Genomic DNA, 57671 nt, shown 5'->3' with positions numbered 1-57671 from the left:
GGTTATATTAGGAGTGTATTCCCAGAAATCATTCGTCAGATAGGTTTCACCTGAACGGGCGCTAATAGAATAACCCGTGCCTACATACCCTATATTGCCTATCGAAAACCCAACTGCATCTGCACGGCCTTCACGCCAGAAACTCTTTTTTTCTGTCCAGGTATTAGCATTTGGGCTATATTCCCATAAATCGTTTTCAGGAACTCCTACATTTCCTGAAGCAATATAACCTTTACCCAACAAAGAAAAACCTACAGCACTATTTCGGGCAGTTCCTCCGAAATTGGCTTTCTGTGTCCATGTATTGGCTGATGGGTCATATTCCCAGAAATCTGCCTTTCTTGTACTTCCATTTATACCTGTTCCGATATAGCCTTTATTTCCCATTGAAAAACCGGCGGCATTGGCTCGTACACCACCACCTACATTAGCTTTCTGACTCCAGGCGTTGGCAGTTGTATCATATGCCCAGAAATCTTCTTTATTAGTTCCTGTACCAATATAGCCTTTATTACCGATAGAAAAGCCCACAGCACTATTTCGGGTACCTCCACCAACATTGGCTTTCTGTGTCCAGATATTAGTAGCAGGATTGTACTCCCAAAAATCATCTTTGACTGCCGAACTTGCTCCGGTTCCCGTTCCGACATAGCCTTTATTACCTATCGAAAAACCAACAGCACTTGTTCGGACACCACCGCCAAAATTAGCTTTCTGCGTCCAGACATCAGTAGTTGGGTTATATTCCCAGAAATCACTAATAGCAGCTGTAATACCTCCTGTGCCGATATAGCCTTTATCACCAATTGAAAAACCAACGGCATCTCGTCGGGCAGTACCACCAAAAAAAGCCTTTCTAAACCAGGCATCTGATTGGTTTACAGCCATCTGATACCCACAAAGTTTCTGCCAGACATCTTTCTGATAGATATTGAAACAATCGTCGTCGGTATTATAAATCATCTGCCCATTCACGGGAGCATTTAAAGCATTACGCTGAGCGGTTGATATTCTGGGTACATATACCCCATCGGTAGCTATGGTGCCTGACTGAGCAAGTAAAGTATTAAGACCTGAAACAAGGAATAGGGCGGTGAGTATGATTCTAATCATATCTGTTAAGGTTTATTTGATAGCGAATAATAATCGCCACAAATTAACCTCCTGTTTGTCTCTCATTCAATACGGCAATTGCCGTATAAATACAGGTTTGAGTAGAAAATATTGGATATTAAATAAAAAGAATGGATTAAGAAAGGTAAAGAGTGTGATTGTATTGTCTGTCGTGAAAAACCTTGACAATGCGGCAACAAAATAAACTGTGGCACGACTATGCTCTTTCGAAAATAACCGTGCCAAAATGGTTAAAACCCAATTCTTCCTTTAGCCTTTTTCCGTTCTCCCTTAGCCAGATATTCTCTCATATCTTCTAATTCCTTCTCAAAACCACCACTCAGAATCGGGAAGCGGCACCAGCTACGGGGGTCGAGATTATGACTATCCAGGTGGAAACTTGGCGCATAACGTTCACGTTTCCATTGATTACGACTCCAGAGTCTGAAAAATCTTTCTACCCAGGTTGCCAGCGTATCCTTGTCGAAACGTCCGGCAAATTGTGCTTCCATAAATAACAAACATTCCAAAGGTGGCTTTTTGTCTCTGATAGCTACTTTCTCAATCTCGTTCAGCACTTCATAAGGCATCAAATCTTTTTCGTCGGTCTGCTTCTGGTCTAATGGTCGTAATTCTGCTGTTGGTTGCAGATTATTTACTTTGTGCAAACCTTCAATTCTAATATGTTTACCTTTTACCTCACATCCTATGGTTTCTAACCAGACCAACCATTGCTTTAGCCAGAATTTATCAATCCCTGCTATCGGGTTGATACTCCCTGCCGTGTCGCCATCCATCGTGCAATACCCAACTGCTACTTCTGAGCGGTTAGACGTTGCCAGTAGCAGATGGTTATATAAGTTTGTGAGTAACCATACACTTGGGGCACGTACCCTTGCCTGAATATTCTGCAAAGGCAAATCATCTGTTTCCCATGTCAGGTTACGGCCTATCTGGGTTTCAATCAAATTCTTATAGGTTTCTACCAGACCGTTGATATTTACATTGTAGAAAGTTGCTCCAATTGATTTAGCCAGACTCTCTGCCGACTCATAAGTATCAGTAGAACTGTTTTCTGTACCCTGATAAATACTATGAATCATTTCTCTGGTTACTTCTTCTACCGTCTTACAATCCTGTATTTTTTTGATATAGGATAACTTCTTTTTGAATGCCTCTAAACCAATGCTTTCATCGGCCAGCCGAATCATTAATCCACACAGAGCTACGCAGGCGCAAGAATCTGCCCCACCCGATAAAGACACTGTAAACCCTTGCGAACGGGATTTACGCAGATAATCGAACAAAGCCAATGATACCGCACGGGCAAATTCTTCTTCTTTCAGGTAGCCTCCTCTTTCAAAATGCTCTAATTCGGCATGTTGATTGCCTACAGGTCTGATTTCAGGAAAGTCGAACAATGAAACAACTTTCCAGGTACTGGCCAGTATCGGCGATTTAATTTGCGAATGATTCACCTTTGGTGCTTCAATATCAATGGTAGCACTGGTTACATAAAAATCGTTATACCCGAAACGAGGCGATGAAACCAACAGATTTCCATCGGAAGCAATCATGGCATCACCATCAAAAATCAAACGGCCTGACTCATTGCCCAGAAGATTGGTATAGATATAGCTACAAGCAAACGAACGGCTGCCATCAATCACAAAACGTTCACGGGTCATAAATTTTGAAAATGAAAACGGACTGGCACTCGGGTTCAGAATAATGTCAACGGCTCTGTCAAACAACACTCTACCCGGACGATTAGCTACCCAGGCATCTTCACAAATCTCAAAGCCGATGCGCACCCCACTCAACTCAAAAACCAGGTCGCCTATCGGATACTTGAATTCGTCTATCTCTATTTCATCACGCATACCCGTTACCCAACGATGAAACCAGCGGTCTTCGTAAAATACGCCATAATTAGGCAGATGCTGTTTGCATACAAATCCTAAAATCCGCTTATTGGCTATCAGGCAAGAAGTATTAAACACCTTATTATTAAATCTTATAGGCAAACCTACTGAGACTATCATGCCTGAAGTATAAGGCACTATTTCTAACAAACTTTCTTTGGCCTGTTCGGTTACATCAAACGAATAAAAAGCATCTTCGCATCCATATCCTGTAATACATAACTCGGGCAGGCACAACAGACTCACGTTCTGCTTATCAGCTTCTTTGATGCAATCAATGATATTTTTGCGGTTCTGCTCCCAGGCCAGTGGAGTCTGATTCAGCGTTCCTGCAGCAACTTTTATTAGTTTCATACTATCTGTTTATATTTTCTTCTGAGTATCTTTCAATTAAATGGTAAAACAGGCTCCAGTTGACGACCTATCAACTCTCTGAAAAGTGTCGGTGAATAAATTTTTTGTCTGCTCATCGTGCTTTTTGCTTTCCATATCAGGTTATCTTCTATAGCACTATAAATTTCTACTGTAAACTCCACGACAGTTTTTTTGTCATCATTGGTAAGCAAAATGCTCTTCGCATCTGTCTGACTTACGGCTTCAGTTTTAAAAAAGAAATCAAAATAAATCACTGCATCTACCTGCAACTGTTTAGCTATTTCAGATTTCGACAGTTGTCTGATGTCCTGAAAATTAATGTTCTTTTCTTTCAATATATTGTTCGTTGCCTGAGCAGTAAGCCAGTCTGTTTGTTTATTAGCGATAGATAATTCTTCATAAATCATTTGTTGATATTTATGGGCTTTCTCTTCCTGTCTGGCCAGCGGGTCAGTATTGCTGTCCATCATCTTTTCTAAGGCATTCTCACTATCAGCATTAGTTACATAATTAACAGGCAAAACAGCCACTTTTTTATGCGTAGCTTTTATCTCATCTCTCGGATAGTCTTCTTTTATACTAAATATCGGTTTAGTATCTATGCAAGAGAGGTGTAAAAGTGTCATTAAAAATGCAGTTGCTATTTTCATATTTTAAAATAGAGTAAAATCTTCTACCGCGTCATGCCTATACTCGTCCGAAGACGGGTACGGTAGCTATCACCAGATTTTTAAAATCTTATCAGGATTTATGCTTTTATATGATTCTTCATAAAAATTACCAAAATCTATTTTTAGAACCTCTTTTGCCAGTATTTGGTTGCATAATGTCCCATTTCTTAATTGATGATAATCTCTAAAAGACGAGAACTCCCAATCGTCTATTTTTTCTACCAACAAAGCTACATAAGGATTTTGGTGAATATAGTGAAAACAAGTTATTGGATACTCCCAATCTACAGGAGCAGGGTTCAAATCTTTTACCTTTGTATTTTGGGTAAATAAAGACCCTGTACGTCTTTCCTGTTTATTAATAGCCAATGAATAACTGCTTAATAGATTGCGTAATGCTTCTGAAATCACATTTCTTTCCTCGTCTTTTATTGTAATAGTTTTTATTGAATTTTCATTAGCACGTATTTTAAAATGGAAATGATTGGGCATTAAGCAATAGGATAAAATATCACAATGCGGCAGTAGGAATTTCCGAATCTTTGCTAAAAAGAATAAATAATTATCTCTTGTAAAAAAACAGCTTTTGTCGGTTATTTCCTCGGTTGTATAGATGATAGATATGGTTTATCTGATATTGCATTAAGTTTTGATAACATTTGTGCAAAATACTTCTTATTTCAGTTAAAGGCAAATAATGGCCTTGTGTCACGCTTATACTCGTCCGTAAAAGGCCGTGGTCGTCGCACGATGGCACAGCTTGACAAACATATCATACCCATAATCTCTCCTAAACTTCATTTTATGCATAGAGGAGCTTAATTTTCCTTCTCTCACCATTACTTCCCAGTTTTCGTATTACAGTTATAGAACCTTCTTGCCAATTATTTTCTCCCATTTCAATTATTCCATCTCAATATGCGTGACACGCCGCTTGCGGACGAGTATATGCGTGCCACGCAGGCTCGTGCCACTCATCACTAAAAAACTGTTATTCATAAATAATTTACTATTTATTAGCATATATTTATTGTTTATCAATAAATAGTCATATACATTTGTATCATCAAATCAATCAAAATTAAAACCTTATGAAAACGAGAACACAAAATATTCTAAGTGTAGTCAGAATTATCGCTTTAATCATTTATATCGGAGCTGCCATTCATGCCGGCCGGATTATTATTCCTTTTATAATGGGTTTTATCAATGACAATCTCTGGTCGGATACCGGCACAGGGCTTGACTTTCTGAAACAAGACCACTTATTACCCTATATCGGGCTTATGTCATTTGTGATTGCTATTGCCATTATTCAGGTGCAGATATGGGAAAGCCTGCGTAATATTCTGGATGAAATAAATCTGAATACACCTTTTTCGATGAAAGTAGCCAAAATGCTTGAAAACATGAGTTATATCATTCTGGTGTTAGGTGGTTTATTTATTATAGCCGATTTATACATGAAATACTTAGCCAAAAGTATTCCTGGTCTTGATGTAGGCTATTTCAAAACTGCCTTTCAGTTTTTGTTCGCTGCCGGAATTATCTATGTAGTGGCGCAAATCTTCAAGCGTGGGGTTGAGATACAGGAAGAAAATGAATTAACTGTTTAAAAAAAACGCAAAACAAATACAATTATGAAAACCAGAGCTCAACTGATACTAAGCATTGCCCGTATTATTGCCTTGGTAGGCTATATAGGCGCCATTATTCATGCCATTCGCCTCATTGTTCCTTACATTATTGGTTTTTTTACTAATAAATTCCCGATTTCAACAGGAACTAATCTCGACCATCTACGAAACAACCACCATGTGTTTCCTTATGTATTGTTAATGATTTTTGTGATTACCATTGCGGTTATTCAGATTGAAATATGGGATATGCTCAGGAAAATTCTGAGAGAAATTAACCTGAGTTCACCTTTTTCAACAAGAGTGGTTTCGAGGGTTGAGAAACTAAGCTTTACCTTATTCAGCTTATGGTTAATGCATATAATTGGCGACTTCTGGGTGAATCTATTCGAAAGAGCCATAGGTAACATCAATAGTAACCCTTTCAGAACTGATTTGCAGTTTCTATTCGCTGCCGGAATTATTTTTATTGTAGCGCAAATCTTTAGACGAGGTGTAGAGTTACAGGAAGAAAACGAATTGACAGTATAAGACCGCCCCCCGCCCCTGAAGGGGAGCTAAAAAAGCATTGTCATACATCTGTTCAACATTTAAAATTAATTACCAATGCCCATCATTGTAAACTTAGATGTAATGCTCGCCAGAAGAAAAATGCCGCTTTCAGATTTAGCAGAAAAAGTAGATATCACCCTCCCGAATCTGTCTATTTTAAAAACCGGAAAGGCCAAAGCCGTGCGTTTTTCAACCTTAGAGGCCATTTGCGAAGCACTTGACTGCCAGCCGGGAGATATACTTGAATTTGTTTCAGAAAAAAAAATTAACAATTAGGTGCAACCGAACTATAAATAGCTGCATCTACAGTACACAAGAGCATATTTAAACATTATGATTCGCCCTACAAAGACATCTTTTTCAGATATACTGCGTTACATTTTTTCGATGTAGCTGCCGCTTCGGCGGTCCGATGGCTACATCTGCAAAATGTGCCTTGTCTATCTAAAAAATCTGTTCTTTTCGGTCAGAATAATAATATTTAAATCTACTCTATGCAAGGTTTTACCACTCATCATATTATTAAAACCACTTATGTAATATCAGTTACCTTGCATTACAAAGTACTATAAGTTTGTATCAGAAAATTATGAAAAAGCTTACGATATTTAGTTTAGTTTAGGTTAATTAAGATTAAAACTGTCTCAGCCTTTAGAGGCAGTTTTTTAAACAAAGTGTAACCTGAGCACCTCTTTTACCATCTAATAGGATAGTTGAAAGAAAACAATAGAAAATTTTTGAAAAAGCATTAATAAAACAATACATACCAACAGTGCATTTGCTTCTAAAAAGCATACGCTAAAAAACAAAGCTATTACTAAGTAAATAATTAAATCTAATGAAAAAGCTATTACTAACACTCCTGCTGGCAGGAGCGAGTTTAATTTCTTTTGCCCAATCGACCAAAGGAAAGATTTCAGGAAGCCTCTACGACGAAAAAAAACAAGCACTTCCGTTTGCCACTGTCTTATTGTTGAAAGCACAAGACTCTACTCTGGTAAAAGGTGGTGTAAGTGATATGGAAGGAAAATTCTTAATCGAACAATTTGTGAGCAGCGAAACCCAGAACCAGTTTATTGTATCGGTTTCAATGGTTGGTTATAGAAAATATTATTCTCCGAAGATTGTTATCAGTACCGAAAATCTTGAGGTAAAACTTTCTAACATTCAGTTAGAGTTAGATACACAGAACCTGAAAGAAGTAACGGTAACAGCCAGAAAACCATTTATTGAGCAACAAGCCGATAAACTGGTGGTAAATGTGGAAGGGAGTATAGTGGCTAACGGTAACACCGCTTTAGAGGTTTTACAGAAATCTCCGGGTGTTACGGTTGATAATAACGACAACATCAGTGTAAAAGGCAAACAAGGCGTTTTGATACTAATGGATGGCAAGCAAACGTATATGTCGCAAAGCGATTTGGCTACTCTATTGAAAAGCATGAACAGCGACCAGATTGAGAAAATCGAAATTGTTTCTAATCCATCGTCACGCTACGATGCAGCCGGAAAAGCCGTTATCAACATTATAACCAAGAAAAATAAAAACTTTGGTACAAACGGAAGTGTATCAGTAGGAGGAGCCGTAAGTTTGCCCCCTTTTCTAAAAACTGGGCTAAACAAAGAACTCACCGCTGTAGAAACAATGAAGCCCGGTCTCATGCCAAAGTTCAATACCAGCCTCAATCTAAACAACCGTCAGGGCAAATTCAATACGTTTACGAATCTTACGTTTTCTGACAACCAACGATTCAATAACAATGCCTTTGTCAGAGAAATTGGTGGACAAACTTTTGAACAATATGCCTATCGTTATCAGATGAACCAGAATTTCAGCTATAAATTAGGCGCAGATTATTACGCTACTAAAAAAACCACCTTAGGTGTGCTGGTAACGGGCAACTTAGGTTCGTGGGAAAGCTCGAATCCAAACCGCAACATTACGTATATAAAAAAGATTGGTGCTGTTACGCCTGATTCAAGCCTGCTGACCACCTCAAGCAATATCAGAACCTGGACAAACACCACTTTTAATGCCAACCTGAAACATACATTTGATTCGACAGGCAAAGAATTGACTGCTGACATAGACTATTCGGTGTATGATAACCAGGGTATAGAAAGAGGCATGATTTCAAGATTCTATAAATATATAGATAAGGTAGAAACCGAGTACAACACACCGCTCAACATCACCAGTAATACGCCCAATAAATACAACATTTTTGCCGTAAAAGCTGATTATATAAACCCATTACCAAAAATTAAAGGAAGACTGGAGTTTGGGGTAAAAAGCAGCTGGGTAAAATCAGATAACGACATCCGTTTCTATCAGAATGGCGAAGTTGATAAAGGACGTACCAACTACTTCATCTATACCGAAAATATCAATGCCGCTTATGCCAATTTTAACGCACCATTAAGCAAGAAATTCAATTTGCAGGCGGGTTTACGTGTAGAGCATACCCATTCAGAAGGTAAATCAGTAACATTGAACGAATCTCGTGAACGCAATTATGTGAAGTTATTCCCAAGTTTGTTTTTGACCCAAACCATCAACAAAAACAATCAGGTAACATACTCGTACAGCCGTCGTATCGATCGTCCTGGATATAACTCACTGAATCCGTTCATCTTTTTCCTTGACCCATACACGTATCAGTTAGGAAACGAATACCTGATGCCTCAATATACTAACTCGTTCGAATTGACACATACTTATAAACAAGGTTTTGTAACAAGCGTAGGTTATAGCATCACCAACGATTTTATGTCGGAAGTTATCAAAAATGCTGTAAGTGTACCAGAAGTATTGGAGAAACTGAAAAAATACAACAATATTCAAGGCATCGACCCTGAGAAAATCACCTTTGCGACACAGGAAAACATTGCCAGATTTGAAAATCTGAACGTGAATTTTAGTGCTCCCGTACCCATTACCAAATGGTGGAATTCCCAAAACAACTTCTCGTTCTTTTATAACAAATTCAAAGGTGAAGTATCAGACCAACCGCTGAATGTAGGTCAATGGGCATACAACTTCTACACAAGTCAGAACTTTAAATTACCAAAAGACTTGTCGGCCGAAGTATCTATGTGGTACAATTCGCCAAACGTGTATGGTATCATGCAAGGCAAAGCGCAATATGCCGTAAATGCAGGTTTGCAAAAAAGCTTATGGAAGAAAAAGGCTACCCTTCGCCTGAACGTCAACGACATCTTCCTGACCAGTTTCTGGAGTGGCAAAACCAACTTTGCAGGCGTAAATATGACCCTGAATAACCGTTGGGATAGCAGACAGGTACGTTTATCGTTCTCATACAAGTTCGGTAACCAGAACGTGAAAAGTGCCCGTAACCGCAGCACCGCCACAGAAGCCGAACAACGCAGAACAGGAGGAAACTAATTGTTAATAGTCTATAAATTTGGAAACGCTCCAGACGGTGGTTTGGGGCGTTTTTTTTGTTTAACCTTAAAATTGGGTATCTATTTTAGCAGTAACCATCTCTAAAAAGTTTTAAGCAAGTTTAAGGCTAATACTTTCGATTTGGTTTCTTGATTCTTGTCGAAGTTCAAACGCTCGTTTCATTTTTGAACTAACTTCTTCTATTATCTTATCATTAGGTAAATGAATTAATGTATTTGCTAGGTCTGAATCAGAAACGTTTGGAATGGCTGCACCTGTCCTATACATGAACATTTGTTTTAAGAATGCTTCCGATTTTAAAAAGTAAAGCAAATAATAAGTATCTATTCTAAAATTTCTTAATACTCTAAAACCATTTGTACAAATACTACCTTCAAAGTCTTTATTTACTAATGCTGTAGCGTGTTTTCTTGTACCTACTGAATTTCCTGCAATTGCAGTAATTATATCTCCATTTTCAATTTCATAACTTGCTCTACTGGGTAACTCGTGAACTTGATAAGTTGTTGAGTTTATTATTTCATAAGAATGGGTGTTTATATCCGAAAGCTCAACATATTCAACAGTCTGATTTTGGTCTTTTAATTTTTTGCTTTTTACTTTTATAATTTCGCAAATGTCCCCTAAACGAACACTTTTTCCTGTATGTAACTTATTAAACATTCTCCTATTTTCTGGCGAATAGAAATCATAGTCAAATCTTCCATTTAATTCGCTGAAGTTAATTGAAAAAGAATTATCCTTTTCAATTTCTTCCCCACTTTGAAATTTTTTGTAAGCATCAACAATTAAACTAAAATCTTCGTCTAAAATCGGCTGCCCTAAATTATCTTTTATGACTTGTCCATATTTATCTTTTTTATACTGTGGTGTCCCATTTTTGTTACCTTGGTAACCCAATTTTGTAACTCTTCCAAAGAATATGGGATACTTTCTAAACTTATTTGGAGTATCTTTTTCTAAAAATAAAATTGACGTTTTTACTCCTGTTCCAAAAGGAATAAAAGTTTCTTGTGGTAAATTAATAATAGCTAAAATTTTTGCTTTTATCTTTATATAATAGCGTAAATACTCTAATGATGGGTTTTCAAAATTACCATTTGGCAAAACAATTGCCATTCTACCCCCTTCTTTTAGAAGTTGTAAGCAACGTTCAATAAACAAAACTTCGGCATTTTGGTTTGGATAAACAGATTTTGTTTTACTATATTCCCCTTCGTAAGAAGTCCATTTATGACCCAAATCAAATTTCGAGAGGGTTAATAGATTTGTAATTTTTGCCCCAAATGGAGGATTTGCCAAAACCAAATCAAAGCCTTGTGAATGAGATAAAGTAAGTTTCAAACTGTCTAAATCCTCTAATGAATTGATACAAAGAATGTTTGTTTTTCCATTTGCTTCCAAAAGTAATTTCATTTTTGCAATTCGGGCAATACTTTTATTTATATCCAAGCCAAATAGGTTTTTAGATACAATTTTGCTACTATCCAGTTCAGCGTTATTACTTCGTAAATACTTTAAAACTGACATTAAAAAACCACCACTCCCGCATGCTGGGTCAATGACTGCTTCATTTGGCTTTGGCTGCATCATTGCCACACAAAAATCAATTACAGGTTCAGGTGTAAAAAATTGTCCTCGTCCGTCTTTTTCGTGATGTGATAAGAATTTTTGAAATGCTAAACCCTTTGCATCTTGAGAAGAATTTATTAAAGAAATTCCTTGTAATTTATTTATTGTAAAACCTAAAGCAATAGGGCTAATTCTAATTCGGTCGTCCGAATCAAAAATATCTTTATAGACTCGCTTAGTCTGTTCAAAAATAATTGAAATGCGTTCTACAATTGATTGGCTTACTTTACCAGATTTCAATTCGTTCCAGTCCTCCGAAGAAATTTTAAACTGATTTAGGTTTTCATTCTCATCACAAATTTTGATAAACAAAATTTTGACAAATTCCTCCAATGTTTGCTGTGGCGATAATCCATCATTTGCGTAGATATAATCATGGATTTCTTCAAATTTTTTTAGTAGATTATCTTCTTTGGCAAGTGGTAGTTCAAATAATAAATTCATACTTTGCACATTTGTGACAAAAATACACCACAAATGTGTAAATTGCAAATTATCTTCTATCTAATTGACTTTCATCCAATTTTCGGTATTTAGGCATTGTCTCTTCAATACATAAATTGAGGTCATTATACCAAGGTTTTAATAAATTGTGGCGTTTATATCCATCTTTTGCCGTCAAAATATCAATTGTGTAATTCTGTTGTAAATGATTGGGTGATTTGCCTTGATGGTTTAGATTTGTACTATTCACAAATACAAATTCGTGTTTGCCTGTTTTTAGAAATAGATCTACACATAAAATATTGAATTCAGAAACTAAAGGTCCTGTACTTTTTATATTAGTTTCTATATCAATTCTTGTTGAGGGCATATGTGTTTGTAAAAGTCTGATTGGTGCTGTCAAATCCCAATAGGCGTTTTCATCAAAATCACTTGCCTTAAAAGTATCTAACCATTCCTTAATTTCAACTTTGCTTAGCCAAAGCCCTGTTAAATCAGGTACGCCAGCACCAGGGTTAGTTTTGCTCCAACCAAATGATGGGAAAAACTTTCCATTATTTTTCTCTTCCCATTGTTTCTTTGCATGTAAATAAGCTAAATTTCCTGACTTGTAGATACTTTCAACATGTTTTGCTCTTTCAACTGAATGTTTGTACAATAAAGTCAAACAAGAAGTTGGATTAGTAAGTCCACAACGTTTTTCAGCATTAGATTTTACTCCTTTACATTCAACAACGAGCCATTCGTCTTTTGTATTACCAATTTTTCTAATGTAAAAATCTCCTTTAGCATCTACACTTTTAGCATTATTGCCGCCTTCTGGTTTCTCTTTAATTCTTAAAGCTTCATATCCTATTGAATTAGCATATTCTTTAAAAAGTTCTTCTCCAATGTTGCCTAAAATATAGCCTTCGGCTCCCGGGCTTTTTATTAGAACTTCCAAAAACTTATTTTCGTCGATACCAAATTTTCTATTTATATATTTTTCTAATAAGTCCATTTGTTAGTCTTTAAAGAATTCAGAAATGTCGGTATTAAGTGCAATAGCTAACTTTTCAATAACAGTAATTGATACATTTCGTAAACCTTTTTCAATACTTGGAATGTATGTTCTGTCTAAGTCGGCAGTTAGTGCAAGGGATTCCTGAGAAAGATTCTTCTCTAATCGCAGTCTTTTGAGATTTTTGCCAAATTTTTGCTTAATATCCATTTTACAAAAATCTATTAATGTTGATTACCATACAACGGACTACTGTCAACATATTCTTTTTTCTAAATGGTTTTAGGTAAACTCATTTTCGAAACAATTCTTTTAATATCACTCAGACATCAAAGAATTAGGGGGTTCTTTATGAACGGAACAAAAAAGCCGTTTTAAAAACGGCAGAAACAATGACTGAATGAGAATTATTCCAAAATTTTGCATATTTACAATTCAGCTATAATTCTACATGATGACACTACTCGACAGGTATTTAAAAGGTGAGACGGTAGAAGTTTACGAAGAACTTCTGGTGTTAGGGCAAGAAGCGTTCAGTTCAAAAAACTTCATTCAAATAGATTTGATTCTAAAAGAAACCTTTAAAAGAGTTCAATTGAATCTGGATATCATTTATAATGAGTTAAAAAACATTGACTATAAATTTGTATCTCCTACAGAATATGACTGGCAGATACCAGTTCTGCCACCAGACCCAGATGTTGACTTGCTATTAGTTAAGTTAAAATCTAAACTTAAACATGCCGGATACATCCCTTTGTCGTTAGAATATTTTTATAGAATTGTGGGCTCTTGTAATTTTTGCTGGGACTGGAAAATGTATCCTGATATTCCTTGGGAAGGTGCCGACCCTATAGATATTCCGCCAATTAAGACTTTACTGACTGATTTGATTTATGACGACTATGACCTAAATGAGATTCTATTGGCAGGTGATTATTTGCAAAAGGATAATATAAGCGGTTCTTGTTATAATCTTGAATTAACAGCCTCTCCATCTATTGATAGTTTACTTATTGGTTGGGATATTCCTTTCATTAATTATCTAAGACTAACCTTTAAAAATTGTGGATTTACAAGGGCCGACCAATGTAAATATGAAACTTTAAATGCCTTCTGTAATACTGTAAGACCAAAACTATTGGCAATATAATTATAAACAAATGCCTATTTCAAAAATAACTTTGTGCAGATAAATTATTAAACAATATACTTTGGCTTATATCTTTGAAGTGAATAAAAAATCATTCGCATCCTGCTTTAGCTGGAGGTACAATAAATTGAACTATCAAATTGGTTTTAGCCAAATTCATAGTACTAAGGATACCAATAATGTAAGGTTGTGATCTGATTTTTAGCAATTAATTTTGGCTAAAGCCGAAAATGATGATTACATTCTTGCTACTGAGATTTTTTTTCTGTTTCAATTGCCTCCTGCTTTAGCTGGAGGTACTAAATCAATACAATCCTAATCGGCTTTAGCCAAAACATATTTCTATAACGAGCTAATTAATTATTTACAAAAAAACTATGCCTTTCATCAAAATCTATATTCATTTTGTTTGGAGCACCAAAAATCGAGAGGCATTATTCAATACAAAAGAGACGAGACAAATGGTTTGGCAACATATCAGAGAAAATGCCAAAGAAAAAGATATTTTTATAGACTGTGTCAATGGATATTCTGACCACTGCCATTGCTTGGTATCACTCGGAGTTGACCAGACTATTCAGAAAATTATGCATCTCATTAAGGGAGAATCATCTTTCTGGATAAATAAACAGAAGATTACAGAATAAAAATTTGAATGGCAAGATGAATATTTTGCCCTTCGATGAAGAATTATATGGGGACGCCTAGTCAAGAATAGGTCTGTCATTGAGCATTCCAATGCATGGATTGATAGGTTTAAAGTTTTATTAGTGAGGTTTGAGTTTTCAGTTAAAAATTGGGTGTCATTCCATCTTATCTCATCCTCAGTTATCTTTTTACATAAAATCAATAAAAAAATAAAAGTTTAAACAGTCTCATTCTTTACAAATAAAGAAACCGATTTATCAGGGACGATAGTTTCAAATTCCATGAGGGCTATTTATATCAGTAAATATACAGCATAAAATTGTCAGGGCTCACGATAGGGATAATTTTGCCGTTTAATAAATTTATAAATAACTCAGGCGGTTATTTAAACGGCAATGAATAGAGATTTCATACTTTCGTTGCCTTTTTATAGTATTTTTGCCGATAACTCACTGAACCTATTTAGTAATAAAGTATTTAACAGGTTTTGTTAATGCTGTTACCAATAGACAAATAGAAAGTATATGTCTATCAAATTACTTCTGGCCGATGACCATCCTATTTTTGTTGAGAGCCTCTCAATGCTTCTGAGTACTATTGAGGAAATAGAGCTTGTAGGAACTGCTAATAACGGATTAGAAGTTTTAAAAAAATTAGCCTACCAAGAACCTGTTGACATTATTGTATGCGATTATATGATGCCTGAAATGGACGGCGTGCAGTTAACATTCCGCCTGAAAGAAAATTATCCTCATATAAAAATTCTGATGCTTACAAGCCGAGAAGATACAGAAGGTATCAGGAGTGCCATTCAGGCGGGTGTAAAAGGGTTTGTCTCAAAAAAAACCAACAAAGCCGAGTTACAAAAGGCAATTATGTGCCTGCAAATGGGTCTGACGTATTATTCTGAAGAGGTGATGAAAATACTGGCAAGTAAAGAATTTTCATCGACCGAAGAAACGGCTCCAGTAGCCCTTACCAGTCGGGAAATAGATGTACTGAAATTAATTGCCCAAGAGTTATCGGGTATGCAGATTGCCGATAAACTACATATCAGCCATCACACGGTTGAGTCTCATCGCAAAAGCCTCTTTCGCAAAATCGGGGTTAATTCTACCTATGCGCTTATAAAATATGCCATGCAGCATGGCATATATCCCCAAAATTAGGGATATAATTTACCTGAAATCAGCTATTTTTTGGCTACCTGATAGCTTCTACCTTTGCAATCCCAATTAGACGAAATTACTTAAGGTTTTAAGTGAGTATTGGAAAAGCTATTAAAATAAACCAGAAGATAAACCATGAAAACCCTGCGGATTTTGGGCAAAGAGAGAATCCTCTTGCCCTTGGAAAATGTCGTGCTTCTTGAGGCCAAAAATAACTATACCATGATTCATGCCGATGATGGCTCCTCGTTTTTGAGTTCCCGAAACCTGGGAATGTTTGAACAGAAAATTCCTGAATTTCTCAGACTAAACAAAACCTATCTTATCAACCAGAACTTTGTACAGAAAATAGAAAATAAGATAATACACCTCAAAAACGGTTTTTCGATTGCACCTTCGAGAAGAAGAAAAAATGAAGTTTTAAGTAATCTGAATTCTTTCCTTTACTAATCCATCTTATTTAACCATGAAAAAAACTTTTATTCTGATTGTTGTTATTCTTGCGCTTTGCTCTACGGTTATTCAGGCGCAGGTATTACCAAATCACCCCCGTATTCTTATTGACAGTACTATGATGCAGACACTTGAAAGCAGAAGGCTGAGAAATACAATAGAATGGCAGAAAATGAGTACATGGGTCGATATAGTAAAACCAAGACCTGTGAGTGATTTTTTAAATGAAAGAATTTTATATGAAGGGCAACTATATATTTATGGTTTTATGCTGGCATACTGGTCGGGGCGTGATGTAACTTATCGGGATAAAGCGGTAGAGGTTTTTAAAGCATACTGGGCTACAAAAACCGATGGTTCGATTACACGTGATAAAGGATTCGATTCACGGGGAATGATGACAGACTGTGCCATCTGGTATGACTGGCTGTATCCTTATTTAGATGAACCCCTCAGGGCACAAATCAGGGCTCGTTTGGTAGTATGGGCAGACTGGATTCTACAAAACGGGTATGGTACCTGGAATGGCCCTTATTACTTCCAGGGCAATAACTATGTATTAGGGCATATTTTAGGTATTTCGGCTACGGCCCATGCTATCTACCATGAAGATAATGTAAATGGCGCGCGACTTTTAAACATTGCCACTACGCAATTGGAGCGTATTCTGCCTTTTCTTAATACCCGGCTGAAAGGGGGAGATGCCAATGAGGGATGGAGCTATGGCGCAGGGTATTTTCATAACTTAATGAAGATTTTTGCTATCTATAAATCTGCCTCAAGTGCGCATACTGATTATTTTACACAGACCAATTATGAGGAAGAAGCCCAACGCTTTTTGATTTATGCAGTTATGCCCAGTAAAACACATATGCTTGCGGAAGGAGACTGGTCAAGAGAAAGCTCGGGAGAGATTTGGGATATAAATCGTTTTATAGCGGATATGGTTTCTTCTTATTCTGACGATGAAACTACCAAAAGAGTAGCCCGTTTTTATGGTATAGAAACAGTGCCGGATAACAAATGGCAGACCCCCGCAACCTGGTGGAATTTCTTTCTGTTCTCAAATCAGGAAATTACCCCATTAGATTACAGAACAGTGGCACCTTATAATACACAAAACTATGTTTTTACAGATACTACCGGAACAGGGCAGTTTATGCAAAGAACCAACTGGCAGACCAATGGGCAGTGGGCGAGTTTCAGGGCAGGTGGACACTACGGCGACCATGCGCATGACGGACACGGGCATTTTAATCTCTGGGAAAATGGCTGGTTAATTGTGGACCGAAATACAATTAACCCATCAGGCATTGAAGCACAAGATGATTTTAGTAATGCTTTTCAGTTTTACGGCAACAACAAGCAGATTAAATATCCAAGACGAGGATATCTGAATAATACAGAACATGCCAATATTCCAAGACGGGAATTTACTCCCAACTACTCTTATATTCATTCAGATAATACCCCAGTATTTGTTACCCGTACCGAAAGCAATGTGGTGAAAAAAGCAGAAAGACAATGGTTCTATCTGCCTGCGCAAAAGATGATGGTTGTTTTTGACAATGCCGAAACCCTGAGAGATACCAATACAAAGGCTTATCGCTTAACATTTCAGGGAATACCTTCCTATAATGGTAAAGTAATGAGGTATGCCAATGCTACTACCAAAGTGTATAACCATACTGTATTTCCGCAAAACATAAGTTTCTTTCAACCTGTTGAAACCTTTGGTACTTGTGATAATTGCAGAACGCGTTATCGGTATATAGATGCTAAATATACTACCCAGCAGAAGAAGAATTATTTTGTAAATGTTGTCTATACCAAACCTAATGCTGATACTACGAGAAATGTATCGGCTATCAGCAGAGCTACTGGAAATGTAACACTTTCTGATTTCTATGGCAGTTTAGTAGCAGGCGATTCAACCAATTTTGCCGTATTATTTGCTGGAGATAGTGCCCAGTATAGTTATGATTCGTTACGTTATCAGATTGATAATGCCCGACGGAGCCATCATTATATTGCAGGATTGCGGCTATCAACCAATTATTATGTAGCCCGTACCAATATGGCTAATTTGTTAGATGTGCACGTATCGCTCAATCCGATTCCGAATGCTTCAATTATTCAGACCACTGCGGCAGGTATCCTGGAATTTCAGCATAATTCACTTTTTACGGGTATTACTTTTACCACACCCGTAGTGGAGCATATCAAATGTAATGGTGCTACAAACGGAAAAATTACTGTAAGTGCCTCGGGAGGAAATAATGTGATTACTTATTCAAGAAATGGCACAACTTTCCAATCATCTGGTATATTCCCTGACCTTGCTGCGGGTAATTATATCATTACAGCCAGAGATGGGGGAGGTGTAACCGCTACCGTAAGTGTTACAGTGAATCAACCTGCCTTTTTAAGGGTTACAGCTAATAATAATTCACCTTTTTGTAGTGGTAATACACTGAACTTGACCAGCACAGTAACCGGAGGTATGTCTCCATATACTTATAACTGGCAGGGGCCAAACAGTTTCAGTTCAACTTTGCAAAACCCTGCTATCAACAATGCTACACCAGTAGCACAAGGGATTTATACCCTTACTATTACAGATACCAACAGTTGTATTACAACCGCTACTACCTCGGTCAGCATCAGTGAGGTGCCAGCCGCACCCGTCATTTCTGCCTCACAAAACGCTGTATGTGGCGTGGCAATTGTAACTATTTCGGCAACAGGCTGTACAGGTGGAATTTTATGGAATAATGGAAAAACGACAGCCAGTTTTGTAGATACCGTTTTTGTGAGTACTGCTTATTCGGCAGTTTGCAGAAATGCGGGTGGGTGTAGTAGTCCTAACTCAAATCAACTGACAGTTTCTGCTAATCCTTTGCCACAAACGCCGTCAATTACGGCCGATAGAACCACCATTTGTGGTAGCGGCAATGTAACCTTAACTGCTGCTAATTGCGTAGGGGCAGTCGTATGGAGCAATAATATGACAGGGGTAAGTATTACGGTAACAGTAAACCAGACAACAACTTTTACGGCACATTGTAATTTCCAGACTTGCAGTAGTTGCGGCTCAAATCCGATAACGATTCTGGTAACAGGCAATGCCCTGATTAACCTGATAAGTCCGACAGATAATTATACACAGGGAACAGTTCTTCAACAAACTAATAACAAAATCACGGCAACTAACAAAGTCTTTCCGGGAGCAAGGGCTACTTATAAAGCAGGAAAATCTATTGAACTGAACGAAGGATTCAGGGCTGATAATGGTAGCAATTTCAAAGCCGAGATAGAAGGTTGTCAGAATTAAGGTGTTAACAAACAGCGTAACAGTAAACAGTGAGTGATTCATGGAACGCACCTTGTGCGTTCCAATGAATATTTTAACAGATACAGGCCATACTTTAAATTTTTTAACCTATGAATAAAGTTACAATTATTGCCGCAGATGGCTATCAGCTAAGTGCATTGTTGGGTATTGCCCGAAATAATCTTGGTAAAACCATTATTATCAGTTCGGCTACCGCCGTAAAAAAAGAGTTTTACTTAAACTTTGCAGAATTTCTGATTACCAAAGGGTATAATGTCTTACTTTTCGATTACCGTGGCGTGGGAGAATCAGCTCCTGAAAACCTCAGAGCATCAGAGGCATATATGCACGACTGGGGTATTTTAGATATGAATGCTGCGCTTAATTTTATGGTGAATGAGGTTGGCTTTACCGATATAGTCTGGCTGGGTCATAGTATCGGAGGGCAGTTGGTAGGATTTTTAGACAAAAAAGTGCATGTAAAAAAAGTAATTATGCTCAATGCCGCTTTAGGCTACTGGGGATATTTTCCTGCGCCTATGAAATGGATAGTGTGGCTGTTATGGTATATTATCAGTCCGGTTTTAGTAAAGATATATGGCTATGGAACCATGCGCAAAGTAGGCTGGGGAGAAGACTTACCCAAGAATATTCTGCTTGAGTGGCGACAATGGTGCATGAGCAAAAACTATTATGGTGTTTTTTTACAGAAGTACTTTCAGAAACCTTTGTTTCAGGAATTTAATGTACCTATCACGGCCGTTTATATCAGCGACGATTATATCGCTAATGATAAAACTGCACCCATGATGCAACAGTTTTTTCCGAATACACATTTTCAGATTCATAAAATAGAAGTAGAAAAATTTACAAGCGATAAAGTAGGACACACAGGCATTTTCAGAAAAAAATTTGAGAAAAGCCTGTGGAACGAGCTGTTGCATCTTGTATAATATCAGAAATCAAGTTGATAAGTTTAGCAGAAACAGGATTTTCTTAAAGTACAAACCCTGATTTTGCTAAGTTATAATTATGAGGATTTACCCTTGACCAAAAAAGAGCCATTACAGAGTGGGCAACGTTCTGTTACTATCAAAGAAAGCAAATAGTATTAGGCATTTACTAATTAATTCTTTTTGGTAAATTTAAAATAACTCTAATAATGAAGAAAATAGGTTTGGTAGGAGGTATCAGTTGGGTTTCAACAATAGATTATTATCGGTATATCAATGAGGGAGTTAACCGAAAATTAGGAGGGCTTAACTTTGCTGAATGTATTATTTACTCTCTCAATTTTGACGATTTTCAACGTAATAATACGCTTGGTTACTGGGATAAGACCTATGAACTTATTTTTGAAGCCTGCCGGAGTTTAGAAAAAGCAGGTGCTGAAGCAATAGTCTTGTGCGCCAATACTGCCCACGCCATTGCTGATAAGTTACAAAAAAATGTCAGCTTGCCTGTTATTCATGTGGTAGAAGAAACGGCTAAAGAGATACATACGCATGGATTTACAAAAGTGGGACTAATGGGTACTAAATTCACGATGGAAATGGATTTTTATAAAGCAAAACTTCTTGAAAATGGGATAGAGGCCCTGATACCTGAATCTCAGGAAACAAGAGACTTTATTCAGCAGACACTTAAAGAAGAGTTGGGTAGAGGTATTGTCAGGCAAGAGACCAAGGCCGCTTATATTTCCATTATTAATGATATGATTCGCAATGGTGCCGAGGCAATTATCTTTGGATGTACCGAAATTCCATTGCTTTTAAGTCAGAATGATGTATCAGTACCCATTTTTGATACTACATTGATTCATGCCAATGCCGCAGTTGACTTTGCAGTTTCTATATGAAACCTGTTTTTATGGCTGAAGTAGAATATGGCAATGTATCATTTTTTAGTTTGTACCTAAAGATTCTCATCTAAAAACTATAAAAAATGAAAGCTACTTTACCCTTCATTAGTTTTTTGCTGATGGCTTCCAGTCATTTGTGTGTCAGTCAGGTTACATTTAATCAGAAATATGGTACTGATGTCGACTATAAAAGGCTTTACTACCTCAATGTACAATATATACAATCGTGGGTAAGGTCTGATACTGCTACTTACAACAGGTTACTATGGGCTGATGATTTTGTGCATCAGAGTGGGAGTAATGGTAGATTATATCCTAAAAAACAGATTGCTCAGGAATTTGGTAAGCCTCGTTTCAATACCATCGACTATTTTTTTGCAGACAAAACTAAAATCCAGTTTATCAGTAATGATGCCGCTTTGGTTTTTTCCAGCACACCCTATAAAGGCATAAAAGATAAAGAGGAATCACTAAGCCAGTATAACGACGTATATATAAGACGGAACGGTGCATGGATTTGTGTTTCAGCCAATATCACAGGTATTTCAAAAGCAGAAGATAAAGCACCAGCTTTTACAAAACTACCTACAAATATTCCGTTAATATCTTTCTATAAAGGCTCAGAAACTGATATTAAAAAACTTACTGAGCTGAACCGCCAGCATGCTGAAGCATTTATGCAAGCAAAGCCTGACGTATTAGATAAAATACTGGCCGATGATTTTATTCTGCTTTCGAGTAATGGACAACTTTATGAGAAACAAGCAGTATTGGCAAAACTGAAAAGTACTACAAATAGCAATTTAGCATCTTATAGCATAGAGAACCTCCAGATTAGGTTTGTAGCTAAAGACATAGCCATGATTCACGCTGCCATGATAGAGCAAATGAAAGATGGTAGCAAAAAAGCTACACAATATAATGATGTATATATCAAACGCAATGATAATTGGGTCTGTATATCAGGCAATAATACCTCTATCAGAGATTAGGTAAGTGTTACATTTAAAACAGTACCCTTTTCATCAGATTTAATACTGAAATGAGCCCCTATCTGCTCAACCCTGCTTTTAATATTATTCAGCCCGATGCCTGTTATTTTATTAGCCTGAATCCCCTTGCCATTGTCGGCAATCGACATAGTTAGCTGCCCATTAGTGTTTTTGAATGAAATACTGGCGTAAGTGGCTTGTGCGTGTTTAAGAATATTGTTGATGCCTTCAAGACAAATAGAATAAAGATTAAACTCAATGTTTTTGGCTTGTGGGGTAAGTTGTTTTAAGTCGAGTTCAAGTTTTATCTTGTTCAGGGTATTTATTTTAGCTGCCAGTATCTCAAGCGCATTGTATAAACCTTCTTTTTCAAGTTCGGTAGGTTGCAGATTATGAGAAAACAACCTTACTTCTTCATGTGCCTGATTTACCTGCTCTTTAATCGTATTTAAAATCTTGCGTTCGCCCGGCGATGAATGAGTTGTGTCAACGGCTTCAAGGCTGAAAGTCAATGCCGATAACAAACTCCCTAAATTATCATGCAAGTCGGCAGCTACACGTTTGCGCTCAATTGTTTGCCCAATCATGGTAGCATCTTTTATTTCGTTATAAGCCTTTTGCAACTCGGTTGTGCGGGCTGCTACTTTTTGTTCAAGCCCCAGATTAATTTCCTCTATCTCTTTTTTCTGTTTGCGGTTGGTACGATAAAGGCTGAAAATAACAAAACTACCCACCGAAACCACTAACAGAATAATAATGAGCGAATTACGCTGCAACTCTTGTTTTTCACTCTCATTATTCAGTAGTTTTATTTTGTTCTGTTGCAACTCATATTGTAGCCGACTGTTAAGCGCTTCCTGCTGTACACGTAGCCTCTGCTGGGTCAGTTGTTTATTGTAGATTTGGTTGAGTTCTAAATAGTACAAAGCCTTGGCCTGGTTACCAATTGCGCTGAAATTCTCGTAGAGCTTTGCAGAAGCAGCCTCTGATTCTTCAATCCAGTCAGATTTTTGTGTAATAGCAAATGCCTTTTGCGCATAGTCAATAGAAGCCTGATAGTCTTTATATTTATGATAATAATCAGCCAGCGCCATATAAGAAAATGCTTGGTTATTACTGATTTTCATCCAGGAACTATTCCCGAAAACTTCAATGGATTGTTTCAGAAGTGTCAGCCCTTTTTTGTCTTCATTTTCGGCTAACAGAATAATACCTAAATTTTTTAGCGAACCGCCAACCGTCATGGTGTCGGCATATTCACGGGCAAATTTCAGTGCCAGATTAAAGTGTTTTTTTGCAGAATCAATTTCTGAAACCTTTAAGAATCCTAAACCAAGTGCACTATGGCACATACCAAGAAACTGATAGTTTTTATATTGATAAGAAAGCTGGATAGCTCTTCTTTGAAATTCGATGTTTTTATCCGACATATCCTGCCCCCGGTAACACATTCCCAAGTAGCTATACGCTTCAATTTCGTGCCTGGCATCTTTTGCTCTTTGAAAACTTCTGATGGCGGCTTCGTAATATTCAACGGCCTGATAATATTTACTTGTTCGCTGATAAAGAAGCCCGATATTAAATTGGGCAAGACCTAACTCCTGGTAGTTCCGGGTTTCTCTGGCTAATGCTATACAACGCCTTGAAATATGAAAACTACTATCGTAGAGACTTAAATCATTCAATAAAAAAGAAACCTGATTAAGATTGGCCAAAGAAGCAGGTTGGTTATAGTATTTTCTGATTTCGGTTTCTTCCTGAAATAGCTGACAATAACCAATAAGCGGAAACAGTATAAATAATAGTAGTTTTTTTTTCATTCAGGTAATGCTCATAATGTACTATGCCGAAACACCCTATCTAAACGTATAAGCATGAAGCATTATTTAGCCTTTTTTTCAACTTATTAGTAAAGCTAAACAACTTATAGTACAGATACTATGAAAAGACGTAGATAATACTAATTTCGCTTAGGACGAGAATAGTTTTTAGTACAAAACAGCACTGACACTCTTAAGAGTAGGCACTTAAATAACTTTTAAAAATATTATGAATTTTATTAGATAAACCAATCTGTATGCCATCTACCTCACAGAAAAGAGTCTTGTCTTTCTCCCGGATATTTTTAATAGCACTCCACGGAATCAATAGAAACGGATGCCCGAAACGGAATAAAGGCCTAACAGATAAATACACACCTGCCTCTGAAAGAGATACATTTAATATGCTGTTATAGTAAAACCCACCGATTTTTCCGGATACACCAAAGTAATTGATTTCATTGTGTGTATAAGTAGTTTCATAGGTATGTTTCAGGGTATTCCACCCGCTTAAATGAGCAATGATTTTGAGTAAGGCTACCCAAAATGCCGTAATCATAAAGACTCCCGTCAATATCAAGAAAAATAAATTCATGGCTTTTAATGATGCTGTATTCCTAACTGTCTGGCAGACTAATATAAGTCTATTTTTTTTTTAGGGAATGCACAGATTTTTTTTTGGCAGGTTTCAATTGATAGCTGGCAGAAGTTGATTGATATTTGGCAGGAAATAAGGAGTGTTTGAGGAAGTATAAGAATTTGTAGTTTGATTGATAAAAAAGTTTTTATTTATATTGAATAAAGTTTTAGCATACAGAGGGCAACGATACCTATTTTTAACCCTATAGAATCTTGAAAATAAAGCAAGCATATACTAAACTTCACTATACGAAAATCTATCAGGTTTTCTTCTTCTGCCTATTCAATCTATCGCTTTTCGGACAGGAAATCGGAAGCGGGATTATAGAGCATTTTGATAATACCAATGGCCTGACACAAAATACAGTAGTAGCTATTACAGAAGATGCAAGAGGTTTTTTATGGTTAGGCTCACATGATGGATTACTTCGGTATGATGGCTATCAATTTAAAGTTTTCCGGCCTGACCCTGATAAACCAAAGAACTCCTTACCTCATTCACGAATATATAATCTCTATCAGTTCAAGGATAAAATGTGGATTGCCACCGGAAATGGCTTATCGGAGATGAATCTGAACGATGAGTCTTTTCATAACTATATGAATGGTTTTCGGATAAGAGCTATTTATCCTGATGGTAAAGATATTTTCTGGTTAGCTTCCAATCAAGGCATCTATGAGTTTAATATTCAGACAAAAGCCTTTAAAAAACATGCTACGGGCAATGTGTTTGATTTAGTATTGAATAATAAGCATACTAAAATTTTTTACTCAACCTCGGAAGGTTTTTTTGAATATAACATTTCCTCAGCAAGTTTAACCAAGCGAGTTTTTAAAAATTTCAATGAAAATGTATCCTTTGGCCTGTTAAAAGCTGGGAATCAGACCTGGGTGAACGTGGATAATGTAGGGATGATAGCCTTAGATGATAACTGGAACGAAAACAGAATAGTCAATTTTAAAAAGTATTTTCCCGATTTGAAAGAATTCAGCGTTAATGGACTTAATCTGGATAAACAAGGGAATATATGGGCAAGTGCCCTAACAGGGCTTTTTAAGTATAATCCTGTTGATAATTCTTTACTCATGCTTCCCTCCGACGATAATAAGCCTAACTTTGTTCATGGCTCTCCGCTTTATACTTCTTTTCAAGACCATACAGGCGTAGTTTGGGTCGGTAGTAATAACTCCGGTATCAGTAAAATAAACCTTAGTAATATTAAGTTCAAGACCATTAATATGAATAATGGGCTGAACAATAAATTTATTCTTAGTTTCTGTGAAGCAGGAGACTACCTGATGATAGGTACAGATGGCGGAGGCCTGAATTTATGGAACCGGAAGACCAATACATTTGAGTATATTTTAAGTGCCAATATTCAGCAGAACCGTATTTTTTCTATTACAGAAGTAAAACCGGGTATTTATTGGCTGGCAACTTCTGATAATATAACTGAGTTTAATCTGGCAAAAAAGCGAGTCTATCCGTTAGCACCTGAACATGAGGTTTTAACAAAGCGATTTATCAATCAGTTTATCAAGAAAATTCTTCATACATCAGATGGGAGTATCTGGTTAGGTACGCAGAATGGAGTAGTAAAATATAGTCCGGTAAATCATCAGATTGAAACTTTCAACGAAACTGAAAACGAATCAGAATTAGTAAATACACTGCACGAAGACCGTAAAGGCAATATCTGGATAGGAGGGAGAATAAACCTGCTGAAATATGACAGACAGACAAAAAAAGTGAGTGTTATACGTACGCAGTGTATCAACCGTAATATCGATTTAGACGATATTGGCTCAATTTTTCAGGATGATGACAAGCATCTTTGGATTACAAGTTATACACAAGGGTTGGCGCATTTTGATATAAGTAGCAATAAGTTTATTTCTTATAATGTAAGCGAGGGCCTGGCTAATAATACTGCATATTGCGCTTTACCACATGGAGACGACATCTGGATAAGTACTAATTTCGGACTATCAAAATTTAATAAAAAAAGAAAAACCTTTACCAATTATGATGTAAGCGATGGTTTGCAGAATAATGAATTTAACGGTGGTGCAGCCATTAAATTATCGACAGACGAACTGGCTTTTGGTGGTGTAAATGGGTTTAATATTTTTCATCCCGACAGAATCCCGACTAATAACAACAAACCACAAGTGGCGATTACTGAGGTAAAAGTAATGAATCAGCCTTTTGCTTATGACCACGCCAAACCGATAGAAATAAGCTATCTGAATAATTTTATTTCGTTTGATTTTGCTGCATTAGATTTTATTTCTCCCCAAAAAAACCAATATGCCTATCAGTTATCGGGTATTGATGATGACTGGGTACAGAGTGGAAACAGGCATTTTGTCAGCTATTCGCAACTACCTATCGGTGATTATGTATTCAGGGTAAAAGCTGCTAATTCAGACGGTGTCTGGAACGATAAGCCTTTAGAAGTGAAAGTGCGTGTAACGGCACCATTCTGGAGACATAGTTGGTTTGCCTATACATTGGTCGGACTTGCTATCGGAGGTATAGTGTTATTTTTTACTTTCAGACTGAATAAGGTAAAGAGAGAAGAAACCGAGAAAACCTTGCTGAACCGAAAAATTGCAGAATTGGAAATGCGTGCTTTAAGGGCGCAGATGAATCCTCACTTTTTATTTAATTGCCTGAACTCCATTAACAGTTTTATTCTTTATAACGAAAACCATGAAGCATCAAGATACCTGTCAAAGTTTGCCAAGCTGATACGTCAGATATTAGATAATACCGATAAACCTTATGTGCCTATTGAAAAGAATATCAGTTTTCTGAAACTCTATGTTGAACTGGAGCAATTGCGGTTTGGAGAAAAAAGGTTTGATTTTATCATTAAAGTTGATGAAAGTATCAATATTCACGAAATACTCTTTCCGACTATGATTGTACAGCCACATATAGAGAATGCGATATGGCATGGCCTTATGCAGAAAACCGATGGGGTTGGAAATATAACCGTGTATTACTCGCTGAATGAGGAAGAAAATACAGTTTCGTGTTCTATTGAGGATAATGGCGTAGGCCGTGCTAAATCGAGAGAACTGAACCAATTGAGTGCTAACCGCCGAGACTCTAAAGGAACAAAAAATGTATTGGAAACCATAGAGACACTCAATAAGCAATATAATACAAACTTAGGTAAGGTAATTATTGAAGATTTATATGATGAAGAAAAAAAGGCTTTGGGTACTAAAGTAACCATTACAATTCCTATCTTGGAGGAAAAAGAATAAAGCATGGATTTTTTCGACATCAATCATATATTTTTTGAGCTTTGGGGGGTAAAAATGAGTCATTTAGAATTTTATGCTACCCTCACAGGTTTGGTAGCGGTGATTCTATCGGCTCAGGAAAATGTATGGAGCTGGATTATAGGATTGGTAAATGTTGTGTTAGCTTTTATGATGTTTTATCAGATTCAGTTATATCCTGATATGTTTCTGCAGGTATTTTTTTTCATTACTAATCTGATTGGTTTCTGGCAATGGAAATACCCGAAACAACAGGAAGCCAATAAAAAGAACGAATTAAAAATAAGCCAGTTGTCAGTACAACAGTTTGGCTTATTGACACTCATAGGGCTCACAGGCACTGCCTTATTGGGTACATTTGCCAAAAACCTTCACGAATGGCTACCTATGGTTTTCAGCCTGCCAAGCGCCTTTCCTTACATGGATTCTTTCACAACCGTTATGAGCATTTTTGCTACATTTTTGCTTATCCGTAAGAAGGTAGAAGCCTGGTGGGTGTGGTTAGGCGTAGATATTATCAGTACTTATATGTACTATGTAAAAGAGGTAAAACTGTACTCGCTACTCTATGCCGTATTTTGTGTCATAGCCTTATTTGGGGCTATAAACTGGACGAGAGAATATAAAAAGGCAGAAAATAAACCTATCTCCAGCCAGTAGAATAGGAGGTGTTTTGTACCCTTCCCCATTGTTGGAGAAGGGTTAGGGATGGGCTTACTTCAATCGTTCTTCAAACAATTTCAGAATCCGCTTATATTCATCCATCCAAGAGGTAGGCTCTACAAAACCGTGGTCTTCCATCGGGTAGCTTGCCATTTCCCAGTTTTCTTTTTTCAATTCTATCAGGCGTTGAACCAATCGGTAAGAATCCTGAATATGGACGTTTACATCAACCATTCCATGACAAATCAGTAAATGTCCTTTCAATCCTGCAGCATGGTAAATAGGGGAACTTTTACGATATGCCAGACTATCGTTTTGTGGTTCGTTTAAGATATTGGCTGTATAGCCGTGGTTATAGGCTGCCCAGTCGGTTACAGGTCTTAAAGCTGCGCCTGCGGCAAATACATCAGGCGTAGTAAATAAAGCCATCAAGGTAATAAAACCACCATAAGACCCACCATAAATGCCGATTTTCTTAGGGTCGATGCCATATTTATCAACTAAAAGTTTAGCCCCATCTACGTTATCGGTTAAATCTTTGCCACCCATAAAACGATAAATGCCTGTACGCACGTCACGGCCATATCCTGAACTTGCACGGTAATCAATATCTAAAACCGTATAGCCTTTATCAACTAATAAATTATGGAACATATACTCACGGAAATACTGGCTCCACCATTTATGCACATTTTGCAGGTATCCTGCGCCATGCACAAATACGACCGCTTTTTTATTCTTTAATTTTTTGGCTGGTTCATAAATACGGGCATAGATATCAACGCCATCACGGGCTTTAAAAGTAATAATCTGAGGCTCTTTCCAGGCATAGGCTTTAAACTCATCGGTTAGTGAACTGGTTAATTGTTCGGCTTTTGCGGCTGGTATATTCTCTTGTACAAACAATTCCCAGGGTTTATTCATATAAGAATAGCGTAAAGCAATGGTCGATTCATCTGGTGATAGCGTGGCATCATTCCCGCCTACCAGGCTTGTAATTTTTGTGCGTTCGCCACCACTTACCGCCATTTTATAAAAATGGGTTTCTCCCGGGTGTACCTCGTTGGTAGTCAGGTAAAACCATTGCTTATCTTTAGATAATTGTGCCTGTTGTACCTCAAACTTGCCTGTGGTTAATTGTTTTTTCTCGCCTGTAAGTACATTTACCGTATAAAGATGCGAATACCCCTCAGCCTCTGACTGGAAGTACAACGTCTGCTCATCAACCCAACCGATATTGCCTGCGCTTAGTGTAAAACCCATACCCGGCCCACCTATCCATGCCTCATCATGCTGGCGATCTAATAATTTGAGTTTTCCGGTTGCAGGGTCTAACAACATGAGCCAACGGTCTTTATTATCAAATGAGCGTACCACTACTACGGCATTTGAGCCATTATCCGACCAGTTAGGTGCTGTAATAATCAGCTTACGGTTGGCAGGCTTCTTTTTGGTAGTATCAGACTGTTTCTGATAATCTTTCAGAAATTCAGGTTGTTGCGTAAGACCTACTAAGTCTTTTGTGCTAATCTGATATACTGTATCTTTTCGGGTATCATATACATAGCTGTCGTAGCTGGTCATGGGGCTACCTACTTTGGTACGGGCAGGCAAATCTTCTGTAAAACCCGATTCTGTTACATAACTGGGCACAATAGTAGCTTTAGCGCCAACAGCAGGCGTAGAAAGCCGATAGGTAATATAGCGCATATCCGGGCTTACCATCGGAACTTCCAGATTCTTACCTTCTAAATAAATTTCTTTCGGACGTTTGGGCTGGTCGGCTTTAGTATTTTTTTCGGTTTCGTCTTTCTTTGCTTTGCGTTCTTTCAGTATTTCAAACATGGCCAGTTGGTCGGCTTTTAACCATTTTTCCTCCTCGCTCACTTTGGCTTCTGCTTTTTTGCTGCCTACAATAAAATTTGATAATTGTGAGATAAGCCCGTCAGCCAGATTAAGACTGAACACGTTGCCCGCTCTTGAAAAAATAACCTTTGTTTCATCACCATTAAAATAAGGGTTCGATTCCCGCTCAATGGTGTTGGTCAGTTGTTTAATTTTCAGGGTTTTACAATACATCAGGTATAACTCACCTTGTTTTTCATATACTTTCAGCGAATTATCCCGATTATAAGTGCCGGTTTGTGCAGGCAGGGCTCTTCTTTCTTTGGGAGTAACTTTAACAGGCGTATGGTTAGGTAAAACAATTTTATACAAAGAATCAGCCTTGTTTTTATCAGGATTCCAGGAAAAATAAATGGTTTTGGAGTCTTCCGACCAGAAAATATTGCTGGGCGAAGTCCCTATCCATTTATAAGGTTCCTGCATGATTTTCTCGACGGTTAACTGGGCTTGGCTTGCAAAAGAAAACAGTAAAACAGATAGTAGAATGAAGTGTTTTTTCATGTGTTTCAGGGTGTAATAAGTTTTGACAAAATTACTGTATTTTATTAAGTTTGCTAATCTGATTTATTGATTGATTAGCTATTACCTGAAAAACTTCTCAATTATACTTTCAATGTTGAATATTACCGGGGTTTGGCATAATAATTGGCTGTTGTGTCGAATAAGCGTAAAATATCAATGAAACATTGAAAGGATTTACAGACTTTTACGTTTATTTATAAAACTTAAAAAGATATACCTTTAGGGGCTTACATATGCAGTTTCTCTTTCCGTCTTTCTTGTGGGGTTTATTGGCTGTTTCGGTGCCAATTATTATTCATCTGTTTAACTTTCGTCGTACCAAAAAGGTATTTTTTACGAATGTTGCATTTCTGAAAGCGGTCGAGACAGAGACAAGCTCTTTTAGGCGTATTAAACAATGGCTGATTCTTGCCTCACGCGTGCTATTTCTTGCTTTTTTAGCTTTTGCTTTTGCGCAGCCTTTTCTGCCTGCCAAAAACAATACAACTAATCGCTCATCAGGGTTAGGAGTAAGCAGTCTTTATCTGGATAATTCTTTGAGTATGCAGAATACTACAGAAAACAAACGTTATTTAGACCTTGCCGTTACCAAAATAGATGAATTACTAACGCTATTCAGCCAGTCGCCTAATGTGCAATTAGTAACCAACGATTTTTCAGGTGAAGACCAGGCTGTAACAAATGCAACTAAGGTAAAAGACAGATTAACCTCAATTGGTTTATCTCCTAATCCCCGTACATTCGAGAATGTCTATAAGCGTCAGAGAAGCCTGGCACAGAAACATAATGCCAATGCCAATAACCAGTTTTTCTGGTTTTCTGATTTTCAGAAAAGTACGGCCGGAAATATGAAGCAATTAAAAATAGATTCATTAGATAAACTATTTCTAGTGCCTGTACAAGGCAAAGCCTCGCAAAATGTATTTGTTGATTCGGTTTGGTTAGCTTCACCTTTTATCAGAGAAATGCAGAATAATGTGTTGTATGTAAAAGTGTTTAATTCGGGCGATAATGAGGTAGAGAAACTTCCGGTAAAGTTATTTATTGACAATGCGCAGGCTTCTACTGCTTCGGTTGATATTGCGCCTAATAGTTCTGCTACAGCAACCTTTAATTTTACGGTAAAAGATAAAGGTTTCCATAAAGGTAAAGTCTCTTTCGACGACCAGCCAATTACTTTCGATAACGATTATTACTTTGTATTAGATGCTTCGCCTGTTATTCAGGTATTGCATCTTTACCAACAACGCAGCGCAGCCGATTATATAGGCAAAGTATTTGATAACGACAGCCTTTTTGCCTACCAGCCTTATAGTGCCAATAATGTGGACGTCGGGCAATTTAAGAATGCCAATCTGATTGTATTAGAGGGCGTAGAGCAGGTAAGTGGCACTTTCAGGGCAAGTCTGGAAGAGTTTATTCGTCAGGGGGGAAGTTTGCTGATTTTTCCGCCTTCAAATCCTGATGCAGCAGATTACGGGCAGTTTTTAGCTGGGTTTGGCATACAAGGCATTACCGTGATTAACCAGCCACCATTACCGCAAAGCCAGTTGCCGGTTGCTGAACCCAATCGTCAGAATCCGTTCTATGCCGATGTATTTGAACGAACAACCTTGCAGGGTGTAGCCAATACACCTGTTATGCAGCCTGTATGGAACTGGTCGGGCATAGGGGAGAAAATACTTACTTTCAGAAATCTCCAGAACTTTATTACAGCAACCAATACATCCACTAAAGGTAAGATATATTTATGTGCGTCTCCGGTAGAAAGAACCTATGGTAATTTTGCTGAACACGCTTTTTTTGTGCCAACTATGTTTAAAATAGCCTCCATGAGTGTAAGGCAGGAAAGAGCGGCTTATAACTTTAGTGAGGGAAGCATTACCATTGATATACCGAACGTAAAGAAAAATGCTACCTATAAGCTGAAAAGCGTTGTAACAGAGGCTAATAAAAATAATATAGAAATTATTCCGATTCAACGAATCAGTGGTAACCAACTGACTTTAGAATTGCCCAAAGCTACTCAGTTAAGCGATAATCAGATATTAGAGTCGGGCTATTATGAATTGCAGTTAGATGGTAAAACAGAGAAACTATTAGCTTTAAACCATGACAATGAAGAGTCGAAAATGGAGTTCTATACGCCTGAAGAACTACGAAATTTCTTTGCCGGACAAAAGAATGTAACTATCTTCAATAATCTTTTAGATGGAGACTTTGTAAAGACTTTTCAGGAGAATAACATTGGTACACCGCTTTGGAAATATTGTGTGATATTGGCTTTGGCTTTTTTAGCCATTGAAATATTGTTGATTCGGTTTATGAAAGGGTAAACCTTAAAAACAGTAATTAATGCCTGAATAGGTTTCTCTAAAAAACAGTAAAGTTGGCTTTACTGGTCAGTATTTTAGCTTTAATACCTTGTCAATCTATTAGAGGATGATTCACTTATTACTCTACTTTCATGAGGGTAAGAACTTCTGCTATTTTATCTATTACTATTTTAGCATTATACTCATTTAACATATCTTGATGATGCCCGGTTAATGAAATCAGCCTGATTTTTTTATAATATAACTCCCATTGAGCACTCACAGGATTTATGGAAGATTGCTCACAGTTAAAGTATACAGCTTCACCATCAAAATAAGAAAGACATAAGTTTTGATATATACTTAATAGAGTTGAACGATTTTTAAATGAATAGTATTTTTTTCTCTCCATGTAGTGGATTATTTTTTTACAATAATCAGAGCGGGTATAGAGGGCAAATATCATATCGTTGATAATATTCTCTCTTTTTAAAAAAAGTTTTACTCTTTTAAAAAAACCTTTATACAATGGCGGAGCTTTGTACTGAGCCCGACCTTCTATAATTCCGATGAAACTATAGTGTTGAGTCTGTTTGCTTGTAATAAAATGGTGCATAATTGAGCCACCTGAACAGGTACTGATAAAGCCTGTGTTCGGACCACCATAATTAGGAATTTGCTTTTCTATGAACGCTGTTATGTAATTTAAATTTCTGTCTTTTAATGGGGTATTACTGAATTTAGGGTAATTGATTATTGTGACTGAGACAAGTGCAGATAGTTTATTTAAAAATAGACGGGTATTTTCTTCCATACCCGATAAAGAAGGGAAAAAATAAATTATTTTCTTCTCGTTAATTTTTCTGGTTAAATCTAATGTTTTCAGGTAATTATAAATTCCGTTGGGAGACATTTCACCGTCTATCCAATCGGTAGGCAGCGTAGTGCCTAAATCTGCTTCCAGTTGAACTAAAAAATTAACAGCATTTACTGAGTCGCCTCCGGCATATTTCCATTTGATATTTCTATCAAAAGATTCTTTATCTAAGAATCGGCTCCATGTTCCTCTAAGAATAGTAAATAAAGAATCTTCTGGCTGTTTTTCAGTTTCTGGCACATTGCCAATATAGTTTTCAGCTAAGACTCTTAATGATTTATTATCGTTTTTAAAGTTATGTAAAAGAGGTATTTCATCAACTTGAATACACCTTTGAGGAATCATATAGTCGGGTAAACGTTCTTTAAGCCAGCTTTTTACTACTATTTCTAATAGTTCAATTGTGCTCACGTAAAAGGCAAATATTGCATTGTGCTTCTCTGTTGTATATAAAACCACGCTGCAATGTGTTATTGAAGGATAATTCATTAATAGCCCTTCTATTTCATTTAACTCGACTCTATACCCATTAATTTTCACCTGGCTGTCTTTTCTTCCTATAAATTCTAAAAGACCATCTCTGTTAATTCTCCCTAAATCACCTGTCTTATAAATCCTTATTGCTGAATCACCAGCACAATTGGTAAAAGACTTTTCTGTTTGTATGGAATCATTCCAGTATCCTAAAGAAATAAACTTACTGTAAACGGTAATTTCACCTGCCTTGTCGTCAACTACCTGTTTATGATCACTATCAAGCAATTGCATTTCTCTATCTTCAACAGCGTAGCCTAATGGGATAAGTTCAGTATTAATAAGTGTATTTTTATTAATAAACCATTGCCGATATATGGTGGCTATTTCTGTAGCTCCAATACCCACATATAACAGACAATTGTCAGTAAAAAAAGATTTATATAAATCAACATCAGTATTATAAATTCGGTCTCCTGCCAGATAAATAAGTCTTACTGTTTCCAAATCAGATTTATCTGGTTTTAATAGAAGAAAAGTTCTAAAAATATTGGGTATTGAATGATAGATAGTAATGCGCTCTTTTCTGAGAAATTTACTTAGGTCATATAATTTATTGAGTTTAAGATTGTTGATTACCAAAGTTGCGCCATTTAAAAGTGCTCCGTAAATGTCTCTATTAGCCCCCCCAACACTTGGTGAATACAGTAGTGTTAAACGGTCGTTTTCGTTTAAATGTACAGAGTTGGTATATTGCATTACATCATGTAATAAGTTACGTTGATTTTGGTAAACACCTTTGGGTATGCCGGTAGAACCCGATGTATAAATAATGTAGGCTATATCTTCAGGAAAAGTATTAAAATCATTTTGAAGGCATTCTGCTGAGGATAGTATATCAAGATTTATAAGTTCAGCCATACCCTCAAATTTATAAGAGTCGGAGAAGGTAATAATTGACTTTAAACCAGATTGTTCTATAATAAGTTGATTACGCAAAACAGGTAAATCTATATCCAGAGGCACATAAGGGCAGCCTGCTGCCAATGAAGCTAACATAGAGATTGGGAAAAATACGTCATTAGGTAAAGCAATACCAACTGGCTCTTGTTTTGAATGTTGTATTTTAAGCTCATTTGCTATAAGCAGTACCCATTCATAAACTTCCTTATAGCTTAGTTGGTTTTCCCCACAGATTAAAGCTATTTTATCAGGCTTTCTTTCAACTATTTTGGTGAAAAGCTCAAAAACGGGGATGTCAAGCCAAGCCTCCTCAAATTTTCTGAACTGAATGTCTAATGGGCCTTGAAAATCTAACTGCATTGTTGAAATCTTTTTCTTGAAAATTGTATCCAATTTAAAATCTCCACGTCAAGGGAAGCAAGTGGAAGTACCCAAATTGCGGTTATTAAATCATTACGCAGCGTGTCTTTCTTAGTAGCTCTTCCATCTGCTTTTCATTCTGATGTTTTTGCATTTCTTTAACAGGAATTCCAACTAATAGTTTATGTGGATAAATTTTTGGGGTACACACACGTAACTTCATCTAAGGCGGATGAGTATGATTATAAATCAAAAAGCGATTTAGAAAACTTATTAAAGCATCAAATCGTAGTTATAATCCATTAAGATTTAATTTATTTTGAAGAGAGTTACATCTGAGCAGATTTATCAGAAAACCAGTGAAGCCAACTTAACTGGTGAGTATTTTATCTTTCATAAGTTATCTGTCTATTACAAGACGACTCATTATTAAGCTCTATCAACTACTTTACTTTGTTAAATACAAATAAATCAGCAAATACCCATTTGCCGTTTTCTTGTTTGCCACGTTGAATTACCAATTGGTCTGCACCACGTTTTTCGTAGATGATACGGATAGAACCATCTTGTTTTTCAAACAATGCCCATTCTTTTTTAGACTCAATAAAACTATAACGGTCTGATACATCTTTGTCTTCTACACCTACCAGGCCGGGTTTAAAGTGTTTTACCAGTACAATAGGGCCTTTGTCGGTCTGCTCAAAAATAAGCATTTCATACATGGTTACTTTGTCGTCTTTCATCATGCGCATAAAACCTGTGAGGTTATCGCCTGCAGGTTTAGCCCAGAACGCTTCAATGGGACCACCATTAAATGTACCTTGCCAATGACCGTGCATAAAAGCTACATCGTTTAAGTTAGCTTTAGCTTGCCCGAAAGTGTTTTTACTGAATAACAAGCAGACAAGCACAACTGATAGAAGGGATAGAATACGTGTTGATTTTTTCATAGAAATATAGGTAAAGATAAATTGATAATAGAACGGGTAAAATAGTATGCACAAAAATAGGGCTTATCCATGAAACTTGTATATCCATGTATAAGCCCTTTCTATCATTTTTCGGTTATCTCAAACTCTGATTCAGGGCTTCTAACGCATCCTGACCAGGACAAAGTAAATCTTCCTTGAGTTCATTGAGAGGTGTTTCACAAGTACCTAAAACCTCGTGTAAACTTTGGGTTTTAGGTTCAATGTAAATTAATCCGGTCAAAATCTCTCCTTTGGTTTTGGCGTTTTGCAAGGCAATCATGGCAGATAATTTATCTTCCGGATTCCAACCCTGATTAAGTTTCTGCAAGTTCAGAACCGAGCCATCGTGCAGAGCTACTTCTTTGCTATCTCCTTCTTCGTATGAAGTTGTAATTTCTTCCATAGTGGGCACAAAATCTATAGTCGATGTAGCCTCAATGTGCTCACGTACATAATCATAAGATTTGGTAGAACCGGTATTGTTGTTGAAAGTTACACAAGGAGAAATAACATCAATGAGGGCAAAACCCGGGTGCGACATTGCTGCTTTGATTAAGGGAATTAACTGGGTTTTATCGCCTGAGAAGCTACGGGCTATGAATGTGGCTCCTAATTCTAAGCCTAAACCTACTAAATCAATAGCATTGAATAGATTAGTTGAACCTGCCTTACTGATAGAACCAGCATCTGCTGTTGCAGAGTCTTGTCCTTTCGTTAATCCATAGCAACCATTATTCATCACAATATATGTCATATTGAGGTTTCGACGAATGGCATGCACAAATTGCCCCATACCAATAGAAGCAGAGTCTCCATCGCCTGATACCCCAAAATAAACTAAATCACGGTTCGCTAAGTAAGCTCCCGTAGCCACTGATGGCATACGGCCATGAACAGAGTTGAAACCATGCGAATTGCCTAAGAAATAAGCAGGTGTTTTGGACGAACAGCCAATGCCTGATAACTTGGCTAACCGATGGGGCTCAATAGCTAATTCAAAACAAGCCTGAATAATGGCTCCGCTGATAGAATCATGACCACAGCCCGCACAAAGGGTTGAAAGTGCGCCTTCGTAATCTTTCTTGGTATAGTTTATTTTATTTTTCGGTAAATTAGGATGCCGAAAGGTTGGACGAATGTATGTCATGATTTCAGGTAGTTACAAGCGTTTGAGTGATTTCCTTAACAATTTTATCTGCTGTAATTGGCATTCCGTCGTAATTCAGAATACGAATCAGTTTTTTAGGATTGATTTCCAGTTCGTTAATCAGTAGTGAGCGCATCTGGGCATCACGGTTCTGCTCAATTACATATACTACCTCATGGTCTTCAATAAACTGAGCCACTTCTTCATTGAAAGGAAAAGCCTTGATACGCATGGCATCCATCACGACTTCCTGTTCCCGTAATATATCAATGGCTTCTTCTGATGAATAGGTAGAGGTGCCAAAGAAAATAACGCCTATCGGACTCATGTTTTTCTGCTGATAAAAATAGGGGGCAGGCATGATGGTTTTAGCTGTTTCCCATTTCTTTACGAGACGCTCCATATTTCTGATATATACGGCACTATCTTCGGTATAAACCGCATATTCGTCACGAGAAGTACCACGAGTAAAATAAGAGCCTTTGGTTGGGTGCGTACCCGGATAGGTTCTGTAAGGAATCCCGTCGCCATCTACATCAAGGTAACGCCCGAAGCGTCCCATGTTTTCAAGGTCTTCAGCCGTTAATACCTTACCTCTGTCATATTGTCTGTCTTTATTCCATTCAAAAGGCTCACTCATGTGGTCGTTCATGCCTAAGTCAAGGTCTGTTAAAACAATGACAGGTGTTTGCAGCCGTTCGGCTAAATCAAAAGCATCGGCTGTTAGTTCAAAGCACTCTTTAGGGTTACTTGGAAACAATACAACGTGTTTGGTATCGCCATGCGAAGCATAAGCGGCAATCATAATATCAGATTGTTGTGTACGGGTAGGCATTCCTGTTGAGGGGCCTGTGCGTTGTACATCAATCAATACTGCTGGCACTTCTGCAAAGTAGCCTAAGCCTAAAAACTCGTTCATCAACGAAACTCCCGGTCCACTGGTTGCCGTAAAAGACCTTGCGCCATTCCAGTTGGCTCCTATTACCATACCTATGGCGGCCAGTTCATCTTCTGCCTGCACAATGGCGTAGTTTTTCTTGCCTGTTGCTTTGTCTACCCGATATTTTTTGGCATATTTTTCAAATTTCTCTACTACAGATGTTGAGGGGGTAATGGGATACCATGCCGCAACAGTAGCTCCGGCAAACACCGCTCCTAAACCACAGGCACCGTTGCCATCAATCATGATTTTTTTACCTACTTTGTCTCTGCGCTCTACCCGGATATCCAGCGGATAATTAAAGTTATCCTGTACATATTTTACGCCTAATTGCAAAGCCTGAACGTTGGCTGGTATCAGTTTCTCTTTTCCCTTGAATTGCTCGGCCAACAATTGTTCCAATACACCAAATTCAATAGCTAATAATGCTGAAAGCGCACCGACATAGATGATATTCTTGAACAATTGTCTTTGGCGGGGGTCTGAGTACTGTTCCAGACAAATGGCCATAAGCGGAATACCTAAATAAGTAATATCTTCTCTGATATATTCTTTATGAAGAGGCTTGGTACTATCGTACATAAAGTATCCGCCGGGGCGCACACTCTGTACATCTTTCAGCATGCTTTGCGGGTTGACCGACACCATCAAATCTATGCCCTCACGACGGCCTAAATAGCCTTTTTCGCTGATGCGTACTTCGTACCAGGTAGGTAAGCCTTGAATATTAGAGGGGAAGATATTTTTGGGTGTAACGGGAATCCCCATGCGGAAGATTGCTTTGGCAAACATGCCATTGGCACTGGCCGAACCTGTACCGTTTACATTAGCAAAGCGAACTACAAAATCATTGATAAGTTCTGACATTTTAAGCCGATCCTCTGTCGGAAAGTTTTATCGTTATTAAATAATAGTCTTGTAAAAATCAGGCTGTCTGGCAACCATGATGTGCTTTGGTAACATTATAGAAAAACTTCTGCATATCCCAGGCTGAGGTCGGGCATCTTTCGGCGCACAAACCACAATGCAGGCATACGTCTTCATCTTTTACCATCACTCTACCAGTAGCTAAAGTACCTGATACTAAGAGGTCTTGCTCAAGATTCAATGCAGGTGCCATCAGGCGCGTTCTCAGGTCTTCTTCTGTACCATTATCAGTAAAAGTAATGCACGAAGTAGGGCATATATCCATACAGGCGTCACACTCTATACAACGATTAACAGTAAATACTGTCTGTACATCACAGTTGAGGCAACGTTGTGCTTCTTTAAATCCTTCTAATTTGTTAAAACCTAATTCAACCTCTTTTTTACGGTCTTTCAGGGTAATAGTTTTATCGGCCTGAGCTACTACAAAACGATGGTCGTTAGCTACTACACTATCATAACTCCACTCATGGATACCCATTTTTTGTGAAATCAGGTTAGTAAATGGTGCAGGTCTGTCAGCTAATGATTTGCCCTGACAGAATAAGTCTATCGAAATTGCTCCCTGATGCCCTTGCGCTACTGCAGTAATTACATTTTTAGGCCCTAAGGCAGCATCACCGCCAAAAAATACTTTAGGATTGGTCGATTGAAACGTTACGGCATCTACCTTAGGCATTTCCCATTTGTCGAACTCAATGCCTAAATCACGCTCTATCCAGGGGAAACTATTTTCTTGTCCGATAGCTACCAGTACATCATCGGCTTCTATAAACACGTGGTCTTCGCCAGTAGATACCAATGAGCGTTTGCCTTTTTCATCATATACTGCATGTACTTTTTCAAAGGTCATTCCTTTTAATTGCCCATTTTCTACTACAAAAGATTTAGGTACATGATTGTCTAAAATAGGAATATCTTCGTGCATGGCATCTTCTTTTTCCCAGGGAGATGCTTTCATTTCGGTAAATGGACTACGTACAACAACTTTTACGTTTTCGCCACCTAAACGGCGGGAAGTACGGCAGCAGTCCATAGCGGTATTTCCCCCACCTAATACAATTACATTTTTCCCAATCTTGCTGGTATGTTCAAAAGCTACACTTGCCAGCCATTCAATGCCGATATGGATGTTAGCAGCCCCTTCTTTACGGCCCTGTAAATCAGACAAATCTCTGCCTCTCGGCGCACCTGTGCCCACAAAAACGGCATCGTAATCTTTGGCTAAAACATCTTTCAGGCTTGAAACATAGGTTTTGAAATGGGTATGGATACCCATGTCCAGAATATTATTCACTTCTTCATCTAACACGGCTTCGGGTAAGCGGAAGGAGGGAATCTGGCTGCGCATCATACCACCACCTTTGATTTGTTCATCGAAAACGTGGATTTCATAGCCCAACGGTGCTAAATCCCGGGCAACTGTCAGGGAGGCCGGGCCGGCACCAATCAGCGCCACTTTTTTGCCATTGCCTTGTTTGGGAGCTTTGGGAATAAGGTTCTTGACATCGCCTTTGTTATCGGCGGCTACTCTTTTTAAACGGCAGATGGCTACGGGTTCTTCTTCTACTCTTCCACGGCGGCAGGCTGGTTCGCATGGCCTGTCGCAGGTACGGCCTAATACACCCGGAAATACGTTCGATTCCCAGTTAATCATGTATGCTTCGGTATAGCGTTCGGCCGCAATTAATCTGATGTACTCAGGCACAGGAGTATGCGCAGGACAAGCGTACTGGCAATCTACTACCTTGTGATAGTACTCGGGGTCATTGACGTTTGTAGGTTCCAACGGTAAATATTTTTATAGTTAAGTCGTAAGTAAAACTACTCAAATTTAAAATCTAAAACCAAACAATATTTTGTATTTGGTAAAACTGGCAATGATTCTATGATATTTTGTCAAGAAAGTACAAATTTTACATCTGTTTCAGTTCACTAACCAGTTTGGTCAGTACTCCTTTGGCATCGCCGAAAAGCATACTTGTTTTTGGTTGATAAAAAAGCAAATTGTCAATGCCTGCATAGCCAGCATTCATACTCCTTTTGTTGACAATGACATTACGAGCATTTTCTACATCAAGAATAGGCATCCCGAATATAGGCGATGATGGGTCTGTCTTAGCTGCAGGGTTCACCACATCATTGGCACCCACTACCAATACTACATCTGTTTTGGCAAATTCAGGGTTGATGTCTTCCATCTCAACCAGTTTGTCATAAGATACATTACTTTCTGCCAGCAATACATTCATGTGTCCCGGCATACGACCTGCCACCGGGTGAATCGCATATTCCACATCGACGCCTCTTTCTTCAAGCAAGGTTTCCAGTTCATGAATCACATGCTGCGCCTGCGCCACAGCCAGACCATAACCAGGTACTATTACTACTTTTTTGGCGTAGTTCATCAGGATAGCTGTATCTGAAATCGAAATATCTTTGATGCTTCCATTTACCTCATTGCCTGCGCCACTGGCACCACCTGCACCAAAGGCACCGAAAATTACGTTGCTCAAAGGACGGTTCATGGCTTTGCACATGGCCAAAGTAAGGATTGTGCCTGCCGAGCCAACCAGGATACCACCCGTAAGCATCACCTGATTCTGATAAAGAAAGCCACCAAAAGCCGCCGCTAATCCTGTAAAAGAGTTAAGTAAGGAGATAACCACAGGCATATCTGCTCCACCGATAGGAATTACGAATAAAACACCATAGACCAAAGCTGCTACGAAAAGCAATATCGGAAGAAACAGATGTTCTGGTTGTGCATAAACAATGAATATACCAAAGGCGATTAAGCCTACCATGACCATTGTATTGAGAATATTATAAGACGGCAGCCTGATTGGCTTTTTCATAGTTTCATTGAGTTTCAGAAAAGCGATGATACTTCCGCTGAAAGAAACCGAGCCGATAATCATTCCGGCTATAATAGTTGCCAAAGCCCCTGTTTTACCGATATTATGCTCATATTCCATAATACCAATCAATGCCGCACAGGCTCCTCCCATTCCGTTGAACAATGAAACCAATTCGGGCATTTTGGTCATTTGCACACGATTGGCTGTCAGCCAGCCTGCTACAGTGCCGATACCAATAGCGGCTAAAATCAGAATGATTTTCAGTGGCTCTCTTGTCGTATAACCATTCGGATGATTATACCATAGAATAGTGCCTGCTATGGCTAATGCCATCCCGAAAGCGGCATATAAATTCCCTCTTCGGGCGGTGTCGGGATGGCTTAACATTTTCAAGCCAATGACAAAGGTTACAGAACCTATTAAATAAATTATGTCAAGAATATATTTTATCTCCATTGTCAGGTTTTGATAGGTTAGGTGTGTGTTTTTATTTTTTCTTAAACATTTCAAGCATTCGGTCTGTTACAGCAAATCCTCCTACTACATTGAGTGTTCCTAATACTACCGCCACAAAACCCAAGGCTAATGCCAGTATATTATCAGCAGGAGTATTAAGCATTACTATAATGGCACCTACAATTACTACCCCATGAATGGCATTGGCACCGCTCATGAGTGGGGTATGTAATACAGCTGGTACTTTGCCAATTACTTCTACACCTACAAAAACAGATAATACAAGAATGTATATCATCTCAATATTTTCGCCTAAAAAACTGACTATGTCGTTAATCATTGTAAATAAGGTTATTTAGAATATGATGAGTTGAATTATTATTTTTAATCTATTTGACTATAGATGGATGTACTGCTTTGCCATTATGAACAATCAATGAGCCTTTGGTTATCTCTTCATCCATTTCCCATTTGAATCCGTCTTTAGTTGCCAGATGCAACAAGAAAGTGGCAATGTTTTTGGCATATAGCTCACTGGCATTCAAGGGTAGGAGTGAGGGGATATTGGGTTCTCCAACAATAGTTACCCCATGTTTTACAATAGTTTTGCCGTATTCGCTACATGCGCAATTACCGCCTTGTTCTACCGCCATATCTACGATTACCGAACCTAATTTCATGCTTTTTACTACTTCTTCCGGTACGAGCATAGGTGCTTTTTTACCGGGTATCAGGGCTGTAGTAATTACTAAATCGGCTTCGCTGATATGTCTGGCAATTACTTCCTGTTGTTTTTTGAGGAAATCTTCTGATATGCCTTTCACATAACCCCCTTCAATTTTAACAGAATCATCACCTTTCACTTCTATAAATTTACCCCCTAATGATTGTACCTGTTCTTTGGTTTCTGGGCGAATATCACTTACTTCAACTACTGCCCCCAGACGCTTGGCTGTGGCAATGGCTTGTAAACCAGCCACTCCAGCACCCATAATTACTACTTTGGCAGGTTTGATAGTTCCTGCAGCAGTCATTAACAGAGGAAAGATTTTACCTAAGTGATAAGCACCGATAATAACAGACTTATAACCCCCAAGATTGGCTTGTGAACTCAGGGCATCCATTTTCTGGGCTCTGGAAATACGGGGAATAGCATCGACCGAAAAAGCAGAAATACCCTGTTTGGTACAGGCTTCTATCAGTTCAGGATTAGTAGCAGCATACATGAATGAGATAGCTACCGCTCCTTTTTTCATGTGGCCGACTTCTTCAACAGTGAGTGGGTTTACTTTTAATACTATATCGGCACCTGAAAGTAGGGAAGATTTATTTTTTTCTGCTTTAGCGCCAATGGCTTCGTAAGCAGTATCTTCAAAAAAGGAGGAGACTCCGGCTTCTTTTTCAATCGCACACTCAAATCCGGCTTGAATCAGTTGTTTGCAGACTTCGGGACTTAGGGCAACACGTTTTTCAAATGCTTTGGTTTCTTTGATTATTGCTATTTTCACAGGGTCGTAAACTTAGTTTATGTTGCCCCTAATATAGAAATAATTCAAATATTTATCAATATATTCATAACTTAAATTGGAATTAAATTATCTATCGACTTACAGGCTGTTTTTAGCCTATATGTTACCCTGTTTTTTCGACGTATCTGAGAAGATATGAATGGCGATTCTTGTACCGACGAACCGTTAAGTCGGTAACCCTAATTCTGATTAATTCTTTCGATAGAATAGATAGGCTGAGATATTTACAAAACCAGGATTTAAAAAATCATGATACATAGTCTAAGGTAATTCGGGCTGATAATCAAGAGGCAATAATTCACCAATTTTTTCATTCCCCCATCTACCCTCAAAAATGAAGGCTAAGGGGTTAATCAGATGTCCATTTTTCTCAACCAGCGCAGGCGGTTCAAGTAAGGATATAATAGAAGTTTGAGGGATATTGGTCAACCCACCATTGGCAAATTGAGGTTCTTCAAATTCTTTGTTGTAAACTACATATAAATGATTTCTGAACTCAATCGCAAACAAGTCTTTATGCTGGCTTACTATTTCACTTTCTTTTAAAGGCGTTCTTACCAGATACTGTACATGTCGGCTAAAGCCGTTAGTGGCGATTTTCTTTAAAGATTGATTGATTCTTAATTTAAGGTCGGTCGAATCGACCATCATCTTTTCTTTAGATGCCTCATTAATGATATTACCTGTGCTATCCCGTTTCTCTGCTACCAGAGGCACAGAAAAGAATTTTTTCTCTTGCCTGATTAATGTATGCATTACATAGCCCTCTTCATTCAATTTCTCTTCTGTCAGAGCTTTCAAAAAATGTTGTGAAGAGCCATAATAGGCTTTATTTCTATTCTCAATCCATTGTTTTTTTCTTCTATCGCTCCTGGTTTTCATTTCCTCAAAAAAAGGATACCCCCAGTAAGAAGTATAATGCTCCTTGAAATTATACCTGAACTCTTCTAACTGATATTTTACTACATACCCTAAAACTTTATTCTCAATTTCCAGTGGTTCTTCGGCTCTGATAATCAGTTCAGAATCATCATTACTCTTACTGAATGTCAAGGCTCCCGGATTCTTCAGCTTGCACTCTTTTGAAAAATTGGTTTTGCCCATAAACCCTTCTTCAAAAACATAGAAGTACTTCTTAAAACCATCTCTGACACGTTTGACGGTTACTCCCTGTAACTCAATAGCATCGGCGTTGAGTATTACTAACAATGATTTTTTTAGGGTATCGGCTTTCAGTTGTAAAGAGAAAGTCTGATAGCCTACATAACTTATTACCAGGTCAATAGTGCCTGAGGGTACATTTGTCAGTTTAAATCTGCCTTTTTCATCGGTTTGCTGCCCCTTAGTTGTATTGCTAATAAATACATTGGCAAAAATCAAAGGCTTGTTATCTGCCCCATCAATCACACGCCCTTCTATATTTAGCTGGCAAACACCCGGTAAAGCAAAACAGAGTAACAGTAAAACAATTGTGATAGCCTTGGTAAACATGTAGGTTTTATAGGATAAGTATTTCATCATTAAGAAGCAAATGTATAACTAATTGTTTAGTTATTTTTTCAATAATTCTTAAAAAATCTTTTAATAGAAATTTTACATGCTATATAACTGATTACGTATAGGCAAGTTTGATATGAGTATAAGTTTGCTTATTATTGAATAAAATTTATGACTTGAATGGAAGAACAAAAGAAAATCACGAAGCATTATCCAAATAATGAGGTAACGGTTGTCTGGCAACCGCATATGTGTATTCACTCAGCTATCTGCTTCAGGGGTTTACCGAATGTATTCGACCCTCGTAAGCGTCCGTGGGTTACGCCTGAGCATGAAAGTGGTGAGAAAATTATGGCACAGATTGATAAATGCCCTTCGGGCGCATTATCTTATTTCAAAAATGAAGTAGGCGAGCAGGAGAAGCAAATAGAGAATGAAACGATTGTAGAAACTACCAAAAACGGCCCTTTATTGGTGTATGGTAATATATCAATAAAGGACTCAGACGGCAATGTTACTAAAAAGCATAAAGTTACGGCCTTGTGCCGTTGTGGTTCTTCTGAAAACAAACCTTTTTGCGATGGCACACATACCAAAATAGGTTTTATAGCTTAAAGAAAACAAAAGGAGGCTACCATAAAATTTATGATAGTCTCTTTAATATAATTCTTAAGATTAATCTTTTATTTCGTTACCCTCGGCAGCTAATTCGGCCAGGCGTCTTTTTTCTTCCCTTGCCGATATAACGATACTTACTTCATATAAAATATAGAGTGGGAATGCTACTAATAGCTGACTGGTAACATCAGGTGATGGCGTAATAATAGCCGCTACAATCAGAATAACTACTACTGCATGCTTGCGATAGGTTCTCATAAATTGTGGCCCGATAACCCCAATCTTGGTTAATACAAATATAGCAACCGGTAATTGGAAAGCCACTCCGCAAGCTAATGTAAGTGTAGCTAACAAAGAAATATAGGAGCCAATATCAAACTGATTTTCGATACTCTTACTAATCTGAAAATTAACCAGAAAGTTGACGGCTAATGGCGAAACAATAAAGTAACCGAATAAAACCCCGGAAAAGAATAAAAAAGTAACATAAAAAACAGCACCTCTGGCTGACTTACTTTCTGATGGTTTTAAACCGGGTTTCACGAAACGCCAGATTTCCCAGAATACATAAGGGAACGCAAAGACCAGACCAATGATTGCCGCAGAAGTAAAGGCCATAATAAATTGCCCCGATACCTCCCGACTCATTAAACTAAATGGTAGTTTTTCAACACAAAGGCCGGGTGCACCAACAGCTGTCCCGAGCTTACACATCATACGGTAAGTCCAGAAATCTACCTTAGATGGGCCTAAGATAACAGTTTCATAAATTTCCTCAATATAGATAAAGGCAAAAATCATGAAGAAAAATATGGCTGCAGCCGCACGGATTAGGTGCCATCGAAGTTCTTCGAGATGGTCTAAAAAAGACATCTCTTTACCTACTTCTTCTTCCTTACCGTCGTCGTAATCGTAATACGGAGTTTGATCTAATGGCATTTGATTTCAATAATTTTCTTTAAACATACGCAGAAAGCGCAAGATGGTTTTACTTTTTAGCCGTACTATCTTTTTCAATAGTTATTTTGCCACTTTTCTTGTCTTCAGCATATTTCTTATTTAAACCTTCTAATACTTGTTTGGTAATGTCTAAATCTTCTTTAGCATATAATACACCACCACCTTTAGAATAACCGATTACCATGTCATACTTGTCTGAGGTATTGAACTCTTTCAGGTACTCATGAATTTTATTCAGAATATCTTCTGTCTTTTTACCTTCTTCCTGTGCTAATGCCTGAGCACTTTTATCACGATAAGCCATGATGTTCTGCTCCTCCTGTTGCAATTGCATCTGGGTAGTTTGTGCTTGCTCTTGAGTCATGTGGCCTTGTTGAGCTCTTTGCTGAAAGAATGCTACTTTGTTCTGGAAGGTACGGGCTTTATTCTGTAAGTCATTTTCTAACTGAAATCTTTTATTTTCAGAAGCCTTACTGATGTCTTTATAATAATCATATTTGTTAAGCAAGGTATCTGTATTTACATAAACAATACGACCTGCTACTTGTTTTCCACCTGCTGTGGTTGAAGTAGAAGCTGATTTGTCACAACCCCATGCAATAAGCGAAACTAATAGAACGAAAACTGAAAGTTTTTTCATTTGAAAAATTAATTAGCGTACACCCAATATTTGTGTACTATGAAAAGTATTTGATAAATGGAATAAAGCCTGCAAAGATAGAAAAATCCCTCAAAAAAGAGGAATTATGTAGGCTTTTATTTGACTAATTGCTTGAACTGATATCCTGCTAAAGCCGAAAAACCACCTACTAAAGCTCCAATAAGTGCCATAATAGTAAAAAATGAAACCTCATAAGGGATATTTTTCAGGAATTTCAGACTCTCTGAAAACAGACCACCAATACGGTCGAGCATCAGTCCGTCAGAAGAAATATTCAGATAGAGGGCATAAGCTATCCATAGAGTTATAATGGCTCCGGCTCCGGCAAAAAAAGAGCCACCAGCTGATTTAGATTTCATCATGCCTACCAAAAAGGCAATAGGAGCGATAACCCACCACGGTAGAAATAATTGTGCAATAGCACTGACAACGAGAATAATTATATAAGGCATCGGATAATTTCGTTTAAGAGATAGTAAAAAAAATCAGGTCTGAAAACACTTATTTCTTTCCGCTTATTTTAGTGGTCGATACGATTCTGTTACTTTTTTCATCTTTTGTTTTCATAAATAACAATTCGTTTAGTTCACCTTTTGCCCATTTGTCAACCATATTGTCATAATAAGGGCTTCCCGGGTTACCCGATTGTCCACCCGGATACAGTCCGTAGGCTTTAGGCCAGGTTTTATCTAATTGTACTACCATCCGCCATGAAGGGCCATGTGTTTCTGATGTAGCATTGACAATACCACCGCCGCCGCCATTGGGTATATCTTGTTTACCAAAGCCGGGTAGCCTGCCCAAATGATTAATATCTGTACTTTTTACTTTGGTCCATGCCCATGTCTCTGCATTCAATGGGCCAAGTTTAGCAGTCAGCGAATCTACGGTTGCTTTGAAACTCTCTTTCACAATATCCTGCATGGTTTCAACTTTATCTTTCGTATTCAGATTATCAAACCATTTGGCATCAGGGGTATTTTTAATTAAATTCCAGGTTATATCTCTCGTTGGATGGCTCATTGGTTCTTTTTCACTTTGCACAGAAAAATCATCCTCCCATACCCATATGCGCAGTTCTTTTACCCATCTTTCAAAAATAGTCGGCCCAACTTCATAAGGGTCATTTTTCATATTCCATTTTGCCAAAGCCTGATACGCTGAATTGCTTGCATTAGCGGGGTCTTCTGCTAAAATCTTTAATACATCTGGTAAAACTCTGCGGGCTTCTACATTAAAATTATCATTTTGTACCGAACGCAAACTATCAATAGTTGCTTTTTGCATAGCTTCCAGACGCTCGTTGATACGGATACCTCTTTCGGCAGGGGCAAATTTCCAGCCTAAATAATAAGGATAAGTGGGGTCAGTAGAAAACTGGTTGGCCGAACTCACAAATCCACGAGGCGGGTTCTTCACAGTCGGATTCTGCTCTGCAGGTATCCAGCCCTGCCAGTCATGTGCCGGGTTAGAGCCATCTAATATAAACTTGCCTTGTTCTTTCCATTTCAATGGCAATTTACCATTGGGGGTAATGGCAATATCATTATGGTTATCGGCAAAAACAAAGTTCTGGGCAGGGGCTTTGTAATAGGTAAGGGCTTTTCGGTAATCGTCATAATTTTTCGCACGATTCAGGTAATAGAAGCCCATTAAATCAGAGTTGTCCAATTCATGACCTACCCACTTCATGGCATGGCCGACAGGTACATTTTTAGAGAAGTTTTTTTCGCTTGTGTGGTTATACAAAACAGGGCCATGATGCGTATAAAAAACAGTATCTTTTAGAGCCTCTTTTCCTTTAATCTTAAATTCTTCTATTTTTATGGTTACAGGCTTCCATGCACCGTTGTACCAGTATTCTTTCTGTGTTTTATCTTTGAATTTTATCTGATAAAAATCCATTACATCAGAGCCTACATTGGTAACCCCCCAGGCTATATCTTTGTTGAAACCAATGGTTACACCCGGTGTACCAGGCAAACAAGCACCATAGACATTCATGGTAGGCGTGCTTAACTGCATCTGATACCAGATAGAGGGTAAGGTCAGTTGTAAGTGAGGGTCATTCGCTAAAATAGGCAAGCCTGAAGCTGATTTGCCACCGCCTACTGCCCAGTTATTACTGCCAATTTCTGGGGCAGGGGCAGCTATATTCAACGCTACTGCGCCATCTTTAGTAAGTGGTTTGGCGGCAATCTCGGCCGGAACAGCCGGAACAGGTACGGGTGTAAATTCCCATTTGGTACCTACGGGTATAATCGGAGACTCTGTAACAGGATAATCAGGAAATAAGTCTTTGATTATATCAGGGCCATATTTAGCCAGTGCATTGCTCATTCTGAAGTCTTCGCTACCACCATTCAGTACCTGACGCATATTCATCAGCATCAGAATCGTTTTATAAGGCGACCATTCTTCTGGCTGATAGCCAATGATTTTATATTCTACAGGCGTATTTTTATAAGATAGTTGTTTCAGGTAAGCATTTACTCCGGCTGTATAGGCTGTCAGCACTTTAAAGGCAATGTCATCTTTTTTGTAGCTTTCTGCTATTTTTCTGGCAGTTTCGGCCATACCCATACGACGATTGTACCTGTCCAACTCAATGGCTCTTTCGCCTACTACTTCTGATAACCGGCCCGAGGCAGCTAAGGTATAAAATTCCATTTGCCATAGACGGTCTTGTGCTACCAGATACCCTTGTGCAAAATAAAGGTCGTCGTCATTTTTTGCAAAAACGTGGGGTACACGGTTATCGTCGAAAATAACACTTACCTCTTCTTTAATCCCTTCTAAAGTAAGTTCGTCAGGAGCAGATTGATTGCCGCCATTTTGCCAGAAACCCTCAAATGGGCTGAATAATTTTCCAAGAGCGGGCAAGGCTCCCAGTGGGCGATTCAGTATGTAAGTTAAACCAGCAGCAATGAGCAGACTTACAAAAAACTTAATAAATTTCATAAATGGTTTTTGATGAGAAAAGGCAGAATTTTAGTTAATATTCGGTCAAAAGTCAGCTATTTGTTTATAAAATAATTCTTTAAAAAGAATACATTATTTGTATGCAAACATACTATTCTTTCTGTTGCGAATGTAGTAAAAAGAATTGAAGTTTTTGTTATTCAGATGATTTTTAGGATTTTTTTAATAGAAGATATTGTTGAATTAAGGTATTCGATAGCGTGTATCTAATTCTCTGGGCAAAAAATATCCTTTTATACAATTTGGATTACGAACACATAACTGTACATGGTTTTTTTCTCTAAAACCAGCGTTTGGATATAGTTCCGGACCTTCAAAAAATACACCTCTCACACTATCATAAAGCTCGTCTATGTTCAGTTTTTCTTTATATTCATGTACGGCATTAATTAGCAGACAATCCAGCTTCCTGATTAAAAGTTCGCCGGTTTCTTTACTAATTCGATTTTTAGGCGGTTGTATGCCAGAACTTTGGTAGGTTAACTGAAGTATATCATAAGTCTCTTTAAGGACTTTTAGATTTTCATGTTGTAGAAGGTCAAAGCAATTTCCTAAATCTATTATTGCGCCAATTACAGAAGGCTTTTCTATTTTTCCGGCTGTTCTATGAGGGTTATTTTTTAATTCAATGGCGTATTCCAAGGCTCTTAATGGGCTTGATTCCCAAAAATACATACCATGCCCAAGCCAGTCCCATTCATTCGTACTATAATGTAGCGCTATTTCTCCTTTAAGTAAAGCATCTCTGATACTTTCATCACAACCATGAAATCCAAGAACAAAACTTGTTTTATGAAAATACATTAGTTTATATTGTGATAAATTAATTAGTCTTGCTTAGACTGCGTTTCGCAGGGCTTTTAATAGAAACAGTATTTTTTACTACTTCCGTTAAGCCTATACTTTGTAAAAACTGTTTTGATTTTTCAGGTGATGAGGTAATCTGGCCATGCCTCTCCTTTAGTAAACGAACATATCTATCTGCAGGTGTTTCTACTTTTGCCATAGTATTCTATCTATTTAAGTATTGCAAATTACATAAATTTTTTAAATACATAAGTAATACAGAAGTATTATTAATGAAAGTTCCATTGCAATAAATAATTGCTTTTTGATCAAAGATTTTAGACGAGAAGAGATGAAAAAAACGATAGATTATTTGCCTTCAAGTAAGGTAAATAATCTATCGTTCAATTTGTCTATAGTAGAAATTTGCACGATGCTAATAATCACTCCGCCATCAATTTCTCCAAAACCACTTTCCAGTTATCATAAGCTTCCTGATAGGCCATTACATCTGCTGATTTAGGCTCTATTACTTTCAGTTTTATCAGTTTGCTCATGGCTTCTTTTGGCGTGCTATAATGCCTTACACCATAACCTGCGCCTAAAGCTGCTCCTTTGGCACCATCTGTATCATAAAGTTCAATAGGCGTATTGCTTACATTTACCAGCGCATTACTGAAAATATCGCTCAAAAACATATTGGCTTTTCCGGCACGGATAACCTTGGGCTCAACACCATTGGCTTGCATAATACGAATGCCATAATTCAGCGAGAAAGCGATGCCTTCTTGCGAGGCACGAAAAACATGCGCCTGTGAATGAATATTAAAATCAAGGTTATGAAAAGAAGCGCCTAAAATACGGTTATTCAGCATACGCTCTGCACCATTACCGAAAGGCATCACTAATAGGCCATTGCTGCCAATAGCTACCTGTTCAGCCTGTTTGTTCATCTCGGGGTAAGTCAGGTCTTTGCCAAAATTATCTTTAGCCCAACGATTCAGAATACCTGTTCCGTTGATACATAACAGAATACCTATCCGGTTGGCACCCTCTATTTTATGGTTGACATGGGCAAATGAGTTGATACGGGATTGTGGGTCATAAGAAACCTGGTCGCTTACAGCATATATTACCCCCGATGTTCCGGCTGTAGCTGCAATCTCACCCGGATTTAATACATCTAACGAAAGTGCATTGTTCGGTTGGTCACCCGCTTTGTAAGTAACTGGTGTACCTGCTTTGATGTCTAAAATCTCTGCAATTAAAGGCGTTACTTTTCCATGCTCACTAAATACAGGTCTGATTTCAGGAATAATATTTTCGCTGAAACCATAGTAGTTGAGTAAATCTTTTGAAACACTATTCTCCTGAAAATCCCAGAAAATACCTTCCGATAGCCCCGAATTAGAAGTGGTGATTTCATCTGTCAGCATCATGGCGATATAATCGCCCGGTAGCATAATTTTATCACATTGTTCAAAAATATGTGGCTCATTGGCTTTTACCCATGCTAATTTTGAAGCGGTAAAGTTACCTGGCGAGTTCAATAAATGATTCAGGCACAACTCTTCCCCCATTTCACTGAAAGCCTTATCGCCAATCTGTACGGCTCTGCTGTCGCACCAGATAATTGAGGGGCGCAATACTTTTTTATCTTTATCTACCATCACAAGCCCGTGCATCTGGTAAGCAATTCCAATCGCACCAATTTCTTTTGAGTCAAATCTGGTAGCTTCCTGCTTGCCCAAAGCATTCACACGTTTAATGGCTTCAATGGTATTGTTCCACCACATTTCGGGGTTTTGTTCTGCCCAACCCGCAAAAGGCGAGGAAATAGGGGCTTCTACCTCAGGATATTGAGCAGAAGCAATCACTTGTTGAGTATCAGCATCTACCACAGATGCTTTAATAGAAGAAGTACCAATATCGATTCCGAGCAGTAGCATATTTGCGTAAGTTGAATTTTAATTGTCAAAGTTACACGTTTAGTAAAGCAAAACAAAATCAATGCTGAAAATGGATTTGTTTACCAAAACTTCCGTTAAGGTACAATCTTTTAACAAAATTCTCTGTTTCGCTTATTTATCTAAATTACACTACCTTTGCAGGCATATATACTATCGAATCGTGCAAAATAATTATTATTTCCTACGGCAATTGACCAGGCAAATAGAAACCAGAATTACCGGACTGAAACTCATGGAATGTTTTAGTCAGGAAAAAGATGAACTGGTTTTTGGATTTGCTGCTGCCCGTGGGAAAAAGAAAAACTATAAAGAATTCTTCCTGAAAGCTGTCGTTTTCCCTGATTTCTCCTGCTTGTATTTTACCGACCAGTTTGAAAGAGCCAAAAAAAACAGCGTTGATTTATTTAATCAATTGATGGATTTAGAGGTGTTGAGTGTAAGGCAGTTTCTCAATGAAAGGTGCTTTGCCATCAATTTTGAGCAGGGTTTTTCGGTCGTTTTTAAATTATATGGCAATCGTGCTAATATCATCTTGTTTCAGAACGATGAAGTGATAGACCTTTTTCATAGCAAAATTGTAGCTGATAAAAATCTTCGGATAAGCACTTTAGACCGCTTTATAGACCAATCGTATGAGGCATTTGTAGCGCATAATCAGGACTACCATAAATTATTTCCAACTTTTGGGAAAATTGTGAATGCCTATCTGGAACAAGAAGAATCAATTACCTGGCAAAAAATACGGGATACGATTGATAAATTAGAAAATCCAATATACTATATCATTCGTTGGGAACATCAACTGCATTTATCACTTTTACCGATAGGGGAAGTCTTACAAGAGTTTCAGCAACCTATTGAAGCCATTAATGCTTTTTATATTCTTTACAATAAAGTCAGTACGCTTGATAAAGAAAAAGCAGTAGTTCTACGAAAACTGACGAAGGAGAAAAAACAAACCGATATGTATCTGAAAGATGCTTATCAGCGTTTAGAGGCGGTTGATTCAACGATTAAAAATGAAGAAATCGGGCATATTCTGATGGCTAACCTGCATCAGATTCCCGAACGAGCCGAAAAAGTAGAACTGTTTGATTTTTATCGGGATAAGGATATTATTATCAAACTGAAACCTGAATTATCGCCCCAGAAAAATGCAGAAAATTTTTATCGTAAGGCCAAGAACGAAAAGATAGAAATCGAGAAAATCATGGAAAACATAGAAAACCGTGAAGAACTACTGAAAAACCTGAACCTGCACATAGAAAAAATAGAACAGGCCGAGCATCTGAAAGCACTGCGCAATTATCTGAAAGCAAATAAACTGGTTAGTAATGCTTCACAAGCGGTCAGTTACAAAGATTTATTCAAACGGTTTGAGGTAGAAGGGTTTGAGATTCTGGTGGGGCGCAATGCTAAAAATAATGACCTGCTTACCCAGCAATATGCCTATAAAGAAGATCTCTGGTTACACGCCCGTGATGCGCAGGGGTCGCACGTGGTAGTAAAGTACAAAGCAGGCAAAAAAATACCTAATACCGTAAAAGAATCAGCCGCTTCTTTGGCTGCCTATTATTCTAAACGACGGAACGAAACTTTAGCTCCTGTCATACTGACCCAGAAAAAGTTTGTTAGAAAAACGAAAGATTTGGCCGAGGGGCAAGTGATTGTAGAGAAAGAAGAGGTAGTAATGGTAGAACCAAAGATACCTAAGGAATGACATTCAGGAATCGCTTACAATACCTATTAGTCTGGAAACTTCGGGTATCTAATCGGACAGCTTTAGAAATCATACTATCAGGTAAGGTGCTGGTAAATGGTATTGCTATCAATACCAACATAGAGCTAAATCAGACTGATGAAGTAGTTTATAATGATGAAGTACTAAAAGAAGGAAAAAAACTCATCTACATTGCTTTCTACAAACCGCGTGGTATAGAAACTACACTCAATACAGCCATTGCTGATAACCTGAAAAATATCCTTCCTTTTGAAGAAGAACTTTTCCCCGTAGGCAGATTAGATAAAGCATCAGAAGGGCTTTTGTTCCTGACCAACGACGGCACACTCTACGACAAAATGCTGCGTAATGAGAATAAGACCGAAAAAGAATACATGGTAACGGTTGATAAGCCTATTGATGAACATTTCTTAATCTCTATGGCCAATGGCATTAAAATCATGGGAAAAATGACATTGCCTTGCTATATTAAAAAGATAGACGACTTTACCTTCAGAATTATTCTGATTCAGGGCTTAAACCGCCAAATTCGGCGAATGTGCTATCAATTGCATTATGAAGTAGAAAGACTTATACGTGTAAGGATAGGTAGTATTGAATTAGGGGATTTAATAGCGGGGGAGTATAGGGTTTTAACCCCATCCCTAACCTTCCCCAACAATGGGGAAGGGAGTAAAATTTCCTCTATTCTGCATCTATAGCCAATTTAAAGAGAGGGTTTTTGTTTCCTTCCCCACAGTTGGGGAAGGGTTAGGGATGGGGTCTTTTTCCCTACAAATACTCGCTTTGAATCAACCTGATAGTCCCAGCAATATCTTTGGCAGCAATAGGTTGGCCTAAAGCTGTAAATTCCCATCGTGAGCCTTGTGCGCGTTTCAATTTTGCCATCAGCATGGATACATACCCACTGAAAGTAGTATCAGCCGACAAATTGAAATTGGCAAAGACATTTTTCGGATTATGATGCTTGCCTTCCATGATTCTGATTTTTGAATACGGAATCTTAGCAAAATCCTGCTGTTTATAAGAGTTCAGATAAAAGAATACCGTATCTACTTCTGTGGCAATTTTCTCTAAATTGATACTGATTACCTCATTATCTTTATTATCTGCGCCACTATCACCAATTCTATCGTCGCCACTGTGTTTAATGGCTCCGTTTTTCGATTTCAAGTTATTATAATAAATAGTTTCAATTTCTTTTTTGTCCTTGTTAAAAAGAGACACCGAACCATCTAAGTCAACAGCTTCATCGTTATTCATTAAGCCGAAGAAAGTTTTATGTTTAATGCTTCCCCAGTCTAAGCCAATAGTAATTTCCTTTAATTCGATTCCATTTTTCTCTAATGAAATCTTTGAGTTTTTAGAGAGATTTATCATGCTGCATTTATAGATTAAAGAAAC

General features: G+C 37.8%; 45 protein-coding genes and 1 pseudogene (2 of these 46 cut by a window edge). 18 read left to right on the top strand and 28 right to left on the bottom strand.

Annotated features, from left to right (window positions below; genetic code table 11):
* From EWM59_RS09795 to EWM59_RS09780, 4 genes are all read right to left on the bottom strand, one after another.
* On the bottom strand, positions 1-1113 hold the 5' portion of the coding sequence (locus tag EWM59_RS09795) for a Kelch repeat-containing protein (protein WP_130020785.1). Its footprint begins 366 nt before the window's first position; only the first 1113 of its 1479 coding nucleotides appear in the window; it begins with the start codon at positions 1111-1113; its stop codon lies beyond the left edge, outside the window.
* A gap of 251 nt (positions 1114-1364) precedes the next feature.
* Positions 1365-3392, bottom strand: coding sequence for an NAD(+) synthase (gene nadE / locus EWM59_RS09790; RefSeq protein ID WP_130020784.1), 2028 nt, complete (start codon positions 3390-3392; stop codon positions 1365-1367).
* Between the two features lie 32 nt (positions 3393-3424).
* The gene (locus EWM59_RS09785) at positions 3425-4063 is read right to left on the bottom strand and encodes a hypothetical protein (protein ID WP_130020783.1); all 639 of its coding nucleotides are present in this window, start codon (positions 4061-4063) and stop codon (positions 3425-3427) included.
* 69 nt (positions 4064-4132) lie between these two features.
* The gene (locus EWM59_RS09780; protein ID WP_229239326.1) at positions 4133-4576 is read right to left on the bottom strand and encodes a transposase; all 444 of its coding nucleotides are present in this window, start codon (positions 4574-4576) and stop codon (positions 4133-4135) included.
* Between the two features lie 599 nt (positions 4577-5175).
* Here EWM59_RS09780 and EWM59_RS09775 point away from each other — a divergent pair.
* The 4 genes from EWM59_RS09775 (at position 5176) to EWM59_RS09760 (ending at position 9679) form a co-directional block, all read left to right on the top strand.
* Entirely contained in the window at positions 5176-5700 is a 525-nt protein-coding gene (locus tag EWM59_RS09775) for a DUF2975 domain-containing protein (protein WP_130020782.1), read from the top strand.
* A gap of 24 nt (positions 5701-5724) precedes the next feature.
* Complete coding sequence (locus EWM59_RS09770) at positions 5725-6252, top strand: DUF2975 domain-containing protein (RefSeq protein ID WP_130020781.1); 528 nt, start codon at positions 5725-5727, stop codon at positions 6250-6252.
* A gap of 75 nt (positions 6253-6327) precedes the next feature.
* Entirely contained in the window at positions 6328-6549 is a 222-nt protein-coding gene (locus EWM59_RS09765) for a helix-turn-helix domain-containing protein (RefSeq protein WP_130020780.1), read from the top strand.
* A gap of 562 nt (positions 6550-7111) precedes the next feature.
* Entirely contained in the window at positions 7112-9679 is a 2568-nt protein-coding gene (locus EWM59_RS09760) for a TonB-dependent receptor (protein ID WP_130020779.1), read from the top strand.
* A 111-nt stretch (positions 9680-9790) separates the two neighbouring features.
* Here the strand turns inward: EWM59_RS09760 and EWM59_RS09755 are convergent, their stop codons facing one another.
* From EWM59_RS09755 to EWM59_RS09745, 3 genes are read right to left on the bottom strand one after another with little or no spacing between them, the layout of a single operon-like run.
* Complete coding sequence (locus tag EWM59_RS09755; protein WP_130020778.1) at positions 9791-11776, bottom strand: N-6 DNA methylase; 1986 nt, start codon at positions 11774-11776, stop codon at positions 9791-9793.
* A gap of 49 nt (positions 11777-11825) precedes the next feature.
* Positions 11826-12776 carry a hypothetical protein gene (locus EWM59_RS09750; RefSeq protein WP_130020777.1) on the bottom strand — a complete coding sequence of 317 codons (951 nt, stop codon included), beginning with the start codon at positions 12774-12776 and terminating at the stop codon, positions 11826-11828.
* A 3-nt stretch (positions 12777-12779) separates the two neighbouring features.
* Positions 12780-12986: a helix-turn-helix domain-containing protein gene (locus tag EWM59_RS09745; RefSeq protein WP_130020776.1), complete on the bottom strand. Its 207-nt coding sequence runs from the start codon at positions 12984-12986 to the stop codon at positions 12780-12782.
* 241 nt (positions 12987-13227) lie between these two features.
* Here EWM59_RS09745 and EWM59_RS09740 point away from each other — a divergent pair, with 241 nt between their 5' ends.
* The 8 genes and pseudogenes from EWM59_RS09740 (at position 13228) to EWM59_RS09700 (ending at position 22386) form a co-directional block, all read left to right on the top strand.
* The gene (locus EWM59_RS09740; RefSeq protein WP_130020775.1) at positions 13228-13929 is read left to right on the top strand and encodes a hypothetical protein; all 702 of its coding nucleotides are present in this window, start codon (positions 13228-13230) and stop codon (positions 13927-13929) included.
* 377 nt (positions 13930-14306) lie between these two features.
* Positions 14307-14573, top strand: a pseudogene (locus EWM59_RS09735) (transposase); the annotation flags it as partial.
* 528 nt (positions 14574-15101) lie between these two features.
* Entirely contained in the window at positions 15102-15746 is a 645-nt protein-coding gene (locus EWM59_RS09725) for a response regulator (protein ID WP_130020774.1), read from the top strand.
* Positions 15747-15881: 135 nt separating this feature from the next.
* Positions 15882-16196 carry a LytR/AlgR family response regulator transcription factor gene (locus tag EWM59_RS09720; RefSeq protein WP_130020773.1) on the top strand — a complete coding sequence of 105 codons (315 nt, stop codon included), beginning with the start codon at positions 15882-15884 and terminating at the stop codon, positions 16194-16196.
* Between the two features lie 16 nt (positions 16197-16212).
* Entirely contained in the window at positions 16213-19533 is a 3321-nt protein-coding gene (locus tag EWM59_RS09715) for a SprB repeat-containing protein (protein WP_130020772.1), read from the top strand.
* A gap of 110 nt (positions 19534-19643) precedes the next feature.
* Complete coding sequence (locus EWM59_RS09710; RefSeq protein WP_130020771.1) at positions 19644-20486, top strand: alpha/beta hydrolase family protein; 843 nt, start codon at positions 19644-19646, stop codon at positions 20484-20486.
* Between the two features lie 209 nt (positions 20487-20695).
* A complete protein-coding gene (locus EWM59_RS09705; RefSeq protein WP_130020770.1) occupies positions 20696-21391 on the top strand; it encodes an aspartate/glutamate racemase family protein in 696 nt (231 codons plus the stop codon).
* Positions 21392-21477: 86 nt separating this feature from the next.
* Complete coding sequence (locus tag EWM59_RS09700; protein ID WP_130020769.1) at positions 21478-22386, top strand: nuclear transport factor 2 family protein; 909 nt, start codon at positions 21478-21480, stop codon at positions 22384-22386.
* Here EWM59_RS09700 and EWM59_RS09695 read toward each other — a convergent pair.
* Entirely contained in the window at positions 22383-24206 is a 1824-nt protein-coding gene (locus EWM59_RS09695; protein ID WP_130020768.1) for a tetratricopeptide repeat-containing sensor histidine kinase, read from the bottom strand. The two genes, EWM59_RS09700 and EWM59_RS09695, sit on opposite strands and share 4 nt — an antisense overlap.
* Before the next feature lie 193 nt (positions 24207-24399).
* The gene (locus EWM59_RS09690; RefSeq protein WP_130020767.1) at positions 24400-24801 is read right to left on the bottom strand and encodes a hypothetical protein; all 402 of its coding nucleotides are present in this window, start codon (positions 24799-24801) and stop codon (positions 24400-24402) included.
* Between the two features lie 257 nt (positions 24802-25058).
* Between EWM59_RS09690 and EWM59_RS09685 the strand changes: the two genes are divergently transcribed.
* The gene (locus EWM59_RS09685) at positions 25059-28124 is read left to right on the top strand and encodes a ligand-binding sensor domain-containing protein (RefSeq protein WP_130020766.1); all 3066 of its coding nucleotides are present in this window, start codon (positions 25059-25061) and stop codon (positions 28122-28124) included.
* Positions 28125-28127: 3 nt separating this feature from the next.
* Complete coding sequence (gene pnuC / locus EWM59_RS09680; protein ID WP_130020765.1) at positions 28128-28802, top strand: nicotinamide riboside transporter PnuC; 675 nt, start codon at positions 28128-28130, stop codon at positions 28800-28802.
* A gap of 54 nt (positions 28803-28856) precedes the next feature.
* Here the strand turns inward: pnuC and EWM59_RS09675 are convergent, their stop codons facing one another.
* On the bottom strand, positions 28857-31211 hold the full coding sequence (locus EWM59_RS09675; RefSeq protein ID WP_130020764.1) for a S9 family peptidase: 2355 nt from the start codon (positions 31209-31211) through the stop codon (positions 28857-28859).
* 254 nt (positions 31212-31465) lie between these two features.
* On the opposite strand from EWM59_RS09675, the gene EWM59_RS09670 reads away from it, so the two are divergent.
* On the top strand, positions 31466-33568 hold the full coding sequence (locus tag EWM59_RS09670) for a BatA domain-containing protein (RefSeq protein ID WP_130020763.1): 2103 nt from the start codon (positions 31466-31468) through the stop codon (positions 33566-33568).
* Between the two features lie 118 nt (positions 33569-33686).
* Here the strand turns inward: EWM59_RS09670 and EWM59_RS09665 are convergent, their stop codons facing one another.
* From EWM59_RS09665 to EWM59_RS09625, 9 genes are all read right to left on the bottom strand, one after another.
* Positions 33687-36221 carry an AMP-binding protein gene (locus EWM59_RS09665; RefSeq protein ID WP_130020762.1) on the bottom strand — a complete coding sequence of 845 codons (2535 nt, stop codon included), beginning with the start codon at positions 36219-36221 and terminating at the stop codon, positions 33687-33689.
* A 443-nt stretch (positions 36222-36664) separates the two neighbouring features.
* Positions 36665-37171, bottom strand: a complete 507-nt coding sequence (locus EWM59_RS09660; protein ID WP_130020761.1) for a DUF6265 family protein — start codon at positions 37169-37171, stop codon at positions 36665-36667.
* 115 nt (positions 37172-37286) lie between these two features.
* Complete coding sequence (locus EWM59_RS09655; RefSeq protein WP_130020760.1) at positions 37287-38339, bottom strand: 2-oxoacid:ferredoxin oxidoreductase subunit beta; 1053 nt, start codon at positions 38337-38339, stop codon at positions 37287-37289.
* 4 nt (positions 38340-38343) lie between these two features.
* Positions 38344-40146 carry a 2-oxoacid:acceptor oxidoreductase subunit alpha gene (locus tag EWM59_RS09650; RefSeq protein ID WP_130020759.1) on the bottom strand — a complete coding sequence of 601 codons (1803 nt, stop codon included), beginning with the start codon at positions 40144-40146 and terminating at the stop codon, positions 38344-38346.
* A gap of 58 nt (positions 40147-40204) precedes the next feature.
* On the bottom strand, positions 40205-41995 hold the full coding sequence (locus EWM59_RS09645) for an FAD-dependent oxidoreductase (protein WP_130020758.1): 1791 nt from the start codon (positions 41993-41995) through the stop codon (positions 40205-40207).
* 127 nt (positions 41996-42122) lie between these two features.
* On the bottom strand, positions 42123-43523 hold the full coding sequence (locus tag EWM59_RS09640) for an NAD(P)(+) transhydrogenase (Re/Si-specific) subunit beta (protein WP_130020757.1): 1401 nt from the start codon (positions 43521-43523) through the stop codon (positions 42123-42125).
* A gap of 31 nt (positions 43524-43554) precedes the next feature.
* On the bottom strand, positions 43555-43863 hold the full coding sequence (locus EWM59_RS09635) for an NAD(P) transhydrogenase subunit alpha part 2 (RefSeq protein WP_374755941.1): 309 nt from the start codon (positions 43861-43863) through the stop codon (positions 43555-43557).
* 49 nt (positions 43864-43912) lie between these two features.
* Entirely contained in the window at positions 43913-45031 is a 1119-nt protein-coding gene (locus EWM59_RS09630) for a Re/Si-specific NAD(P)(+) transhydrogenase subunit alpha (RefSeq protein WP_130020756.1), read from the bottom strand.
* A 282-nt stretch (positions 45032-45313) separates the two neighbouring features.
* Positions 45314-46573 carry a carboxypeptidase-like regulatory domain-containing protein gene (locus EWM59_RS09625; protein ID WP_130020755.1) on the bottom strand — a complete coding sequence of 420 codons (1260 nt, stop codon included), beginning with the start codon at positions 46571-46573 and terminating at the stop codon, positions 45314-45316.
* A 156-nt stretch (positions 46574-46729) separates the two neighbouring features.
* Here EWM59_RS09625 and EWM59_RS09620 point away from each other — a divergent pair, with 156 nt between their 5' ends.
* Positions 46730-47164, top strand: a complete 435-nt coding sequence (locus EWM59_RS09620) for a (4Fe-4S)-binding protein (protein ID WP_130020754.1) — start codon at positions 46730-46732, stop codon at positions 47162-47164.
* Positions 47165-47224: 60 nt separating this feature from the next.
* Here the strand turns inward: EWM59_RS09620 and tatC are convergent, their stop codons facing one another.
* From tatC to EWM59_RS09585, 7 genes are all read right to left on the bottom strand, one after another.
* Positions 47225-48106, bottom strand: coding sequence for a twin-arginine translocase subunit TatC (gene tatC / locus EWM59_RS09615; RefSeq protein WP_130020753.1), 882 nt, complete (start codon positions 48104-48106; stop codon positions 47225-47227).
* Positions 48107-48155: 49 nt separating this feature from the next.
* On the bottom strand, positions 48156-48767 hold the full coding sequence (locus EWM59_RS09610) for an OmpH/Skp family outer membrane protein (RefSeq protein ID WP_130020752.1): 612 nt from the start codon (positions 48765-48767) through the stop codon (positions 48156-48158).
* A 116-nt stretch (positions 48768-48883) separates the two neighbouring features.
* Entirely contained in the window at positions 48884-49240 is a 357-nt protein-coding gene (locus EWM59_RS09605) for a hypothetical protein (RefSeq protein ID WP_130020751.1), read from the bottom strand.
* Between the two features lie 49 nt (positions 49241-49289).
* Entirely contained in the window at positions 49290-51749 is a 2460-nt protein-coding gene (locus EWM59_RS09600) for a penicillin acylase family protein (protein ID WP_130020750.1), read from the bottom strand.
* Between the two features lie 204 nt (positions 51750-51953).
* Complete coding sequence (locus tag EWM59_RS09595) at positions 51954-52574, bottom strand: hypothetical protein (RefSeq protein ID WP_130020749.1); 621 nt, start codon at positions 52572-52574, stop codon at positions 51954-51956.
* A 19-nt stretch (positions 52575-52593) separates the two neighbouring features.
* Complete coding sequence (locus tag EWM59_RS09590) at positions 52594-52776, bottom strand: hypothetical protein (RefSeq protein WP_130020748.1); 183 nt, start codon at positions 52774-52776, stop codon at positions 52594-52596.
* A 223-nt stretch (positions 52777-52999) separates the two neighbouring features.
* Positions 53000-54505 carry a xylulokinase gene (locus EWM59_RS09585; RefSeq protein ID WP_130020747.1) on the bottom strand — a complete coding sequence of 502 codons (1506 nt, stop codon included), beginning with the start codon at positions 54503-54505 and terminating at the stop codon, positions 53000-53002.
* A 211-nt stretch (positions 54506-54716) separates the two neighbouring features.
* Here EWM59_RS09585 and EWM59_RS09580 point away from each other — a divergent pair, with 211 nt between their 5' ends.
* Positions 54717-56246, top strand: coding sequence for an NFACT RNA binding domain-containing protein (locus EWM59_RS09580; RefSeq protein ID WP_310587845.1), 1530 nt, complete (start codon positions 54717-54719; stop codon positions 56244-56246).
* The gene (locus tag EWM59_RS09575) at positions 56243-56968 is read left to right on the top strand and encodes a pseudouridine synthase (protein WP_130020745.1); all 726 of its coding nucleotides are present in this window, start codon (positions 56243-56245) and stop codon (positions 56966-56968) included. The genes EWM59_RS09580 and EWM59_RS09575 overlap by 4 nt, the downstream gene beginning before the upstream one ends.
* Before the next feature lie 70 nt (positions 56969-57038).
* On the opposite strand, the gene EWM59_RS09570 is transcribed toward EWM59_RS09575, so the two are convergent.
* Positions 57039-57647: a TerD family protein gene (locus EWM59_RS09570; protein ID WP_165372148.1), complete on the bottom strand. Its 609-nt coding sequence runs from the start codon at positions 57645-57647 to the stop codon at positions 57039-57041.
* A gap of 14 nt (positions 57648-57661) precedes the next feature.
* Positions 57662-57671, bottom strand: partial view of a TerD family protein gene (locus tag EWM59_RS09565; protein ID WP_130020743.1) — the final stretch only. The gene runs 548 nt beyond the window's last position; the window shows 10 of its 558 coding nt (coding positions 549-558); its start codon lies off the right edge, out of view; it ends in the stop codon at positions 57662-57664.

The organism is Emticicia agri, assembly GCF_004168285.1.
In the GTDB taxonomy this organism is placed as follows: Bacteria; Bacteroidota; Bacteroidia; order Cytophagales; family Spirosomataceae; genus Emticicia; species Emticicia agri.
This window is presented reverse-complemented; position numbering and strand designations above follow the sequence as displayed.

Excerpts from the sequence above, each read along its gene's own strand:
- nadE (WP_130020784.1), bottom strand. The coding sequence starts at position 3,392 with ATGAAACTAATAAAAGTTGCTGCAGGAACGCTGAATCAGACTCCACTG.
- EWM59_RS09785 (WP_130020783.1), bottom strand. The coding sequence starts at position 4,063 with ATGAAAATAGCAACTGCATTTTTAATGACACTTTTACACCTCTCTTGC.
- EWM59_RS09780 (WP_229239326.1), bottom strand. The coding sequence starts at position 4,576 with ATGCCCAATCATTTCCATTTTAAAATACGTGCTAATGAAAATTCAATA.
- EWM59_RS09775 (WP_130020782.1), top strand. The coding sequence starts at position 5,176 with ATGAAAACGAGAACACAAAATATTCTAAGTGTAGTCAGAATTATCGCT.
- EWM59_RS09770 (WP_130020781.1), top strand. The coding sequence starts at position 5,725 with ATGAAAACCAGAGCTCAACTGATACTAAGCATTGCCCGTATTATTGCC.
- EWM59_RS09765 (WP_130020780.1), top strand. The coding sequence starts at position 6,328 with ATGCCCATCATTGTAAACTTAGATGTAATGCTCGCCAGAAGAAAAATG.
- EWM59_RS09760 (WP_130020779.1), top strand. The coding sequence starts at position 7,112 with ATGAAAAAGCTATTACTAACACTCCTGCTGGCAGGAGCGAGTTTAATT.
- EWM59_RS09755 (WP_130020778.1), bottom strand. The coding sequence starts at position 11,776 with ATGAATTTATTATTTGAACTACCACTTGCCAAAGAAGATAATCTACTA.
- EWM59_RS09750 (WP_130020777.1), bottom strand. The coding sequence starts at position 12,776 with ATGGACTTATTAGAAAAATATATAAATAGAAAATTTGGTATCGACGAA.
- EWM59_RS09745 (WP_130020776.1), bottom strand. The coding sequence starts at position 12,986 with ATGGATATTAAGCAAAAATTTGGCAAAAATCTCAAAAGACTGCGATTA.
- EWM59_RS09740 (WP_130020775.1), top strand. The coding sequence starts at position 13,228 with ATGATGACACTACTCGACAGGTATTTAAAAGGTGAGACGGTAGAAGTT.
- EWM59_RS09725 (WP_130020774.1), top strand. The coding sequence starts at position 15,102 with ATGTCTATCAAATTACTTCTGGCCGATGACCATCCTATTTTTGTTGAG.
- EWM59_RS09720 (WP_130020773.1), top strand. The coding sequence starts at position 15,882 with ATGAAAACCCTGCGGATTTTGGGCAAAGAGAGAATCCTCTTGCCCTTG.
- EWM59_RS09715 (WP_130020772.1), top strand. The coding sequence starts at position 16,213 with ATGAAAAAAACTTTTATTCTGATTGTTGTTATTCTTGCGCTTTGCTCT.
- EWM59_RS09710 (WP_130020771.1), top strand. The coding sequence starts at position 19,644 with ATGAATAAAGTTACAATTATTGCCGCAGATGGCTATCAGCTAAGTGCA.
- EWM59_RS09705 (WP_130020770.1), top strand. The coding sequence starts at position 20,696 with ATGAAGAAAATAGGTTTGGTAGGAGGTATCAGTTGGGTTTCAACAATA.
- EWM59_RS09700 (WP_130020769.1), top strand. The coding sequence starts at position 21,478 with ATGAAAGCTACTTTACCCTTCATTAGTTTTTTGCTGATGGCTTCCAGT.
- EWM59_RS09695 (WP_130020768.1), bottom strand. The coding sequence starts at position 24,206 with ATGAAAAAAAAACTACTATTATTTATACTGTTTCCGCTTATTGGTTAT.
- EWM59_RS09690 (WP_130020767.1), bottom strand. The coding sequence starts at position 24,801 with ATGAATTTATTTTTCTTGATATTGACGGGAGTCTTTATGATTACGGCA.
- pnuC (WP_130020765.1), top strand. The coding sequence starts at position 28,128 with ATGGATTTTTTCGACATCAATCATATATTTTTTGAGCTTTGGGGGGTA.
- EWM59_RS09675 (WP_130020764.1), bottom strand. The coding sequence starts at position 31,211 with ATGAAAAAACACTTCATTCTACTATCTGTTTTACTGTTTTCTTTTGCA.
- EWM59_RS09670 (WP_130020763.1), top strand. The coding sequence starts at position 31,466 with ATGCAGTTTCTCTTTCCGTCTTTCTTGTGGGGTTTATTGGCTGTTTCG.
- EWM59_RS09665 (WP_130020762.1), bottom strand. The coding sequence starts at position 36,221 with ATGCAGTTAGATTTTCAAGGCCCATTAGACATTCAGTTCAGAAAATTT.
- EWM59_RS09660 (WP_130020761.1), bottom strand. The coding sequence starts at position 37,171 with ATGAAAAAATCAACACGTATTCTATCCCTTCTATCAGTTGTGCTTGTC.
- EWM59_RS09655 (WP_130020760.1), bottom strand. The coding sequence starts at position 38,339 with ATGACATACATTCGTCCAACCTTTCGGCATCCTAATTTACCGAAAAAT.
- EWM59_RS09650 (WP_130020759.1), bottom strand. The coding sequence starts at position 40,146 with ATGTCAGAACTTATCAATGATTTTGTAGTTCGCTTTGCTAATGTAAAC.
- EWM59_RS09640 (WP_130020757.1), bottom strand. The coding sequence starts at position 43,523 with ATGGAGATAAAATATATTCTTGACATAATTTATTTAATAGGTTCTGTA.
- EWM59_RS09635 (WP_374755941.1), bottom strand. The coding sequence starts at position 43,863 with ATGATTAACGACATAGTCAGTTTTTTAGGCGAAAATATTGAGATGATA.
- EWM59_RS09625 (WP_130020755.1), bottom strand. The coding sequence starts at position 46,573 with ATGATGAAATACTTATCCTATAAAACCTACATGTTTACCAAGGCTATC.
- EWM59_RS09620 (WP_130020754.1), top strand. The coding sequence starts at position 46,730 with ATGGAAGAACAAAAGAAAATCACGAAGCATTATCCAAATAATGAGGTA.
- tatC (WP_130020753.1), bottom strand. The coding sequence starts at position 48,106 with ATGCCATTAGATCAAACTCCGTATTACGATTACGACGACGGTAAGGAA.
- EWM59_RS09610 (WP_130020752.1), bottom strand. The coding sequence starts at position 48,767 with ATGAAAAAACTTTCAGTTTTCGTTCTATTAGTTTCGCTTATTGCATGG.
- EWM59_RS09605 (WP_130020751.1), bottom strand. The coding sequence starts at position 49,240 with ATGCCTTATATAATTATTCTCGTTGTCAGTGCTATTGCACAATTATTT.
- EWM59_RS09600 (WP_130020750.1), bottom strand. The coding sequence starts at position 51,749 with ATGAAATTTATTAAGTTTTTTGTAAGTCTGCTCATTGCTGCTGGTTTA.
- EWM59_RS09595 (WP_130020749.1), bottom strand. The coding sequence starts at position 52,574 with ATGTATTTTCATAAAACAAGTTTTGTTCTTGGATTTCATGGTTGTGAT.
- EWM59_RS09590 (WP_130020748.1), bottom strand. The coding sequence starts at position 52,776 with ATGGCAAAAGTAGAAACACCTGCAGATAGATATGTTCGTTTACTAAAG.
- EWM59_RS09585 (WP_130020747.1), bottom strand. The coding sequence starts at position 54,505 with ATGCTACTGCTCGGAATCGATATTGGTACTTCTTCTATTAAAGCATCT.
- EWM59_RS09575 (WP_130020745.1), top strand. The coding sequence starts at position 56,243 with ATGACATTCAGGAATCGCTTACAATACCTATTAGTCTGGAAACTTCGG.
- EWM59_RS09570 (WP_165372148.1), bottom strand. The coding sequence starts at position 57,647 with ATGATAAATCTCTCTAAAAACTCAAAGATTTCATTAGAGAAAAATGGA.